Source organism: Pseudomonas sp. Hp2 (genome assembly GCF_006386585.1).
GTDB classification, from domain to species: Bacteria; Pseudomonadota; Gammaproteobacteria; order Xanthomonadales; family Xanthomonadaceae; genus Pseudomonas_S; species Pseudomonas_S boreopolis.
In genome coordinates, this window is record NZ_VAHJ01000003.1 from 1 (window position 1) to 57550 (window position 57550).

49 protein-coding genes and 2 tRNA genes (1 of these 51 cut by a window edge) are annotated in these 57550 nt (G+C 69.4%); 31 read left to right on the plus strand and 20 right to left on the minus strand.

The features are described 5' to 3' along the window. Window positions 1–220 precede the first annotated feature (220 nt). Window positions 221–859, plus strand: coding sequence for an endonuclease III (nth, locus tag FD678_RS09355; RefSeq protein WP_218569691.1), 639 nt, complete (start codon window positions 221–223; stop codon window positions 857–859). Between the two features lie 42 nt (window positions 860–901). Here nth and FD678_RS09360 read toward each other — a convergent pair whose 3' ends face one another. The 4 genes from FD678_RS09360 to FD678_RS09375 form a co-directional block, all read right to left on the minus strand. Continuing rightward, complete coding sequence (locus FD678_RS09360; RefSeq protein ID WP_140722016.1) at window positions 902–2446, minus strand: SulP family inorganic anion transporter; 1545 nt, start codon at window positions 2444–2446, stop codon at window positions 902–904. A gap of 11 nt (window positions 2447–2457) precedes the next feature. Further along, entirely contained in the window at window positions 2458–3141 is a 684-nt protein-coding gene (locus FD678_RS09365; protein WP_256661900.1) for a carbonic anhydrase, read from the minus strand. A 99-nt stretch (window positions 3142–3240) separates the two neighbouring features. Next, window positions 3241–3849 (minus strand): hypothetical protein, encoded by a 609-nt coding sequence (locus FD678_RS09370; RefSeq protein WP_140722022.1) that lies wholly within the window; start codon window positions 3847–3849, stop codon window positions 3241–3243. Window positions 3850–3861: 12 nt separating this feature from the next. Continuing rightward, window positions 3862–5106 carry a porin gene (locus FD678_RS09375; RefSeq protein WP_140722025.1) on the minus strand — a complete coding sequence of 415 codons (1245 nt, stop codon included), beginning with the start codon at window positions 5104–5106 and terminating at the stop codon, window positions 3862–3864. 256 nt (window positions 5107–5362) lie between these two features. Between FD678_RS09375 and pstS (FD678_RS09380) the strand changes: the two genes are divergently transcribed. From pstS (FD678_RS09380) to rnt, 11 genes are all read left to right on the plus strand, one after another. After that, window positions 5363–6376: a phosphate ABC transporter substrate-binding protein PstS gene (gene pstS, locus FD678_RS09380; RefSeq protein ID WP_140722028.1), complete on the plus strand. Its 1014-nt coding sequence runs from the start codon at window positions 5363–5365 to the stop codon at window positions 6374–6376. Window positions 6377–6709: 333 nt separating this feature from the next. Continuing rightward, entirely contained in the window at window positions 6710–7810 is a 1101-nt protein-coding gene (gene pstS / locus FD678_RS09385; RefSeq protein WP_140722031.1) for a phosphate ABC transporter substrate-binding protein PstS, read from the plus strand. A gap of 201 nt (window positions 7811–8011) precedes the next feature. Continuing rightward, on the plus strand, window positions 8012–8986 hold the full coding sequence (gene pstC / locus FD678_RS09390; RefSeq protein ID WP_140722034.1) for a phosphate ABC transporter permease subunit PstC: 975 nt from the start codon (window positions 8012–8014) through the stop codon (window positions 8984–8986). Then, window positions 8986–9849 (plus strand): phosphate ABC transporter permease PstA, encoded by an 864-nt coding sequence (gene pstA, locus FD678_RS09395; RefSeq protein WP_140722037.1) that lies wholly within the window; start codon window positions 8986–8988, stop codon window positions 9847–9849. Before pstC ends, pstA begins: the two co-directional genes overlap by 1 nt. 19 nt (window positions 9850–9868) lie before the next feature. Beyond that, a complete protein-coding gene (gene pstB / locus FD678_RS09400) occupies window positions 9869–10711 on the plus strand; it encodes a phosphate ABC transporter ATP-binding protein PstB (RefSeq protein ID WP_140722040.1) in 843 nt (280 codons plus the stop codon). A gap of 113 nt (window positions 10712–10824) precedes the next feature. Further along, the gene (gene phoU, locus FD678_RS09405; protein ID WP_140722043.1) at window positions 10825–11535 is read left to right on the plus strand and encodes a phosphate signaling complex protein PhoU; all 711 of its coding nucleotides are present in this window, start codon (window positions 10825–10827) and stop codon (window positions 11533–11535) included. Window positions 11536–11645: 110 nt separating this feature from the next. Beyond that, window positions 11646–11969 carry an RcnB family protein gene (locus tag FD678_RS09410; RefSeq protein WP_140722045.1) on the plus strand — a complete coding sequence of 108 codons (324 nt, stop codon included), beginning with the start codon at window positions 11646–11648 and terminating at the stop codon, window positions 11967–11969. 100 nt (window positions 11970–12069) lie between these two features. Next, window positions 12070–12402, plus strand: coding sequence for a hypothetical protein (locus FD678_RS09415; protein ID WP_140722048.1), 333 nt, complete (start codon window positions 12070–12072; stop codon window positions 12400–12402). Next, window positions 12389–13252: an HvfB family MNIO-type RiPP peptide maturase gene (locus FD678_RS09420; RefSeq protein ID WP_140722051.1), complete on the plus strand. Its 864-nt coding sequence runs from the start codon at window positions 12389–12391 to the stop codon at window positions 13250–13252. Before FD678_RS09415 ends, FD678_RS09420 begins: the two co-directional genes overlap by 14 nt. After that, on the plus strand, window positions 13245–13988 hold the full coding sequence (locus FD678_RS09425; protein WP_140722054.1) for an HvfC family RiPP maturation protein: 744 nt from the start codon (window positions 13245–13247) through the stop codon (window positions 13986–13988). The genes FD678_RS09420 and FD678_RS09425 overlap by 8 nt, the downstream gene beginning before the upstream one ends. A 120-nt stretch (window positions 13989–14108) precedes the next feature. Continuing rightward, window positions 14109–14756, plus strand: a complete 648-nt coding sequence (rnt, locus tag FD678_RS09430; protein WP_177497694.1) for a ribonuclease T — start codon at window positions 14109–14111, stop codon at window positions 14754–14756. Between the two features lie 106 nt (window positions 14757–14862). Here rnt and rlmB read toward each other — a convergent pair whose 3' ends face one another. From rlmB to rnr, 3 genes are all read right to left on the minus strand, one after another. Continuing rightward, complete coding sequence (gene rlmB / locus FD678_RS09435; protein ID WP_140722060.1) at window positions 14863–15606, minus strand: 23S rRNA (guanosine(2251)-2'-O)-methyltransferase RlmB; 744 nt, start codon at window positions 15604–15606, stop codon at window positions 14863–14865. A gap of 168 nt (window positions 15607–15774) precedes the next feature. Continuing rightward, window positions 15775–16239: a GFA family protein gene (locus tag FD678_RS09440; RefSeq protein ID WP_140722064.1), complete on the minus strand. Its 465-nt coding sequence runs from the start codon at window positions 16237–16239 to the stop codon at window positions 15775–15777. A gap of 10 nt (window positions 16240–16249) precedes the next feature. After that, window positions 16250–18736, minus strand: a complete 2487-nt coding sequence (rnr, locus tag FD678_RS09445; protein ID WP_140722067.1) for a ribonuclease R — start codon at window positions 18734–18736, stop codon at window positions 16250–16252. Window positions 18737–18829: 93 nt separating this feature from the next. On the opposite strand from rnr, the gene FD678_RS09450 reads away from it, so the two are divergent. Further along, a tRNA-Leu gene (locus FD678_RS09450) sits at window positions 18830–18914 on the plus strand. 50 nt (window positions 18915–18964) lie between these two features. On the opposite strand, the gene FD678_RS09455 is transcribed toward FD678_RS09450, so the two are convergent. Further along, complete coding sequence (locus FD678_RS09455) at window positions 18965–20479, minus strand: GDSL-type esterase/lipase family protein (RefSeq protein ID WP_177497696.1); 1515 nt, start codon at window positions 20477–20479, stop codon at window positions 18965–18967. Window positions 20480–20610: 131 nt separating this feature from the next. On the opposite strand from FD678_RS09455, the gene FD678_RS09460 reads away from it, so the two are divergent. After that, window positions 20611–20695, plus strand: a tRNA-Leu gene (locus tag FD678_RS09460). 85 nt (window positions 20696–20780) lie between these two features. Here FD678_RS09460 and FD678_RS09465 read toward each other — a convergent pair. After that, window positions 20781–21959 carry an MFS transporter gene (locus FD678_RS09465; RefSeq protein ID WP_218569628.1) on the minus strand — a complete coding sequence of 393 codons (1179 nt, stop codon included), beginning with the start codon at window positions 21957–21959 and terminating at the stop codon, window positions 20781–20783. 143 nt (window positions 21960–22102) lie between these two features. On the opposite strand from FD678_RS09465, the gene FD678_RS09470 reads away from it, so the two are divergent. Beyond that, window positions 22103–22549 carry a winged helix-turn-helix transcriptional regulator gene (locus FD678_RS09470; RefSeq protein ID WP_140722073.1) on the plus strand — a complete coding sequence of 149 codons (447 nt, stop codon included), beginning with the start codon at window positions 22103–22105 and terminating at the stop codon, window positions 22547–22549. Between the two features lie 341 nt (window positions 22550–22890). Further along, window positions 22891–23373, plus strand: coding sequence for a lipocalin-like domain-containing protein (locus FD678_RS09475; RefSeq protein ID WP_140722076.1), 483 nt, complete (start codon window positions 22891–22893; stop codon window positions 23371–23373). 114 nt (window positions 23374–23487) lie between these two features. On the opposite strand, the gene FD678_RS09480 is transcribed toward FD678_RS09475, so the two are convergent. Genes FD678_RS09480 through FD678_RS09495 form a run of 4 tightly spaced genes read right to left on the minus strand, consistent with a single transcriptional unit; the run spans window position 23488 to window position 28203 of the window. Beyond that, on the minus strand, window positions 23488–25059 hold the full coding sequence (locus FD678_RS09480) for a DHA2 family efflux MFS transporter permease subunit (protein ID WP_140722079.1): 1572 nt from the start codon (window positions 25057–25059) through the stop codon (window positions 23488–23490). A gap of 8 nt (window positions 25060–25067) precedes the next feature. Continuing rightward, entirely contained in the window at window positions 25068–26255 is a 1188-nt protein-coding gene (locus FD678_RS09485; RefSeq protein ID WP_140722082.1) for an HlyD family secretion protein, read from the minus strand. 11 nt (window positions 26256–26266) lie between these two features. Continuing rightward, window positions 26267–27757: an efflux transporter outer membrane subunit gene (locus FD678_RS09490; protein WP_140722085.1), complete on the minus strand. Its 1491-nt coding sequence runs from the start codon at window positions 27755–27757 to the stop codon at window positions 26267–26269. After that, window positions 27754–28203, minus strand: coding sequence for a MarR family winged helix-turn-helix transcriptional regulator (locus FD678_RS09495; RefSeq protein WP_140722109.1), 450 nt, complete (start codon window positions 28201–28203; stop codon window positions 27754–27756). The genes FD678_RS09490 and FD678_RS09495 overlap by 4 nt, the downstream gene beginning before the upstream one ends. Before the next feature lie 137 nt (window positions 28204–28340). On the opposite strand from FD678_RS09495, the gene FD678_RS09500 reads away from it, so the two are divergent. Together FD678_RS09500 and parC are read left to right on the plus strand one after the other, a co-directional pair. Continuing rightward, complete coding sequence (locus FD678_RS09500) at window positions 28341–29204, plus strand: AraC family transcriptional regulator (protein ID WP_140722113.1); 864 nt, start codon at window positions 28341–28343, stop codon at window positions 29202–29204. A 63-nt stretch (window positions 29205–29267) separates the two neighbouring features. Continuing rightward, window positions 29268–31511: a DNA topoisomerase IV subunit A gene (parC, locus tag FD678_RS09505; protein ID WP_140722116.1), complete on the plus strand. Its 2244-nt coding sequence runs from the start codon at window positions 29268–29270 to the stop codon at window positions 31509–31511. A gap of 135 nt (window positions 31512–31646) precedes the next feature. Here the strand turns inward: parC and bfr are convergent, their stop codons facing one another. Further along, window positions 31647–32132 carry a bacterioferritin gene (gene bfr / locus FD678_RS09510; protein ID WP_140722119.1) on the minus strand — a complete coding sequence of 162 codons (486 nt, stop codon included), beginning with the start codon at window positions 32130–32132 and terminating at the stop codon, window positions 31647–31649. 149 nt (window positions 32133–32281) lie between these two features. On the opposite strand from bfr, the gene FD678_RS09515 reads away from it, so the two are divergent. Both FD678_RS09515 and FD678_RS09520 read left to right on the plus strand, forming a co-directional pair. Further along, complete coding sequence (locus FD678_RS09515) at window positions 32282–34744, plus strand: penicillin acylase family protein (protein ID WP_140722121.1); 2463 nt, start codon at window positions 32282–32284, stop codon at window positions 34742–34744. A 312-nt stretch (window positions 34745–35056) separates the two neighbouring features. Continuing rightward, on the plus strand, window positions 35057–36067 hold the full coding sequence (locus FD678_RS09520; protein WP_218569629.1) for a right-handed parallel beta-helix repeat-containing protein: 1011 nt from the start codon (window positions 35057–35059) through the stop codon (window positions 36065–36067). A gap of 178 nt (window positions 36068–36245) precedes the next feature. Here the strand turns inward: FD678_RS09520 and asnB are convergent, their stop codons facing one another. The 6 genes from asnB to map form a co-directional block, all read right to left on the minus strand. Then, window positions 36246–37940 carry an asparagine synthase B gene (gene asnB, locus FD678_RS09525; RefSeq protein ID WP_140722128.1) on the minus strand — a complete coding sequence of 565 codons (1695 nt, stop codon included), beginning with the start codon at window positions 37938–37940 and terminating at the stop codon, window positions 36246–36248. Between the two features lie 282 nt (window positions 37941–38222). Next, window positions 38223–39350, minus strand: a complete 1128-nt coding sequence (dapE, locus tag FD678_RS09530) for a succinyl-diaminopimelate desuccinylase (RefSeq protein ID WP_140722133.1) — start codon at window positions 39348–39350, stop codon at window positions 38223–38225. Window position 39351: 1 nt separating this feature from the next. After that, window positions 39352–39708: an arsenate reductase gene (locus tag FD678_RS09535; RefSeq protein WP_140722135.1), complete on the minus strand. Its 357-nt coding sequence runs from the start codon at window positions 39706–39708 to the stop codon at window positions 39352–39354. Window positions 39709–39875: 167 nt separating this feature from the next. Next, entirely contained in the window at window positions 39876–40874 is a 999-nt protein-coding gene (dapD, locus tag FD678_RS09540; RefSeq protein WP_140722137.1) for a 2,3,4,5-tetrahydropyridine-2,6-dicarboxylate N-succinyltransferase, read from the minus strand. A gap of 19 nt (window positions 40875–40893) precedes the next feature. Further along, window positions 40894–43506 (minus strand): [protein-PII] uridylyltransferase, encoded by a 2613-nt coding sequence (locus FD678_RS09545; protein ID WP_218569630.1) that lies wholly within the window; start codon window positions 43504–43506, stop codon window positions 40894–40896. Continuing rightward, window positions 43503–44279 (minus strand): type I methionyl aminopeptidase, encoded by a 777-nt coding sequence (gene map / locus FD678_RS09550; protein WP_218569631.1) that lies wholly within the window; start codon window positions 44277–44279, stop codon window positions 43503–43505. Before map ends, FD678_RS09545 begins: the two co-directional genes overlap by 4 nt. A gap of 326 nt (window positions 44280–44605) precedes the next feature. Here map and rpsB point away from each other — a divergent pair, with 326 nt between their 5' ends. The 11 genes from rpsB to lpxD all read left to right on the plus strand — a co-directional run. Continuing rightward, a complete protein-coding gene (gene rpsB, locus FD678_RS09555; RefSeq protein WP_140722143.1) occupies window positions 44606–45400 on the plus strand; it encodes a 30S ribosomal protein S2 in 795 nt (264 codons plus the stop codon). A gap of 138 nt (window positions 45401–45538) precedes the next feature. Then, window positions 45539–46414, plus strand: coding sequence for a translation elongation factor Ts (gene tsf, locus FD678_RS09560; RefSeq protein ID WP_140722146.1), 876 nt, complete (start codon window positions 45539–45541; stop codon window positions 46412–46414). A 123-nt stretch (window positions 46415–46537) separates the two neighbouring features. Beyond that, window positions 46538–48043, plus strand: a complete 1506-nt coding sequence (locus FD678_RS09565; protein WP_140722149.1) for a GGDEF domain-containing protein — start codon at window positions 46538–46540, stop codon at window positions 48041–48043. A 301-nt stretch (window positions 48044–48344) separates the two neighbouring features. Continuing rightward, window positions 48345–49067, plus strand: coding sequence for a UMP kinase (pyrH, locus tag FD678_RS09570; RefSeq protein ID WP_140722152.1), 723 nt, complete (start codon window positions 48345–48347; stop codon window positions 49065–49067). Window positions 49068–49245: 178 nt separating this feature from the next. Continuing rightward, window positions 49246–49803 (plus strand): ribosome recycling factor, encoded by a 558-nt coding sequence (frr, locus tag FD678_RS09575; RefSeq protein ID WP_140722156.1) that lies wholly within the window; start codon window positions 49246–49248, stop codon window positions 49801–49803. Between the two features lie 17 nt (window positions 49804–49820). Then, on the plus strand, window positions 49821–50582 hold the full coding sequence (gene uppS / locus FD678_RS09580) for a polyprenyl diphosphate synthase (protein WP_140722159.1): 762 nt from the start codon (window positions 49821–49823) through the stop codon (window positions 50580–50582). Beyond that, window positions 50579–51433 carry a phosphatidate cytidylyltransferase gene (locus tag FD678_RS09585; RefSeq protein WP_140722162.1) on the plus strand — a complete coding sequence of 285 codons (855 nt, stop codon included), beginning with the start codon at window positions 50579–50581 and terminating at the stop codon, window positions 51431–51433. Before uppS ends, FD678_RS09585 begins: the two co-directional genes overlap by 4 nt. Window position 51434: 1 nt before the next feature. Continuing rightward, window positions 51435–52616, plus strand: a complete 1182-nt coding sequence (locus FD678_RS09590) for a 1-deoxy-D-xylulose-5-phosphate reductoisomerase (RefSeq protein WP_140722165.1) — start codon at window positions 51435–51437, stop codon at window positions 52614–52616. 39 nt (window positions 52617–52655) lie between these two features. Further along, window positions 52656–54011, plus strand: a complete 1356-nt coding sequence (gene rseP, locus FD678_RS09595) for an RIP metalloprotease RseP (protein ID WP_140722168.1) — start codon at window positions 52656–52658, stop codon at window positions 54009–54011. Between the two features lie 120 nt (window positions 54012–54131). Next, window positions 54132–56537 (plus strand): outer membrane protein assembly factor BamA, encoded by a 2406-nt coding sequence (gene bamA / locus FD678_RS09600; protein ID WP_140722171.1) that lies wholly within the window; start codon window positions 54132–54134, stop codon window positions 56535–56537. A 232-nt stretch (window positions 56538–56769) separates the two neighbouring features. Next, window positions 56770–57550 carry the 5' portion of a UDP-3-O-(3-hydroxymyristoyl)glucosamine N-acyltransferase gene (gene lpxD, locus FD678_RS09605; RefSeq protein ID WP_140722174.1) on the plus strand. 242 nt of this gene lie beyond the right edge of the window, so 781 of the gene's 1023 nt are visible here — the first part of the coding sequence; its start codon is at window positions 56770–56772; the stop codon falls past the right edge of the window.

The following is a 57550-nucleotide window of genomic DNA, read 5'->3' on the forward strand; positions in this document are numbered from 1 at the left end:
GCGCGGCCGAACGCGAGGCGCGCCGCGCGCCGCCTCCCGCGCCCGACCGGCCCGCCGCGCCGGCGCTGCCGCCGCTGGCGGCGGCGATCCTGGCACGCGCCAAGGCCAAGGCGGCCGCGAAAGGACAATCATGAGCACCAAGAAAGAAGCCCGGCGCAAGGGCGCGGTGTCCGCCGGCGCGAGCGCCGCGAAAAAGCCGGCCACGCGCCGCGGCGGCACCATGACCCGGGCCGAGATCGTGGAGATGTTCTCGCGCCTGCGCGAACTCAATCCGCATCCGACCACCGAACTCGAATACTCCACGCCGTTCGAACTGCTCGTGGCGGTGATCCTGTCGGCGCAGGCGACCGACGTCGGCGTCAACAAGGCCACCCGCAAGCTGTACCCGGTCGCCAACACGCCGCAGGCGATCCTCGATCTCGGCGAGGACGGACTGAAGCGCTACATCTCCACCATCGGCCTGTTCAACGCCAAGGCCAAGAACGTGATCGCCACCTGCCGCATCCTGGTGGAACGGTACGGCGGCAAGGTCCCGCGCGAACGCGCCGCGCTGGAAGCGCTGCCGGGCGTCGGCCGCAAGACCGCCAACGTGGTGCTCAACACCGCCTTCGGCGAACCGACGATGGCGGTGGACACGCACATCTTCCGGGTTTCCAACCGCACCGGGCTGGCGCCGGGCAAGGACGTGCGCGCGGTCGAGGATGCCCTGCTCAAGCGCGTGCCGGCCGAGTTCCTGCAGGACGCGCACCACTGGCTGATCCTGCATGGCCGCTACGTGTGCAAGGCGCGCAAGCCGGACTGCCCGCAGTGCGTGATCCGCGACCTGTGCAAGTACAAGGACAAGACGCAGGCCGCGTAGGCGCCGCATCTTCGACGCGGCGCCCACGCGGTCCCGCACCGGTCACGCCGGATTGAGCCCCACGCGCGCCGGCCCGCGTCCTTCGGTACGCGTCTCCAGCGCCTGCCAGTCGACCACCAGCGTGTTGCCGCGCGCGGCCGCGTTGCGGGCGAAGTCGCGCAGCAGCTCCAGGCAGGCGTGGTCGACATGGCGCAACCGGCTCACGTCCAGGTGCAGTTCGCGCCCGGGCGGCACCTGCTCCAGCGTGCGCGCCATCTCCGGCACGCGCAGGAAGGTGGCCGAGCCGTCCAGCGCCAGCACGAGCCGGTTGCCCTCGCCCTCCGGCTCATGGACGTTCACCTTCAGCCGCGAGGAATGCAGCGACAGGCGCAGCAGCGACAGCGCGAAGCCTACGATCACCCCGGTCAGCAGGTCGGTGGCAACGATCGCCAGCATGGTCGCCAGGTAGATCGCCGCCGTGCCGCGGCCGTAGGCGGCGAGCGTCCGCACCTGGCGCAGGTTGACCATCTTGACGCCGGTGTAGATCAGGATGCCGGCCAGGCACGCCACCGGCGCCATCCGCAGCAGCCACGGCAGCAGCATCGCGAACACCAGCAGCCAGCCCGCATGCAGGATGGTGGACATCCGCGTCGCCGCCCCGGCCTGCACGTTGGCCGCGCTGCGCACGATCACGCCGGTCATCGGCAACGCGCCGAGCGCGCCGCAGACCATGTTGCCGACGCCTTGCGCCGCCAGTTCGCGGTCGTACTGCGTGCGCGCTCCCGTGTGCATGCGGTCCACGGCCGCCGCCGAAAGCAGCGTCTCGGCGCTGGCGATGAAGGCGAAGGTGATCGCCGACACCAGCAAGGTGGTGTCGAGCAGGCCGGCCAGGTCGGCCCAGCCCGGCACGCGGATGGCCTCGAGCAGGTTGCCCGGCACGTCGACGCGCGCGACCGCGAGCCCCTGCCACTGCGCCAGCGCGGTGATGCCCACCACCGCGAGCAGCGCGCCCGGCACGAAGCGCAGTCGCGCCGGCCTGAGCTTGTCCCAGGCCAGCATGATCGCGATCGTGCCCAGGCCGACCAGCAGCGCGGTACGCCCGACGCCCTGGTCGAGCGCGCGCCAGAGCACGCCCGGCAACGCGGCGAAGTTCTCCAGGCCACGCGCCTTGGGGGCCGCATCCATCAGCACGTGCGCCTGCGAGGCGATGATGAGGATGCCGATGCCCGACAGCATGCCGGCCACCACCGCCGGCGAGGTCATGCGGAACCACACGCCGGCCCGGCACAGCCCGGCCAGCAGCTGGATGACGCCGGCCAGCAGCACCACCGGGCCCAGGGCGGCGATGCCGTGCTGGCGCACCAGTTCGAACACCAGCACGGCCATGCCCGCGGCGGGGCCGCTGACCTGCAGCGGCGACCCGGCCAGCACGCCCACCACCAGGCCGCCGACGATGCCGGTGATCAACCCGGCCGCCGGCGGCACCCCCGAGGCGATGGCGATGCCCATGCACAGCGGCAGCGCCACCAGGAACACCACCATCGAGGCCAGCAGGTCGCGCCCGAACAGGCGCTGCCGGAAGTAGTCGCGAATCGACGGGGATCGCATGGCCGCGCTCCTCACGCCGTTTCGGCTTCGAGCGCGGCTTCCAGGGCCAACCGCGGCGGCGGCGTGGCCTCCGGCGTGCGACCGTCTTCGATCAGCAGCGGCACGAAGCGGCCGCTGCGCGCGTCGAAAGCGCGGATCTCGCCATGGGCGATGTCGTAGATCCAGCCATGGATGCGCAGCGTGCCGGCGGCCAGCCGCGACGCCACCACCGGCTGCGTGCGCAGATGGTCCAGCTGGGCCACCACGTTCTCTTCGGTCAGGCAGGCCAGCGCCTGTTCGCTGTCCGGCGCATGGCCGTGGTGGACGGCCACGTGGCGGGCGCTGTCGGTGTGCTTGAGCCACGCCGCCACCGAGGGTACGCCCTGCAGCGATTCCGGCTTGAGCACGGCCTTCATCGCACCGCAGTCGGAATGGCCGCAGACCACCACGTGGCGGACCCCGAGCACGGCGACCGCGTACTCGATCGCCGCGACCACGCCGCTGACGTGTTGCGAGTACGGCGGCACCACGTTGCCGATGTTGCGGTAGACGAACAGTTCGCCCGGCCGGGCGGAGAACATCAGTTCCGGCATCACCCGCGAATCGGCGCAGGTGATGAACAGGGTGTGCGGCTTCTGGCCGGCGGCCAGCTGGCGGAACAGGTCACGCTGGCCGGGATAGACGTGCTGACGGAAATGGCGGAAACCTTCGATCATGCTTTCCATTGGGGGAATGCTCCAGGCATGCAGGGGCCGTGTCCGCGGCGCGGGCCGCGGAAGGCGGGAACAAGGGCGGTGTCGCGGGAGGACGGCGCGTCAGCGGGCGCCGATCGGAGGCCGGTGCAGCGGCTCGGGCCAGGCGCTGCCCGGCGGTTCCAGCAGGCGGGTTCCGGACAGCGTCGCGTGCGGGCGATGCGATTGGAACGGAGCGCGCGGCAGCATCGCCTCGTCGGCCGCCGGCTCCGGGTCCTCGGGCGCGCAGGCCTGGTCGTGGCTCGCCGGCGAATCCGGCTCGGCCAGCACGCCCTGGCACTCGCCCGCGAACGTCGTCGCAGGCACCAGGGCCATGACCAGCATGAAGACGAGAAGACAATGGAACACGCGCGGCAACATGCCCCGGAAGCTACGCGAGACGCGCGCGGCGGGCCAAGTGCTGCAGAGCACAAAAACGCGGATTTCATGGCGAATGCGCGGCTCGATCAGCCGGCAGACATCTGCGTGAAATATGCCTTCACCCCGCGCGCGACCGATGTCACGCCGCGACCGTGCCGGCGGTTGCGGCAAGGCTCCGGACGCACCGCGGCGGGCATCCGCGCGCAGGCGATGCGGCGCGCGACAGCGCGCGTGATCTTCGTCGCGTTCGCACGCGACGCAGTGCGCAACGAAAAACGGCGGCAGGTCACCCTGCCGCCGTCGCGATCGCATAGGCGAGCCGGATCAGAACTGCACGTCGCCGAACACGCCGAACTCGTTGGTCTTCAGCTCGTTGGCGGTGTCGGCCTTGGTGTGCTTGTACACGGTGGCCAGCTTGATGCCCTTGGTGATCGGGAACTCGACACCGAGGTGGTAGTAGGTGTTCTGGTAATCCGGGTTCACCTGCTTGCTGGTGTCGACCTTGTCGTAACGGCCGAACGCGTTGATGCCGCCGTCGGTCAGCGCCACGTTGGCCCACAGCGACCAGCCCTGCGCCTTGTCGTCGGCGACGTTGGTGACGGCCCAGTTCTTGGCCTGGAACCACTCGCCGCCGAAGCGGAACTTCGACGAGGCGTAGGCCGCCATGGCGTTGATGCGCTCGGCGGTGTGCGGCGGATCGACCAGTTCGGTCTCCAGGCCGCGCTTGCCGGAGTAGCCGCCCACGGCGATGACGGTGTTCTGGGTCGGGGCGTAGCCCACGCGCGCCTCGAAATCGACGCCCTTGCTGCGACTCGGGTTGCGGTAGCCGCGGCCGTTGCTGATCGAGGCGGCGTAGTTGAAGCCGTTGGCGTCGCCGCCGGCATGGATGCCCCAGTCCGCCGAGGTGCCGTACGACAGGCGGTCGACCAGGGTGTTCTGCACGTAGCGGTAGCCGTAGTACTTCTCGACGAACGGGATCCACGGCGTGTCGGCCGCGCCGGCGCGCAGGAACAGCGCGTCGCTGAACTTGGCCTGCACGTAGGCCTTCTTGATGAAGACCTCGACGCTGTTGGGCTGGTTGGCGCCCGCGCCCGAACCGAACGACAGGTACTGCGCGTCGGTGGTCAGGTTGGCCGACCAGACCTCGTTGAAGGTGTGGTCGAAGGTCAGGTAGAAGCGGGTGACGTCGAAACCGGTGCCGCTGTTGGCGGTCTTGGTGCCGTTGTTCTTCTGGTCGATGCTGGTCGCGTCGAAGAAGATGCGGCCACCGATCTTGGTGTCGTTGACCAGCTTGGCGAGCTTGTCGACCTTGCTGCTGGCGGCCTGCGCGTCCTCGGCCGCCTTGGCCTGCACCACATTCACTTCGGACTGCGCGTCGGACTGGGTCTGCAGCGACTGGGTCTGCTCCTGCAACGCCTGCACCTGGGCCTGCAGGGCCGCGATCTGGGCCTGCAACTGCTCGAGCTGTGCAGCAGTCGCCGCCGGGGTGGTCGCCTTGGCGGCGAAGGCGTCGGTGGACACCAGGCCAAGGCTGGCGATGATCGCCGTGGCGAGCAAATGGGAACGCATCTGGGATTTCTCCATGGGTGGTTTTGGCTTCAGGTAACGCCCGCACCGTCACGCGAATGGCGGCCAAACGTTTTGTGAAGATTCCGTCAAACACATGACGGTTTTGAGTCACACCCATGACCGCTCGAAGACAAGCGTGCCGGAGCGCACTGTCATCCAAACGTCATCCTTCCGTAGCGAGAGATTCATCTAATCGACTTGCAATAGCCGGCGCTGTCGGCCGTCGCGCCGACCACCACCCTAGGAGCAATCTCGAATGCATTCCCTCAAGAACCGCGTGCTGGTCGGCCTCGTCGCCGCCTCGTTCGCCTTCGCGTCGCAGGCCGCCGACATCACGGGCGCCGGCGCCTCCTTCATCTACCCGGTGATGTCCAAGTGGTCGGCCGACTACGCGAACGCCACCGGCAACAAGGTCAACTACCAGTCGATCGGCTCGGGCGGCGGCATCGCCCAGATCAAGGCCGGCACCGTCGATTTCGGTTCCTCCGACGCGCCGCTGAAGCCGGAAGACTTGGCCGCCTCCGGCCTGGCGCAGTTCCCGTCGGTGATCGGCGGCGTGGTGCCGGTCGCCAACGTGCCGGGCCTGCAGCCGGGCGCGCTGAAGCTGGATGGCCCGACCCTGGCCAACATCTTCCTGGGCAAGATCACCAAGTGGAACGACCCGGCGATCGCCGCGCTCAACGCCGGCCTGACCCTGCCCGACCTCAAGATCACCGTCGTGCACCGCTCGGACGGCTCGGGCACCAGCTTCAACTACACCAACTACCTGTCCAAGGTCAGCCCGGACTGGAAGGCCAAGGTCGGCGAAGGCACCACCGTGCAGTGGCCGGCCGGCATCGGCGGCAAGGGCAACGAAGGCGTGGCCGCCTACGTCAAGCAGATCCGCGGCGGCATCGGCTACGTCGAGCTGGCCTATGCGCTGCAGAACAAGCTGAGCTACGCGCAGTTGAAGAACGCCGCCGGCCGCTTCGTGCAGCCGAGCGACGAGAGCTTCGCCGCCGCGGCCGCCAGCGCCGACTGGGCCAACGCCAAGGACTTCTACCTGGTCATCACCAACGCCCCGGGCGCCAATTCCTGGCCGATCACCGCCACCAACTTCATCCTGGTGCGCAAGAAGGCCAAGCCGGCCAACCTGAAGAACACCACCGATTTCTTCCGCTGGATCTACGCCAACGGCGACGCCCAGGCCAAGCAGCTCGACTACGTGCCGCTGCCCGACTCGCTGGTGCAGCAGATCGAGGCCTACTGGACCAAGTCGGTACAGAAGTAATCGAGCCAAGGCAGGCGAAGGGGCGCCTCTCCCTCCCCTTCGCCCACCGCGACGCGGGCCTTCGTGGCCCGCGTCTTTTTTGGGGACCCGGGATCCGGCTGCTCTCGCGGCTCTTCGCAGGAGGGACTTCCGCCCCGGCAACAGGCCGGCAAAGCCCGCCGGCGCCGGAGCCGTCCCGGGCAACGCCTCTCCGAGGCAGCCCCCCCCCCCGCCTTTCCGCGACCCAGGTCCCGAATCCCGGCCCCGGAGCCCTGTAATCAACATGTAACAAAAACATCATTTCATAGCGTGGCCCGCCGGAATCACCGGCAAGAACCCGTTATGGAGCACCGCATGAAACTGCAATCGGCCGGCCTCGCCGCCCTGTCCCTGGCCATCGCCCTGGCCATGACCGCTTGCAACAAGCCGGGCAACGAAGCCCAGCAGCCCGCCGACGCGGCACCGGCCGCCGGCAATGCGTCCGCCCCCGCCGCCGGCGATGCCAAGGCGGCCGAGATCTCCGGCGCCGGCGCCTCCTTCATCTATCCGCTGATCTCGAAGTGGTCGGCCGACTACAACGCCGCCACCGGCAACAAGATCAACTACCAGTCGATCGGCTCGGGCGGCGGCATCGCCCAGATCAAGGCCGGCACCGTCGACTTCGGCTCCTCCGACAAGCCGCTGGCCAGCGACGAACTGGCGCAGTCGGGCCTGGGCCAGTTCCCGTCCGCGATCGGCGGCGTAGTGCCGGTGGTCAACCTGGAAGGCATCGAGGCGGGCAAGCTGCGCCTGACCGGCGCGCTGCTGGCCGACATCTTCCTGGGCAAGGTCAGCAAGTGGAACGATCCGGCCATCGTCGCCGCCAACCCGGGCGTGAAGCTGCCCGACGCCAAGATCAACCTGGTGCATCGCTCGGACGGCTCGGGCACCAGCTTCAACTTCACCAACTACCTGTCCAAGGTCAGCCCGGAGTGGAAGGAGAAGGTCGGCGAAGGCACCTCGGTGCAGTGGCCGGGCGGCGTCGGCGGCAAGGGCAACGAGGGCGTGGCCTCCTACGTGCAGCAGATCAAGGGCTCGATCGGCTACGTCGAACTGGCCTACGCGCTGCAGAACAACATGCCGTACGCGTCGCTGCAGAACGCCGCCGGCAACTGGGTGCAGCCGAGCGCGGAGACCTTCGCCGCCGCGGCCGCCAGCGCCGACTGGAAGAACGCCAAGGACTTCAACCTGGTGATCACCAACGCCCCGGGCGACCAGGCCTGGCCGATCACCGCCACCAACTTCATGCTGATGCACAAGCAGGCCAAGGACCCGGCGCGCGCCAAGGCCACGCTGGATTTCTTCAAGTGGGCCTTCGAGAACGGCCAGCCGCAGGCCAACGAGCTGCACTACGTGCCGCTGCCGCCGGAGCTGGTGCAGCAGATCGAGGCGTATTGGGCGGCTGAGTTCAAGTGACGATTCGGCCCATGCGCCGCGCGCATGGCCTTGCCGAATCGTCATCCCCGCGTAGGCGGGGATCCAGCGACTTGCGCTTTCCTCCTCCTGATCCACGGATAGAAGCGTAGAAGCCAAGTCGCTGGGCCCCCGCCTTCGCGGGGGCGACGCAAGTCATCCTCACCCGCGCGGGAACGACGGCCCTCCACATCGGAATCCTCAATGAACGCCACCGTCATTCCCGAAGCGATGACCGCCCCCCGCGGCCGCGACCTGCGCGACGCCCGCGCCGACCGGCTGTTCAAGGTGGCGCTGACCGCCACCGTCGTCTTCGTCCTGATCGCCCTCGCCAGCGCCGCGCTGTCGATGCTGTGGGGCGGCCGCCACGCCCTGCAGATGGAGGGCCTGAGCTTCTTCTACTCGGCCGAGTGGAATCCGGTCGAGAACAAGTACGGCGCGCTCGCGCCGATCTACGGCACCATCGTCACCGCGCTGATCGCGATGCTGATCGCGGTGCCGGTGAGCTTCGGCATCGCCTTCTTCCTGACCGAGGTCGCGCCGCGCTGGCTGCGCGCCCCGATCGGCACCGCCATCGAGCTGCTGGCCGGCATCCCGTCGATCATCTACGGCATGTGGGGCCTGTTCGTGCTGGTGCCGGTGATGACCGAGTACGTCACACCGTTCCTCAACGACCACGTCGGCACGCTGCCGCTGATCGGGCCGCTGTTCCAGGGCCCGCCGCTGGGCATCGGCATGCTCACCGCCGGTTTCGTGCTGGCGATCATGGTGATCCCGTTCATCTCCTCGGTGATGCGCGAAGTGTTCCTGACCGTGCCGACCCGGCTGAAGGAATCGGCCTACGCGCTCGGCTCGACCAAGTGGGAAGTGAGCTGGGACATCGTCCTGCCCTACACCCGCTCGGCGGTGATCGGCGGCATCTTCCTCGGCCTGGGCCGCGCGCTCGGCGAGACCATGGCGGTGGCCTTCGTGATCGGCAACACCGTGCGGCTCTCGCCGTCGCTGCTGGAACCGGGCACCACCATCGCCGCGCTGATCGCCAACGATTTCGGCGAAGCCACCGAGACCTACCGTTCGGCGCTGCTGCTGCTCGGCTTCGTGCTGTTCATCGTCACCTTCGTGGTGCTGGCGATCGCGCGGCTGATGCTGCAACGCCTGTCGCGCAAGGAGGGCAACTGATGTCGGCCGTCTCGCAACGCCTGTACAACCGGCGCCGCCTGGTCAACGCGGTCGCGCTGGCGCTGTCGTGCGCCACCGCGCTGTTCGGCCTGTTCTTCCTCGGCTGGATCCTGTGGACCCTGGCCGCCAAGGGCATCGCCGGCATCAGCCTGGACCTGTTCACCAAGACGACGCCGCCGCCGATGCAGGAAGGTGGCCTGGCCAACGCATTCTTCGGCAGCGCCGTCATGTGCGTGCTGGCGATCGTGATCGGCACGCCGCTGGGCATCGCCGCCGGCACCTGGCTGGCCGAGTACGGCAACGCGCGCAAGGCCGGCACCGTGGTGCGCTTCGTCAACGACATCCTGCTGTCCGCGCCGTCGATCGTGCTGGGCCTGTTCGTCTACACCCTGTACGTGATGCAGACCGGCGGGCAGTTCTCCGCGTTCGCCGGCGCGCTGTCGCTCGCGTTCATCGTGCTGCCGGTGGTGGTGCGCACCACCGACGAGATGCTGCGGCTGGTGCCGGCGCAGATGCGCGAGGCGGCGCTGTCGCTGGGCATCCCGCAGTGGAAGGTGATCGTCCAGGTGCTCTACCGCAGCGCCTCGGCCGGCATCGTCACCGGCGTGCTGCTGGCCCTGGCCCGCATCTCCGGCGAGACCGCCCCGCTGCTGTTCACAGCCTTCGGCAACCAGTACTGGAACACCAACGTGTTCCGCCCGATGGCGAGCGTGCCGGTGGTGATGAACCAGTTCGCCGGCAGCCCGTACGAGTCGTGGCAGGTGCTGGCCTGGGCCGGCGCGCTGGTGCTGACCGTGTTCGTGCTGCTGGTGAGCCTGGGTGCGCGCGCCCTGCTCCTGCGCAACAAGATTTCCCATGACTGACCTTTCCTGGAAGCCCGCCATGAACGACCTCCACAACGCCGGCCAGAGCGCGGCCATGAGACAGCGCATCGCCGTGCCGGTTTCCGGCGAGACGGCGCTGGCGCCAGCACCGGTCAAGCTGGCCGCGCGTGGGTTGAACTTCTACTACGACAAGTTCCACGCGCTGAAGGACATCAACCTGGAGATCCCGGAGAAGCGCGTGACCGCCCTGATCGGTCCCTCCGGCTGCGGCAAGTCCACCCTGCTGCGCATCTTCAACCGCATCTACGCGCTCTATCCCAAGCTGGAGGCGCGCGGCGACGTGCTGCTCGACGGCGAGAACATCCTCTCGCCGAAGTACCCGATGAACCGCCTGCGCAGCAAGGTCGGCATGGTCTTCCAGAAGCCGGTGCCGTTCCCGATGACGATCTTCGAGAACGTCGCCTACGGCATCCGCCACCACGAGAAGCTGTCCAGGAGCGAGATGAACGACCGCGTCGAGCAGGCGCTGCGCCAGGGCGCGCTGTGGGACGAGGTCAAGGACAAGCTCAACCAGAGCGCGCTGGGCCTGTCCGGCGGCCAGCAGCAGCGCCTGTGCATCGCCCGCGCGGTGGCCCTGCGCCCCGACGTGCTGCTGCTCGACGAGCCGACCTCCGCGCTGGACCCGATCTCCACCAGCCGCATCGAGCAGCTCGTGGAAGAGCTGAAGAACGACTACACGATCGTGATCGTCACCCACAACATGCAGCAGGCGGCCCGCGTGAGCGACTACACCGCCTTCATGTACCTGGGCGACCTGATCGAGCACGACCGTACCGAGACGATCTTCTCGCAGCCGTCCAAGCAGCAGACCGAGGACTACATCACCGGGCGTTTCGGCTGATGCCGAACCGCCGTGATTCGTGATTCGTGATTGGCGATTCGCAGAAGAAGCCCCAGCCACGAACCGATGCCGCCACGAATCACCAATCACGAATCACCAATCACGGACATGCCATGAACAACCTGCCCAACGACCACATCGTCAAGAGCTACGACGAAGAGCAGCACCGGCTGGTCGCCGAGATCATCCGCATGGGCGAGACCGCCGTGGCGCAGCTGGAGGCCGCGCTCGACGTGGTCGAGCGCCGCGACGACAACGCCGCGCACCGGATCATCGCCAACGACGAGGCGATCGACGCGCTCGAACACGCCATCAGCCACGACGTGATGCGGCTGGCGCTGCGCGGCCCGATGGCCCGCGACCTGCGCGAGATCCTGGTCGGGTTGCGCATCCCGTCCGACATCGAGCGCATCGGCGACTACGCCGCGAACGTCGCCAAGCGCTCGATCGCGCTCAACGCCGTGCCGCCGCTGCCGCAGACCGTGGGCCTGCGCGCCCTGGGCGAGCTCGCCGCCGAGCAGGTGCGCCAGGTGCTGCAGGCCTACCGCAGCAACGATGCCGAGGCCGCCATGCAGGTCCGCACCGCCGATGCCCGTCTGGACGCGCAGTACACCGCGCTGTTCCGCGAGCTGCTGACCTACATGATGGAAGACCCGCGCAACATCACCCCGTGCACGCACCTGCTGTTCATGGCCAAGAACCTCGAGCGCATCGGCGACCACGCCACCAACATCGCCGAGAACGTCTGGTTCCTGGTGAACGGCGACCAGCCGCTGCCGCCGCGCGAGAAGCGCGACGACACCAGCACCACCGTGGCTCCCTGAGAATCAACCTGAATAGGCGGCCACGGCGGCCGGGGGACTTAATTTCGCGTTCACGCGGCGGACTCTAGCGTTCGTTCCGCAGGCGGATCCTGCCCAGAGGAGAACCACCCATGAAACGCGTCCTCGCTTCGATGCTCGCAGTGGCCATGCTGTCCGGCAGCGGCCTCGCCTTCGCCGATCCCCCGCCGCATGCCGGCGGCCACGGCAACGCCCATGGAGACAAGGGCAAGGGCCCGCCGCCGGGCCAGGTCAAGCGCTGGCAGAAGGGCGACCGCCTGCCGCGCGACCATCGCGGCGTCTATGTCTCCGACTACGCCCGCTACGGCCTCAAGCCGCCGCCGCCCGGCCACCAGTGGCGCCGGGTCGACAACGACTACGTCCTGGTCGCGGTGGCCACCGGCATCATCGCCAGCGTGATCCTCGGCGACCATTGACCCGGCACGACAAGGGCCCCGCCAAGCGCGGGGCCCTTGTCGTCCACGCGCCCCTGGAGCGCGCTAAGCTGCCGGCTCATCCACGCGACCGGAGCACGACATGAACCGCATCAACCGTACGGCGACCCTGGGCGCAGTCCTGGTGGGCGGCAGCCTGCTGGCATCGCCGGGTTTCGCGATGACCGACCTGGCCCAGGGATACGCCCTGGGCGCCGCTCAGGACACGACCGGCACGCCGAAGGATCCCCAGCCCCGGCGGACCCCGGCCCCGCGGCAGGACGCCGCTCCCAGGCCGCAGGAAAAACAGGACGCCTCCGAGCCGGCGCCGGCGCACGCCGACAAGGCCAAGCACAGCGAGAAGAAGAAGGACGCTTCCGGCAAGCAGATGAGCGAAGGCAAGTGCGGCGAAGGCAAATGCGGTGGCGCGCTCTGACGGCGCGGCGCCGCACCTCGCCGCGGGCCTCGGCCTGCGGCGTGGCCTGATCGGCGCACTGCTGGAAGCCCCGGCCAGCGCCTTCGATTTCCTCGAATGCGCGCCCGACAACTGGATCGGCGTCGGCGGCGCGCTCGGCGAGCAGTTGCAGGCGCTCGCCGAACGGCATCCGCTGACCTGCCATGGGCTGTCGCTTTCGCTCGGCGGCGTCGCGCCGCTCGACGAGGAATTCCTACGGCGCACCCGCCGGTTCCTGGACCGTCACCACGTCGCGCTCTACAGCGAGCACCTGAGCTGGTGCAGCGACGATGGCCAGCTCTACGAGCTGATGCCGCTGCCGTTCACCGAGGAAGCCGTGCGCCACGTCGCGGCGCGCATCCGCCGCGTGCAGGACGTGCTCGGCCGGCGCATCGCGGTGGAGAACGTTTCGTACTACGCCGAGCTGCCCTCGCCCGGGCAGGCCCGCCTGTCCGAACCGGAATTCGTGCGCGCCGTGCTGGACGAGGCCGGCTGCGACCTGCTGCTCGACGTCAACAACGTGCACGTCAACGCGGTCAACCAGGGCTACGACGCGCGCGCCTTCATCGACGCGATGCCCTCCGCGCGCATCGCCAGCTACCACGTCGCCGGCCACCACGACGAAGCGCCCGGCCTGAAGATCGACAGCCATGGCCGGGACGTGCATGCCGACACCTGGCGGCTGCTCGCGCACGCCTATGCCCGCCATGGCGTGCGCCCCACCCTGCTGGAAAGGGATTTCAACCTGCCGCCGCTGGCGCGACTGCTGGACGAGCTGGAACGGGTCCGCGACCTGCAACGCGCGTTCCCCGTGCAGGCCGCGCATGCCTGAAGCGCTCGAACGCCTGCTGGCGGGATTCGCCGCGCACCTGCGCGATCCCGCGCATGCGCCGGCCCCCGCAGGGATGGATCCGCGGCGGCTGCAGGTCTACCGCGAGCTTTACCTCAACAACCTGGAAAGCCTGCTGTCCGGCAACTTCCCCGTGCTGCGTCGCACGCTCGGCGACGCGGCGTGGCGGCGGCTGTGCGACGACTTCGCCCGCGACCATCGCGCGCGCTCGCCGCTGTTCACCGAAATAGGCCGGGAGTTCCTCGATTACCTGGACGAGCGCGACCCCGCCGCGCTGCCGCCCTGGCTGCCGGAACTGGCGCACTACGAATGGATCGAGCTGGACTTGCTGCTCGACGACGCTCCGCTCCCGCCGCACCTCCCCGATGGCGACCTGCTCGCCGGCACTCCCGTGCCGTCGCCGGCCGTGCGGTTGCTCGGCTATCGCTGGCCCGTGCACCGGATCGGCCCCGATTTCCAGCCGGAGGCGCCGCCGCCCGCCCCGACCTGGCTGTTGGCGCATCGCCGGGACGGCCAGGTGCGCTTCGCCGAACTGTCTCCCTTGGCCGCCCGCCTGGTCGCGCTGCTGGGCGAAGCCGGGGCCGGCAGCGGCAGGCGCACGCTCGAACGGCTCGCCGCCGAAGCCGGCGCATCCGCCCGCGAAGCCTTCCTGCAAGACGGCGCGCAGTTGCTGTACCGGCTGCGCGAGCAGGGCACGATCCTCGGCACCGCGCCCTGATGCGGGGCCGGCACGGGAAGCATGGAACGGGCCCGGCCGTATCCCGCGCCGCATCGAATCAGCCAGGAAAGGGGCCAGGCCCGCAACGGCGGATGTTTTTCGACCTGCTAGGCTATTGCGATGAGCAACAACGTCGAAACCCCACCCGCCCCCTCCGTGATCCCGATGTCGCGACGCTTCCGCGGTTACCTTCCCGTGGTCGTGGACGTGGAGACCGGCGGCTTCGACTGGAACCGGCACGCCCTGCTGGAAATCGCCTGCGTGCCGATCGAGATGGACGAGAACGGGCTGTTCCGGCCCGGCCAGACCACCAGCGCGCACGTGGTGCCCGCCCCGGGCACCGATATCGATCCCAAGTCGCTGGAAGTCACCGGCATCGTGCTCGACCATCCGTTCCGCTTCGCCAAGGAGGAAAAGGCCGCGCTGGACCACGTGTTCGCCCCGGTCCGCGAGGCGGTGAAGCGCTACGGTTGCCAGCGCGCGATCCTGGTCGGCCACAACGCCCACTTCGACCTCAACTTCCTCAATGCCGCGGTCGCGCGTACCGCGCACAAGCGCAACCCGTTCCACCCGTTCAGCGTGTTCGACACGGTGACGCTGGCCGGCGTGGCCTATGGCCAGACCGTGCTGGCGCGCGCGGTGCAGGCGGCCGGGCTGGAGTGGAACGCGGCCGACGCGCACAGCGCGGTCTACGACACGGAGCAGACCGCGCGGCTGTTCTGCAAGATCGCCAATGCCTGGCCAACAGGCGCGGCAGGCGCCGGCTAGCCAAGTCGCATCCGCAAGGCGCGCGCGGCACGCGAGGCTTCGGTTTCCCTGGCCATCGCGGCCAAGCCCTGTCCCGGCCGCCACCTTTCGAGCGAACGCCGTGGCCTCAGCCGCGCTGCCGGACCGCCTCGAACAACGTCACGCCGGCCGCGACCGACACGTTCAGGCTCTCGATCTCGCCCGGCATCGGGATGCGTACCAACTGGTCGCACTGTTCGCGGGTCAGCCGGCGCAGGCCGTCGGCCTCGCCTCCCAGCACCAGCGCGACGTTGCCGCGCAGGTCCAGCGCATACAGGGAGCCTTCCGCCTCGCCGGCCAGGCCGTAGATCCATACGCCTTGCTTCTGCAGGTCGCGCAGGCAGCGCACCAGGTTGGTCACCGCCACCACCGGGATGCGGTCGGCGGCACCGGCCGAGGTCTTGCGCACCGTGGCGTTGATCGTGGCCGACTTGTCCTTGGGGATGACCACCGCGGTGACGCCCGCCGCGGCCGCGCTGCGCAGGCAGGCGCCGAGGTTGTGCGGGTCCTGCACGCCGTCGAGCACCAGCAGCAGCGCCTTGCCCCCGGCGGCCTCGACCAGGCCTTCAAGCTCGTTCTCGTTCCAGGTTCGCGCCGCGGCGTACCGGGCCGCCACGCCCTGGTGGCGGACGCCGCCGCCGACGCCGTCCAGCGCCTGCGCATTGACCCGGCGCACGTCGATGCCCTTGCGGCGGGCGTTCTCCTCGATCTCGGTCAGGCGCGGGTTCTTGCTGCCCGCCTCGACCAGGACCTCGCGGACGTTGTCGGCATCGTTCTCGATCGAGGAAGCGACGGCGTTGACGCCGACGATCCACTGGTTCTGCTTGCTCATGGCGGGCTACTGGAAAAGAAAGCGGGCATGGTAGGCGCTGGCGGGCATCGCCGCCATGCTCCACCTCAGGAAGGGGTCTTCATTGTGGGAGGGACTTCAGTCCCGACGCTTTTGGAAGACAACCCCTGTCGGGACTGAAGTCCCTCCCACGAATAATGCTCCAACTCATCAAGGCCAGCGCTGGGTGTCGTGGTCCGGATGCTGGTTCGACACGAGCCGCGCCAGGAACTCCGTCGCCTCCACGTCCTGCTCGGTGCGCGTGCCGGGCAGCGCATGCAGGGTATCGACGAACGGCAGCTTGGCTTCCAGGCCGTACTGCAGCGTCGGCGGCAGCCGTTCCGGCTGGTCGAACGCGCCGGCCGCGATCGCCATGCCGTCCGGCGCCTCGTAGGTCAGCGGCGTGCCGCATTCGGCGCAGAAGCCGCGCTTGACCAGGTTCGAGGAGGCGAAGCGCTTCGGCTCCCCGCGCGTCCAGGCGAATTCCGCGCCGCGCACCGACACCAGCGGCGCGTAGTAGGCGCCGAACGCCTTCTGGCACATCCGGCAATGGCAGATCGAGGCATGGTCCAGCGTGCCGCGCGCGTGGAAACGCACCGCTCCGCACTGGCATCCGCCGCTGTATTCGTCCGTCATGGTCGCCCTCTCAGTATTTCTGCTTGGTCCGCTTGGCCGGCTTGCCGCGCGGCGGCAGCGGCGGCAGGCCGTCTTCGGGTTCCGGCTGGTCCAGCCGCTCCACCAGCCGGAAGTCGATCTTGCGCTCCTCCATGCTGGCCTTCAGCACCAGCACGCGTACCCGGTCGCCGAGCCGGTACTCCATGCCGCGGCGCTCGCCGGTCAGCGTCTTGCGCACCGCGTCGAAGTGGTAATAGTCCTGCGGCAGCTGGGTGACGTGCACCAGGCCGTTGACCTTCGACTCGTCCAGTTCCACGAACAGGCCGAAACTGGTCACGCCGCTGATCACGCCGTCGAAGCGGCCGCCGACGTGCTTCTCCATCCACGCCGCGCGGTAGCGCTCGTCGACCTCGCGCTCGGCCTCGTCGGCGCGGCGCTCGCGCTCGGAGCATTGCAGCGCCAGCGCCGCCATCTCGCGCGGCGTGTACAGGTACTTGTCCGGGCGGCCGCCGGTCAGCCCGTACTTGATCGCGCGGTGCACCAGCAGGTCCGGGTAGCGGCGGATCGGCGAGGTGAAGTGCGCGTACGCCTCCAGCGCCAGGCCGAAGTGGCCGCTGTTGTCCGGCGAGTACACCGCCAGGCTCTGGCTGCGCAGCAGCACCGACTCCAGCAGCGCCGCATCCGGGCGCTCGCGCACCTTCTTCAGCAGCTTGGTGTAGTCGCCGGGCTTGACCTTGCCCCATGGCGGCAGGCTCAGCTTGAACTCCTTGAGGAACTCCAGCAGGTCCTCGTACTTGTGCTCCGGCGGCCGCTCGTGGATGCGGTACGGCGCCGGGATGTGCGCGCCCAGCAGGTACTTCGCCGCCTCGACGTTGGCGGCGATCATGCATTCCTCGATCAGCTTGTGCGCGTCGTTGCGCACCAGCATCCCGGCCTGGGCGACCTCGCCGCGATTGTCGAGCACGAAGCGCACTTCCGAGGACTCGAACTCGATCGCGCCGCGCCGCGCGCGCGCCTTGGCCAGCACCTGGTAGAGCTGGTGCAACCGCTGCACCTGCGGCAGCAGCGGGCCTATCGCCGCCTTCGCCTCGGCGTCGTCCTCGCCCACCGCCTTCCAGACCTGCGTGTAGGTCAGGCGCGCGTGCGAGTTCATCACCGCCTCGTAGAAGCGCGAACCGGTCACTTCGCCCTTGCGGTCCACCTGCATGTCGCAGACGAAGCACATCCGGTCGACCTTGGGGTTCAGCGAGCAGATGCCGTTGGACAGCGTCTCCGGCAGCATCGGCACCACGAAGCCCGGGAAGTACACCGAGGTGGCGCGCTTTTGCGCCTCGTCGTCCAGCGGCGTCCCCGGCCGCACGTAGTGGGACACGTCGGCGATCGCCACCACCAGCCGGAACCCGTCCTTGTTCGGCTCGCAGTACACCGCGTCGTCGAAGTCCTTGGCGTCCTCGCCGTCGATGGTCACCAGCGGCGTGCGGCGCAGGTCCACGCGCTTGCCGACCATCGCCGGCTCGACCGCCAGCGGCACCGCCGCGGCCTCGTCCAGCACTTCCTTCGGGAATTCGTAGGGCAGGTTGTGGCCGTGGATCGCGGTCTCGACCAGCAGCGACGGCGTCAGCTTGTCGCCGAGCACGGCGACGATCCGGCCGATCGCGGGGCGCCGGCCGTCCGGCGGCGCGACCAGTTCGCACACCACCAGTTGCCCTTCCCTCGCCCCGCCGGTGCCGTCGGGCGGCACCTGCACGTTGCGCTGCACGCGCTTGTCGTCCGGCTCGACGTAGGCGATGCCCAGTTCGTAGAAGAACCGGCCGATCAGCCGGGTCATGCGCCGTTCCAGCACGCGCGCGATCGCGCCCTCGCGACGGCCGCGCCGGTCGATGCCGGTGACGTTGGCGAGCGCGCGGTCGCCGTGCATCACCTTGCGCATCTCGAACGGCGGCAGGAACAGGTCGTCGCCGCCTTCGTCGGGCTTGAGGAAGCCGAACCCGTCCGGGTTCGCGATCACCGTGCCGGCGATCAGGTTGGTATGCCGCACCGGCGCGAAGCCGCCGCGGCGGTTCTGCACCAGCTGCCCGTCGCGCACCATCGCCCCGAGCCGGCGGCCGAGCACCTCGATGCGCGCCTGCAGCCCGAGCCGTTCGGCGATTTCCTCCGCGGTCTGCGGCCCCTCGCAGGCTTCCAGGAATTCCAGGATCGCCTCGCGGCTGGCGATCGGCTCGGCATAGCGTTCGGCCTCGCGCGCCGCGTGCGGGTCGTGGAAGCCGCCGGCCTGCGGGGGCGGGCCGAGCGGCTTGCGCGGTTTGGGCGCCTCGCCAGGCGACTTGCCGGCGCGCGGCTTGCCGGCGGCCGCCGCCTTGCCCGGCTTCGCGGCCTTCGGCGCGGGGGCGATGAGCGACTCCGGCATCCAGGCCGGCAATGCGCGCTTGCCGGCCTTGCCATGCGGTTTCGGGGACGCGGCCTGCTTCGTCGCGTGCTTGCGGGGCGCCTTGCCGGCGCTTGGCGTTTTCTTCTTCATCGGCGCCATGGTAACCGCGCGCCTGCATGCGTACCGTCATGCCGGCAGGCATTGACAGACACCGCGTTCACCTCCAGAATTCGCGGCCCACCTGCCCAGGTGGCGGAATTGGTAGACGCACTAGTTTCAGGTACTAGCGGGTAAAACCGTGGAGGTTCGAGTCCTCTCCTGGGCACCAGGATCCAAGAAACCCGCCTCGCGGCGGGTTTTTTCGTTGGCGCGCCCGGCTCAATGGGCCGGGGCGCCGATGCCCGCCTCGCGCAGCGCCTGCGCCCAGATCCGGTAGCCGGCCTCGTTCGGGTGCGTCGTGTCCGGGAACAGCGATTCCGGCAGCGTGCCGTCCTTGTCGAGGAAGCGCGCGCCGATGTCGAGCCAGCGCACCGACGGGTCGCCGGCGAAATGCGCGGCGAGCAGGCGGTTGGTCTCGGCGATCGGCGCACGCAGCGCATCGCCGGCGTGGCGCCCGCGCGGGAAGATCGCCATCAGCACGATCCGCGCCTTGGGCAGCCGTTGCCGGACCTGCGCCACCACCGCCTGCACGCCTTCGGCGACCTCGGCCGGGGTGCTGGTGCGCGCCTGCTCGGTGCCGGCGAGATTGTTGGTCCCGATATTGATGACGACCCACTCCGGGTCCAATCCGTCCAGTTCGCCCTGGCGGATCCGCCAGAGCACGTTCTGGGTGCGGTCCCAGCCGAAGCCGAGGTTCAGCACGCGCCTATCGCCATACAGCCAGCGCCACGATTCCGGCCCGCTCGCGCGCACGCCGCGCGGCGTGCCAGACCAGAAGTGGGTGATCGAGTCGCCGATCATCACGACCTCCGGGTCGAGCGTGCGTGCAGCGGCCAGGGCGCCGTGGTGGCGGGCGAACCAGTCGTACGAATCCTGTTCCAGCCGCGGCACGGGGATCAGCGACGTGTTGAACGACGTGCCCAGTTGCGCCATCGGCACGCGCGGCGGCTCGCCGAGCAGGCGCGCCAGGGTCGGCTCGATCGCCTCGGCCATCATCCGCTGCCCGCGCGTGTCGGGATGCAGCGCGCCGGCCGGCGGATCGAAGCGGGTGTCGTAGAAGCGCGTGGTGTCGAGGCGGCCATCGCGCACGAACACCGAGCCGATGTCCAGGTAGGTCACCCGCGGGTTGTCGCCATAGCGCTCGGCCAGGTAGCGATTGACCTCGGCATCGGCGCGGCTCTTCTCGGCCGACAGGTCGCTGGGCAGCAGCCCGAGCAACAGGATGTGCGTCTGCGGCAGTTTCTGCTCCAGCCTGGCCACCACCGCATCGATGCCGAGCTGGGCCTGCTCGGCGCTCTGCTTGAGCCAACCGGTGTTGTTGGTGCCGATCATTATCACGGCCACCTTGGGACGCAGGCCGTCGACTTCGCCGTGATCGAGCCGCCACAGCACATGCTGCGTGCCGTCGCCGCTGAACCCCAGGTTGAGCGCGCCGCGCGCACCGTAGAAGGCGTTCCAGGTCGGCAGGAAATCCTCGTCCGGCGGATCGCCCTTCTCGTAGTTGTGGGTGATCGAATCGCCGATCAGCAGCAACGGCGCATCCGGGTGCGCACGCACCTGTTCGAGCACGTGCTGGTGGCGCTGCGCCCACCACGCCTCGCCCAGCCGGTCGGCCGGCACCGCCGAGACCGGCAAGTCGTCGGCCGCCAGCGCGCCCGCCGACAGGCCCAGCCCCGCCAGCAGCGCGAACATCATCGCGCGCGCGCCCCGCGCTCCCCGTTTCCAGTACGCCATCTGCCACCCTCCTCCCGGTACGTGGCGCCGATTGTGTCCAGCCGAGCGCGCGCGGGACAAGGAATACCCGCCATCGGATTCGGAATGCTTGACACGCGTTCTCGGCCAGGCCAAAATTCCCCTCCTGAGTCGCCCAGGTGGCGGAATTGGTAGACGCACTAGTTTCAGGTACTAGCGGGTAAAACCGTGGAGGTTCGAGTCCTCTCCTGGGCACCACGACTCAAGCCAAGAACCCCGCTTTTTGCGGGGTTTTCTGCTTCATGGCCCCGGCTTCCGAAGCACCGCTCGGCGCGCCGCGACGTTACCGTCGGCGGAAGGCGTCCGGCACGCAGCGCCGCGTCGCGCCCCAGAACGCCACCGCAAGCAAGCTGACCGCCGCACCCAGCAGGCACACGCCGTGCCATCCGGCGCGGGCATAGGCGTAGGTCGTGGCGATCGCTCCGAGCCCGCTGCCGACCGCATAGAACAGCATGTAAAGCCCGACCAGCCGGCTGTGCGCCTGCGGCCGCGTGCGAAAGATCATGCTCTGGTTGGTCACGTGCAGCGCCTGGCCGCCCAGGTCCAGCAGCACGATCCCGAGCAGCAGCGCCCACAGCGAACGGTCCATCAGCGACAGCGGCCACCACGCCAGCAGCAGCACCACGAGCGCGGCGATGCTGGTGCGCTGGCCGTATCCCCGGTCGGCCCACCGGCCGGCGCGCGCGGCCGCCAATGCCCCGACCACGCCGGCCAGCCCGAAGGCGCCGATGAGCGTGTGCGAGAAACCATGGGGCGGTGCGCTCAACGGCAACACCAATGCGCTCCAGAAGATGTTGAAGACCGCGAACATCAACAGCGCGAGCACGCCCCGGACCTGCAGGACCCGCTCCTCCCGCAGCAGCGCCAGCATCGAGGCGAGCAAGCGCGGGTAGCTCATGCCGCCGGGCGCGGGCGGCAGCGCCGGCAACCGCCTCCACAACGGCCACGCGATCGCCAGCATCGATCCGGCGGCGCAGAAGTACACGCCGCGCCACCCGGCCAGATCGCTGATGCCCCCGGCGAACACGCGCGCGAGCAGCAGGCCGATGAACACCCCGCCCTGCGCCGTGCCCACCACATGGCCTTGTTCCCCGGGAGCCGCGGCACTGGCCGCGTACGCGATCAGCCCCTGGGTCATGGCGGTGCCCAGCAGGCCGACGCAGAGCATGCCCAGCAGCAATACCGTTGCGGATCGGGCCAGCGCGACGGCCACCAGCGCACCCGCCAGGGCCAGCAACTGCACCGCCATCAGCCGCCGGCGGTCCACGCGATCGCCGAGCGGCACCAGCAACAGCAGCGCCAGCGCGCAACCGGCCTGCGTGGCGGTGACCACGCCGCCGATCGCGGCCCGCTCGATGGCGAAATCCCGCGCCAGCGCATCCAGCAACGGCTGCGCGTAGTACACGTTCGCCACGCTCAGCCCGCTGGCGGCCGCGAACAACAACACCAGCCCGCGGGGCATGCCCGCTCCTTCGCAGGCGTTTGCGGGTCCGGCAAGGGACGAAGTTTCCATGGCGGTAATCCAGTTTCAAAACAAAACCGATTGAACGATGCGCCAATTGGTTTTAAATTGCAACCACAAGACACCCGCCCGGATCGCCCGCCGTGCCCGACCGCAAGCCGCCGAACGACCAGCCCTGCCCCGTCGCCCGCTCCGTCGACGTGGTCGGCGACCGCTGGGCCCTGCTCATCGTGCGCGATGCCTTCGACGGGCTGCGTCGCTTCGGCGATTTCCAGCGCAACCTGGGCGTGGCGCGCAACATCCTGTCCGATCGCCTGCGCACGCTGGTCGACGCGGGGATCCTGGAGACGCAGGCCGCCTCGGACGGCACGGCCTACCAGGAGTACGTGCTGACGGCCAAGGGCGAGAGCCTGTTCCCCGTGGTGGTGGCCTTGAGGCAGTGGGGCGAGCGCCACCTGTTCGCCCGCGGCGAGCGGCACTCGACGCTCATCGACAGGAGGACCGGCAAGCCCGTCCCGCCAATGAGACCCCAAGGCGGCGACGGCGGCGACCTGAGGCCGGAAGACACGCAGGTGCGGAAGCTGCGGTAGCGACGCGCCCAAGCGGCGAAAGCGCTTGCTTCCAAAAGCAAGAAGCGCCCTCATCCGCCCTTCGGGCACCTTCTCCAACTGGCGGGAGTAGGAAGCCTTGCCCGTCGAACGACACCGGTAAGGCCCGTCGGACGGAAGTCCTCCCGCAGCTCGCATGAGGCGATACGAGAGAGCTCCTCGATCGCGTACGCCGGCAAAACGCGGGTTGGAGCGGCCCGGGCCGTTCGATTGACACCCCCGGGGGCGCACCTACAATCCGCGAAACGGCGCCCCCTGGCTGCAAGCGCGTTCCATCGATCAAGGACCGATCCGTCTCTCCAGCGAAAGAAGGAATCCTCCCGATGAAGACCCCCACGAAAGCAGCCGTCCTCCTCCTGGGCGCCGCCCTGGCCGCCACCGCGCAAGCGAAGGACGACGCACCGCTGGCCGGATCGTGGCGGCTGGTCAGCTACCAGGTCGAATCCAAGGACACCGGCAAGAAGATCCCGGCGATGGGAGACCATCCCACCGGCCGCGTGATCTTCACCGAGGACCACCGCGTCGCCTTCGTCCTGACCGGCGAAGGCCGCAAGAACGGCACCACGGATGCCGAGCGGGCGGCGCTGCTGAACACGCTGGTCGCCTACACCGGCATCGAGCAGACCAAGGGCAACCAGTGGTGCACCAAGGTCGAAGCGGCCTGGAATCCCGAATGGGTCGGCACCACCCAGTGCCGGGAGTTCCGTCGCGAGGGCGACCGCCTGGAAGTGCTGACGCCCTGGCGGCAGATGCCGAACTGGCCCGGCACCACGCGTTCGATCATCACCTTCGTGCGCGACAAGTAGCCTGTCCGGTCGCGCATGGAGAACGCCGGCCCAGGGCCGGCGTTCTTCGTTCCGGACGATCCGCGTAAAAAAAGCCCCGCCGATGGCGGGGCTTTCGTCATGCGGCGCGCCCGCTCAGTGGCCGCCTGCCGCGGCGGCGCTTCCGGCGCCGGCGCCGAACGGCGGCTTGGCCAGCCACAGGAAGCCGATGATCACCAGGAACGTCCAGCCCAGCAGGTAGAAGATGTCGTTGAAGCCCATCTGCGAGGCCTGGTGGTTGATCATGTTGTTGAGGAACGCCGCGCCGTGCTGCAGGTCGCCCTGCCCCATCGCCGCCACCCGCTCCTGCATGCCCGGGTCGTAGACCGAGATGTGCTCGGTCAGGTGCGCGTGGTGCTCGACCGTCCGCCGCGACCACAGGTAGGTGGTCAGCGATGCGGCGAAGCTGCCGCCCAGCGTGCGCAGGAAGGTCGCCAGGCCCGAGCCCGCCGCGATCTCGCGCCCGTCCAGGTCCGACAGCAGGATCTGCAGCACCGGCATGAAGAACAGCGCCACGCCCACGCCCATGACCAGCTGGATCGTCGCCACGTGCTGGAAGTCGACCTGCAGGTTGAAGTTGGAGCGGTAGAAGCTGGTGAACGACATGAACACGAACGCGATCGAGGCCAGCAGGCGCAGGTCGAAGCGCAGCGCGTACTTGCCGACGAACGGCGTCATGATCACCGGCAGGATGCCGATCGGCGCCGTGGCCAGGCCCGCCCAGATCGCGGTGTAGCCCATGTCGCGCTGCAGCCACTGCGGGATCAGCAGGCTGACGCTGAAGAACGCGGCATAGGCGACGATCAGCGCCATCGTGCCGGCGCGGAAGTTGCGGTGCCGGAACAGGCGCAGGTCGACGATCGGGTCCCTGTCGGTCAGTTCCCAGATCACGAACACCACCAGCGCCACGGCGGCGACGCAGCTCAGCACGACGATCTTGTCCGAGCTGAACCAGTCTTCGTCGTTGCCCAGGTCGAGCACGATCTGCAGCGCGCCGACGCCCACCACCAGCAGGATCAGGCCGATGTAGTCCATCTTCGGCCGCTCGGTCGGTTCGGGGCGATTGCGCAACTGCGCGCCGACGATGGAACTGGCGATGATGCCCAGCGGGACGTTGATCAGGAAGATCCATTCCCAGCTGTAGTTGTCGGTGATCCAGCCGCCGAGGATGGGGCCCGCGATCGGCGCCACCACCGTGATCATCGCCAGCAGCGCCAATGCCTGCCCGCGTTTCTCGCGGGGATAGATCGAGACCAGCAGGCTCTGGGTGATCGGGTACATCGGTCCGCACACGAAGCCCTGCAGCGCGCGCGAAACCACCAGCATGCCCATGCTCTGCGCCAGGCCGCACAGCAGCGAAGCGAGGGTGAAGGCCAGCGTGGACCAGACGAACAGCTTGGTTTCGCCGAAGCGGCGGCTGAGCCAGCCGGTCAGCGGCAATGCGATGGCGTTGCTGACCGCGAACGAGGTGATGACCCAGGTCGCCTGCTGCGAGCTGGCGCCGAGGTTGCCGGCGATGGTCGGCAGCGAGACGTTGGCGATGGTCGTGTCCAGCACCTGCATGAACGACGCCATCGCCAGGCCGATCGTGCACAGCGCCACGCTGGCCGGCTTGAAGCCGGCAGCGGGCGCCGGTGCCGCCGGCGCTGCGGGAGCTTGCGAGGACATGGCGTTGCTCAGCCCGCCTGGGCCTGCGACGGCAGGTTGGCCTGGATGATGCGATGGATATCGTCATCGGCCGCCTGCAGTTGCTTGGCGTACACGTCGGTGTCGAACACCGGGCCCTTGGCCGGCTGCGCCGGCAGCACCGGGCCGTCCTGGTCGTGCAGGTTGACCTCGGCCTTCATCGACAGGCCGATCCGCAGCGGGTGCTCGGCCAGCTGCTTGGGATCGATCGTGATGCGCACCGGCACGCGCTGCACGATCTTGATCCAGTTGCCGCTGGCGTTCTGCGCCGGCAGCAGCGAGAACGCACTGCCCGTGCCCAGCCCGAGGCTCTCGACGCGGCCCGTGTAGGTCACGCCGCCGCCGTACAGGTCCGAGCGCAGCTCGACCTCCTGGCCCAGGCGCATGTGCTTGAGCTGGGTCTCCTTGAAGTTGGCCTCGACCCAGGTCTGCTCCAGCGGCACCACCGCCATCAGCACGGTCCCGGGCTGCACGCGCTGGCCGACCTGCACCGAGCGGCGCGCGACGTATCCGGACACCGGCGCGACGATCGCGCTGCGCGCGTGGTTGAGGTAGGCCTGGCGCAGCTGCGCCGCGGCGGCCTGCACGTCCGGCTGGGTGGCCACGACGGTGTCGTCGACCAGCGCGCGGTTGCGCTCCAGGGATTCGCGCGAACCGCTGACCGCGGCCTCGGCGGCCGCCAGCTCGTCGCGGGCGTGCGCCAGCTCCTCGTTGGAGATCGCGCCGCTCGCGGCGAGGTTCTTGCGGCGCTCGAAGTCGGAACGGGCGCGCTGCAGCGTGACCTGGCGCGCGGACAGCTCGGCCTGGGCGCTCTCCACGCTGCGGTACAGGCCGCGCACCTGGCGCACGGTCTTGGCGAGATTGGCCTCGGCCTGCTGCAGGGCGACCTCGGTGTCGGCCGGGTCCAGCTGCACCAGCAGCTGGCCGCGTTCCACGCGCATGCCGTCCTCGGCGCCGATGCTGACCACGGTACCGCCGACCAGCGGCGTGATCTGCACCTGGTTGCCCTGCACGTAGGCGTCGTCGGTTTCCTCGAACCAGCGGCCGTACAGGAAGTACCAGATCGCCACGGCCGCCAGCAGCACGATCACCAGCACCGCGACGATGCGCAGCAACTTGCCGCGACGGCTCGGTGCGGCGTTGTCCGTCGAGGGGGAAGCGGAAGGAGTCTGACTCATGGGAGATGCTCTCAGGAATGCTTGGAATCGGGGGAGGCGGTTTCGGCGGCGGCGTTGCCGGCGGACTCGGGCGCGAACCCGCCGCCGAGCGCGCGGCGCAGGCGCACCGAAGCCAGGATCTGCTGCGACTGCAACGTGGCCATGCGCTGCTGCGCGGTCAGCAACTGCTCCTGCACGCTCAGCACTTCGAGGTAGCTGCCGATGCCGGCGCGGTAGCGCTGCTGCGCCAGGTCGTGGGCGGACGTGGCGGTGGCCAACGCCTGGGCCTGGGCTTGCAATTGCCCGTCCAGCGAGCGCATCGCGTTGACCTGGTCGGCGACCTCGCGCAATGCGCCGATCACCTTCTGGTTGTAGTCGGCCACGGCCAGGTCGTAGGCCGCGTCCTTGCCGGCCAGGTTGGCGCGCAGCCTGCCGCCGTCGAAGATCGGCAGGCTCAGCGCCGGCGCGACCACGCCGAACACCGAGGCGCTCTTGAGCAGGTCGCCGACCTCGTTGTTGACCACGCCGCCCAGCGCCGTCAGGTTGAGGCTCGGGTAGAACTGGGTCTTGGCCGAGGCGATGTCCTTGTTGGCCGCCTCCACGCGCCAGCGCGCGGCGACCACGTCCGGACGGCGGCCCAGCAGGTCGGCCGGCAGCACGCTCGGCAGTTGCAGCGCCAGCGGGGACAGGCGCGGGCGCTCGATCGACAGGCCGCGGTCGGGCCCCTTGCCCACCAGCGCGGCCAGCGCGTTGCGGGCTTCGTCGATCTGCTGCTGCGCGGCCTGCACCTGCTGCTGCGCGGCCGGCACGCGGGCCTCGGCCTGGCGCAGTTGCAGGTCGCTGTCGATGCCGGCGCTGCGGCGCTGGCGGGTCAGTTCGAGCGCCTTCTGCGAGCGTTCCAGCTCGCTGTTGGCGACGTCGAGCATCTGCCAGGCCTGGCCGAACTGGGCATAGGCCTCGGCGATGCCGGCCGACAGTTCGAGCCGGGCCGCCTGCGCATCGACCTGCGCGGCGTGCGCCTGGTCCACCGCGGCTTCCCAGGCGGCGCGCTTGCCGCCCCACAGGTCGAAGCCGTAGCTGAAATCGAACACGACCTGGCCGCTGCCGGCGTAGCTGCCGCCCAGCTCGCTGCCCACCATCGACTCGGGCAGCTGCAGGCCGGTGTAGCCGCCTGAGACCGAAAGGCTCGGCTTGCGCTCGGCATCGCGCGCGCCGGCCTGGGCCTGGGCCTGGCGCAGGCGCGCTTCGGCCGATGCCAGGCTCGGGCTGCCCTGCAGGCCTTCGGCGACCAGCGCATCGAGCTGCGGGTCGCCCAGCGCCCGCCACCACTCGCTGCTCGGCCAGCCGGCCGGGCTCAGCGCGACGCCGGACAGGGTCTTTTCGGAATGGACGTCGGCCGCGTCCAGCAGGCGGCCTTCCGGCGCCAGCCCGCGGCTGCTGGCGCAGGCGGCCAGGGCCAGGGCCAGCGCGGACACCGCGACCGGCCGCCACATGCGCGTGATCGTTGGGAGGTCTGGGTTCATGGCGAATTGAGTGAATCGCGTACTCGGGTCAGGAGAAGGGTGAGTTGCTCGCGCTCTTCCGGGACCAGGTCGCGCAAGGCGAAATCCACGACCCGGTCGCCGCGGCGCTTGAGCCGTTCGTACAGCGCGCGCCCCTTGTCGGTCATCACGATCTGCAGGGCGCGCCGGTCCTGGGCGTGCGGCTCGCGGCGGACGGCGCCGAGCGCCTCGAGCTTGTCCAGCAGGCGGGTGATCGCGCTCGGCGTCTGCTCGAGGGCCTGCGCCAGTTCGTTGGCGGTGCACGGCGAACTGGATGCCAGCACCTTCAGGCCCATGTAATGGCTGAAGCCGAACTCGGGCAGTTCCTCGCGCATTTCCGCATCCAGGTGGCGCCTGAGGCCGTCGCGGACCTGCCGCAACAGCAACCCGAAGGACGGCGGGTGGAGGGGAGAGGGGGAGCAGATCATAGGGTCGCCATTTTGTTCCGGAGAAAATATTTGTCAACGCAAATATCGAAACTGGAACTAAATGGCGTATTCAGTCGCACTTTGGAGGCGCGTATGTTCGGGCCGAACGGGGCTGGCCTGGTAATACAATTCGGACAATGGATATCGAAATCACGCCAAATCCCGAGTCCGCGATCGATCCCGCGATCCACGTCTGGTTCGAGCGCCTCGACGGCCCGCCGCTGCTGGCGTTCCAGGTCCACAGCGAGCACGGACTGGCCCGCGAGGTGGACTGGCACCACCATGCCCGCGGCCAGCTGATCTGCGTCGAGTCGGGGCTGCTGACCACGCGCACCGAGCGCGGCGACTGGTCGCTGCCGGCCGGCTGCGCCGGCTGGATGCCGCCCGGGGAACGCCACACCGTGGCGGTCTCCGGACCGATCCGGGGCTGGGGCGTACTGGTGACGCCCGAGGCCTGCACCGCCCTGCCCGGCCACCCGTGCGTGCTCGGCATCAGCGACCTGGTGCAGTGCCTGGCGCGGCGCCTGGCCGCGCACGCGCCCGAGGAGATGGGCGAGCCGCGCCTGCAGCGGCTGGCCGCGGTGCTGCTCGACGAGCTCGGCGATGCGCCGCCGCAAGGCCTGCACCTGCCGATGCCGCAGGACCGCCGGCTGCTGCGCATCGTGACGCGCCTGATCGCGGACCCGGCCGACGAGCACGCGCTGGACTACTGGGCGCAATGGGCCGGCCTGTCGCCGCGCAGCCTGAGCCGGCACTTCCGTGCAGAGACCGGCATGAGCTTCGGCCAGTGGCGCCAGCAGGCGCGGCTGGCCGAATCGCTGCGGCTGCTGCACGCGGGCCAGCCGGTCGGCGCCATCGCCCACCAGCTCGGCTACAGCAGCGCCAGCGCCTTCGTCACCGTGTTCGCCCGCCACTACGGCGCCCCGCCCGGCCGCTATCTGCAACGGTCGGGCCGGCACCGTCCGCCGCCGCGCTTGGCTTCCCCGGCCGCATCCGGATAATCGGGCCCCTTCGAGCGTCGCGGCCGCGCCGCGCGCCCACCCTGAGCAGGTATCACCCACGCAATGACCGATCTCACCCGTCCCACCTTCCACGGCTTCGAACAACTGCCGCTCCGCGAGTACGCCGAACGCGCCTACCTCGACTACTCCATGTACGTGGTGCTGGACCGCGCCCTGCCGTTCGTCGGCGACGGGCTCAAGCCGGTCCAGCGCCGCATCGTCTACGCGATGAGCGAGCTGGGCCTGAACGCCGCCGCCAAGCCGAAGAAGTCGGCGCGCACCGTTGGCGACGTGATCGGCAAATACCATCCGCACGGCGACAGCGCCTGCTACGAGGCGCTGGTGCTGATGGCGCAGCCGTTCTCGTACCGGTATCCACTGATCGAGGGCCAGGGCAACTTCGGTTCGCCGGACGATCCCAAGTCGTTCGCGGCGATGCGCTACACCGAATCCAAGCTCACTCCGATCGCCGAGGTCCTGCTGGGCGAACTCGGCCAGGGCACGGTGGACTGGGCGCCGAACTTCGACGGCACGCTGGAGGAGCCGACCTGGTTGCCGGCGCGGCTGCCGCACCTGCTGCTCAACGGCACCACCGGCATCGCGGTCGGCATGGCCACCGACGTGCCGCCGCACAACCTCAACGAGATCGTCAGCGCGCTGATCCGCCTGCTCGACGACCCGGACTGCAGCGTCGCCGACCTGTGCGAGCACGTGCGCGGGCCCGACTACCCGACCACCGCCGAGATCATCACCCCGGCCGCCGACCTGCGCGCGATCTACGAGAGCGGCAACGGCAGCGTGCGCGCCCGCGCCACCTTCGCCAAGGAAAACGGCAACATCGTCGTCACCGCGCTGCCCTACCAGGTCTCGCCGTCGAAGGTGATCGAGCAGATCGCCGCGCAGATGCGCGCCAAGAAGCTGCCGTGGCTGGAGGACATCCGCGACGAGTCCGACCACGAGAACCCGGTCCGCGTCGTGCTGGTGCCGCGCTCGAACCGGGTCGATGCCGAGCAGCTGATGGGCCACCTGTTCGCGACCACCGACCTGGAGAAGAGCTACCGGGTCAACCTCAACGTGATCGGCCTGGACGGCCGCCCGCAGGTCAAGAACCTCAAGCAGCTGCTCAACGAGTGGCTGAGCTTCCGCAGCGATACCGTCACCCGCCGCCTCAACCACCGCCTGCAGAAGGTCGAGCGCCGCCTGCACCTGCTGGAAGGCCTGCTGGTCGCGTTCCTCAACCTCGACGAGGTGATCCGCATCATCCGCACCGAGGACGAACCCAAGCCCGTGCTGATGGCGCGCTTCGGCCTGTCGGAGGAACAGACCGAGTACATCCTCGAGACCCGCCTGCGCCAGCTGGCGCGGCTGGAGGAAATGAAGATCCGCGGCGAACAGGAAGCGCTGGAGAAGGAGCGCGAGCAGATCGTCGCCATCCTCGGCAGCAAGGCCAAGCTGAAGAAGCTGATCAAGGACGAGCTGACCGCCGACGCCAAGAAGTTCGGCGACGCGCGCATGTCGCCGCTGGTGCAGCGCGAGGCCGCGCAGGCGATCGACGAGACCGAGCTGGTGCCGAGCGAGCCGATGACCGTGGTGCTCTCGCAGAAGGGCTGGGTCCGCGCGGCCAAGGGCCACGACGTGGACGCCGCCGGGCTGTCCTACCGCGAGGGCGACGCGCTACTGGCGGCGGTGCGCAGCCGCAGCACCCAGCAGGTCGCCTTCCTCGACTCGGAGGGCCGCGCCTATTCCACCGCCGTGCATACCCTGCCCTCCGCGCGCGGCAACGGCGAACCGCTGACCGGGCGTTTCTCGCCCGCCTCGGGCGCTTCGTTCCTGGCCCTGGCCAGCGGCGACAACGACACCCGGTTCGTGCTCGCCTCCTCGCACGGCTATGGCTTCGTGACCCGCTTCGAGAACCTGACCGGCCGCAACAAGGCCGGCAAGGCCATGCTCAACCTGAGCGCCGGCGCCGGCGTGCTGCAGCCCGCCCTGCTGGCGAACCCGGCCACCGACCGCATCGTGGCGGTGACCAGCGCCGGCAACCTGCTGGCGATCCCGGCCACCGAGCTGCCCGAACTCGACAAGGGCAAGGGCAACAAGCTCATCGAGATCCCCAAGGCCAAGCTCGCCACCGAGCGCGTGGTCGCGGTGGCCGCGGTGGCGCCGGGCAACACCCTGCTGGTGCGCAGCGGCCAGCGCACGATGAACCTCTCGTTCAAGGACCTGGACGCCTACCTGGGCACCCGCGCCACGCGCGGCCACCTGCTGCCGCGGGGCTGGCAGAAGGTGGATGGGCTGGCCGTCGAATGACGTCCATGCAACAGCCAAACGAACAAGGCCGCTCACGGGCGGCCTTGTTCGTTTCGGCGATGTCGCTTTCTGTGGGAGCGGGTCTACGTGGCCTAGGGCCACGTAGACCCGCTCCCACAGGAGATCGCGCCCCGACTACTCAGCCAGACTGCCCTCGCCGAGCTTGGAAACCTGGTACAGCTCCAGGCCGATGCGCTTGATCAGGCCGAGCTGCTGCTCCAGCCACCAGGCATGGTCTTCCTCGGTGTCCTGCAGCTGCTTGAGCAGGATGTCGCGGCTGACGTAGTCGCCATGCTCCTCGCACAGCTTCATGCCGGCGGCGAGGTTGGCGCGCACTTCGTACTCGACCTGCAGGTCCTTCTCCAGCATCTCGACCACGGTCTTGCCCGGCTCGAACGGCAACGGGCGCATGTCCGGGTCGCCTTCCAGGAACAGGATGCGCCGCAGCAGCGCGTCGGCATGCTCGGTTTCCTCCTCCATCTCGTGGTTGATGCGCTGGTACAGCGCCATCAGGCCCTGGTCCTCGTAACGGCGCGAATGGATGAAGTACTGGTCGCGGGCGGCAAGCTCGCCGCGCAGCAGCTGCTTGAGGTACTCGACGACGTCGGGATGGCCTTTCATGGGGGGATCTCCGTGGGATCGACCGGGCGCATGGTGCCTCATCCGGCGCGGCGATGATCTAATCGGAATCAGTTTCAGTTGCGTAACCAATGTCGCCCGGCTGCCATGCCGACCGGCTACCATCGGGCGACCACCCGGGGGACCATGGCATGCGCAAACTGCTGGGCCGGCTGCTGCTGGCGATCGTCGTGCTGGTGCTGGCCATCGCCTTGGCCGCCTACCTGATGCTGCGCGGCAGCCTGCCGTTCCTGCAGGGCGACCAGGCCCTGCCCGGCCTGGCCGCGCCCGTGAAGATCGAGCGCGACGCGCTCGGCATGGTCACCATCGACGCCGCCAGCGAGGCAGACGCGATGCGCGCGCTCGGCTACGTGCACGCGCAGGAACGCTTCTTCGAGATGGACCTGATGCGGCGCTCGTCCGCCGGCGAACTGGCCGAACTGTTCGGGCCGGCGGCGCTGGACATCGACAAGCAGATGCGCGTGCACCGCCTGCGCGCCCGCGTGCAGGCGCACCTGCGGCGATCGCTGGGCGGGCAGGGCCCGGTGCTGGAGGCCTACCGCGACGGCGTCAACGCAGGCCTGGGCGCGCTGCGCGTGCGGCCCTGGGCCTACCTGCTGGTGCGCCAGCGGCCGCGTGCCTGGACCCTGGACGATTCGATACTGGTCGGCCTGGCGATGTACGCCGACCTGCAGGACCCGCGCAACCAGCGCGAGCTGGCGCTGGCGCGGATCCGCGGCGTGGTGCCGCCGGCGCTGTACGCGCTGCTCGCCCACGACGGCTCCGAGTGGGACGCGCCGCTGTCCGGGGAGCCGCATGGCAACGCGCGGCTGCCGGATGCGGCGGCGCTTGATCTGCGCAAGCTGGCAAGTGACGCGGGCAGTGCCGGCACGTCTGCGGCATTCACTCCACCGTCCGCTCCGCGGACGGTCCCCCTCTCTCCCGCCGGGCGGGAGGGAGGCGTCGGTTGGCCGCCTGCGGCAGCCGATTCCTTTGTGGGCAGCAACAACTTCGCGGTGGACGGCACCCTGACCGCGGACGGCCGCGCCATCGTCGCCGACGACATGCACCTGTCGCTGCGCGCGCCCAACATCTGGTTCCGCGCGCGGCTGCGCTACCCGGATCCGAAGGCGCCGGGCGGCAAGGTCGATGTCGCCGGCTTCACCCTGCCCGGCATCCCGGCGGTGATCGTCGGCAGCAACGGCCACGTCGCCTGGGGCTTCACCAACAGCTACATCGACACCGCCGACTTCGCGAAGCTCCCGGCCGATGCGGATCCCGGCCTGCTGATCACGCACGAGGAGACGATCCGCATCGCCGGCGCGGAACCCGCCACCTTGCAGGTACGCGAGAGCGCGTGGGGGCCGATCGTCGGCACCGATCCCGACGGCAGCCTGCTCGCGTTGCGCTGGACCGCCCAGTTGCCGGGCGCGGTCAGGCTCGACTTCATCGACATGGCGCGCGCCGGCGACCTCGACCAGGCGTTCGCTGCCGCCGACCGCGCCGGCATTCCCACGCAGAACCTGATGATCGCCGACAGCACCGGCCGCATCGGCTGGCGGCTGATCGGTGCGCGCCCGGATCGTGGTCCCGGCTGCGTGCCGGATGCGTTCGGTCCCGCGCTCGTCCCCGACGTGAAGCCGGCCGTCGGCGCGATCATCGACGCGCCGTGCGCGCCATGGTCGTTGATCAGCGATCGCGCGCCGTTCCTGGTCGATCCTCCCTCGCATCGCCTGTGGACCGCCAACAACCGGCTGGTGGATGGCGAGCTGCTCGCCCGGCTCGGCAACGCCGGTTACGACCTGGGCGCACGCGCACGGCAGATCCGCGACGACCTGTTCGCCAAGCCCCACTTCACCGAGAAGGACCTGCTGGCGATCCAGCTCGACGACCGCGCGCTCCTGCTGAAGCGCTGGTGGAAACTGCTGCGGCAGGTGGTGGAGCACAGCGACGACCCCGCCCTGCAGCGGCTGGAAGCGGCCACCCGCCACTGGGACGGCAGGGCATCGGTGGAGTCGGCCAGCTACCGCATCGTGCGCGGCTTCCGTGGCACGACGCTGGACATGCTCGAGGCCGGGCTGCTCGCCCCGGCCAAGGCCAGGCTCGGCGACGCCTACGTGCCGCCGCGGCTGGCGCAGTTCGAAGGCGTGGCATGGCCGTTGCTGGAAAAGCGTCCGGCGAACCTGCTGCCTCCGCCGCATGCGAGCTGGGACGCCTTGCTCGCCGATGCCGCGCGCACGCTGGAAAAGGACCTTGCCGAACAGGGCCCCGCGCTGTCGGAGCGCACCTGGGGCGAACGCAACACGGCCGCGATCTGCCACCCGGTCTCGCGCGCCCTGCCCGCCTTCGCCAAGCCGCTGCTGTGCATGCCGGCCGACCAACTGCCGGGCGACCGCGACATGCCGCGCGTGCAAGGGCCGGCGTTCGGCGCGTCCGAGCGGATGGTGGTCTCGCCCGGGCACGAGGCCGACGGCATCGTGCACATGCCCGGCGGCCAGAGCGGACATCCGCTGTCGCCGTTCTGGGGCGCGGGTCACGAGGACTGGGTGCACGGGCGCGCCACGCCGTTCCTGCCGGGGCCGGCCCGCTACACGCTGACGCTGCGTCCGCAATGAACCTGTCGCCGGTCGCGTGAAACCGGTCTGCACGCGCCGCAATCACAGGTGAACGCGCGCCACTCGGATGACGGCGAGCGTGGGAACCTCCCTCAGGAACGGCGACACTAAGCCAGACATTGAGCAAAGCCCCACTCCTCGTCATTCCCGCGAAGGCGGGAATCCATGGACGTAGAGCCATTACCAGCAATGTCCTTGGATCCCCGCTTGATCAGCCATGCGGCTGCTGAAAAGCATTTCGCGGGAGTGACGTCCCTGATCCAGGCCCTCCTTGAGCACCATGCGCAGCCCCCTCACAACAATCGCTCCATGATGCGAACCCTCCTGCTTCCCTGCCTGCTGTTGGCCGCAACCGCTGCGCAGGCATCGCCCTCCACCCCGGAGGGATGCACCGCCCGCGCCGCACCCGGCGACGACCTGCAGCAGGCCATCGATCGCCTGCCCGCCGATCGCCCGGCCACGCTGTGCCTGGCGAAGGGCGAGTACCCGCTCGAGGGATTGCTGGCGATCCGCCGCGACGACTTCACCCTGCGCGGCGCCGGCCACGACACCGTACTGCGCATGGCCGACGACGTGCAGCAACCCTTGCTGGTGATCGGCGACCACCTGCACGCGGTGCCCGCCATGCGCATCCGCAACGTCGTCGTCGCCGACCTGCAACTCATCGGCGGCCGCGCCGAGCACGAGTTCATGCCCGAGCACCCGTACCTGAGCAACAGCGCGGTGGTGATCCGCGCCGGCGACCACATCCGCCTGTCGGGCCTGAAGGCCAGCCGCTGCCGCAGCGCCTGCCTGCTCAGCGAGCGCGACAGCCGCGACCTGCTCTTCGAGCGCAACGACGTCTCCGGCGCAGCGTGGGACGGCGTGTCGTTCAATCGCACCGCGCGCGTGCGCCTGGTCGACAACCATATCCACGACAACGTGGCCGCCGGCATCACCACCGAGCACCTGGAGGACAGCGAGATCCGCGGCAACCGGCTCGAACGCAATGGCAGCCAGGGCATCTACCTCGCCGACGCGCGCCGCAACCGGTTCGTGGACAACCAGTTCCTCGACAACAAGTCCGCCGGCGTATTCCTGACCTGCTCGATCCGCTACCGCACGCCGGAAATCCTGTGCTGGGACGGCAGCATGAGCCAGGACAACCTGTTCGAGCGCAACGTCTTCAGGGGCAGCCCCTACACCTACACCATCGGCGTGGACCGCGCGGCCAACTGCAAGGGCGGCGATTTCAGGCCGAACCTGTGGCGCGCCAATCAGGCAGACGCATCCGGGTTCAATCCGCCGGTGGAGGTTTACGGCGAATGCGTGCGGAGCCAGTAGAACGTCGCTCGATTGCACACGCATGAATGTGGGAGGGACTTCAGTCCCAACAAGCTTCACCGGTGAAGTCCGTCGGGACTGAAGTCCCTCCCACAAAAACCACTCGATCCGACAACGAATCTTCTCGGGACAATGGCTGCCGCGAACCTACTCCCCGGCAGCCTTCCGCCGTGTCATCTCACGACGCCAGCGCCTGCTCGTGCACCCCCGCCACCGCGCGGCCGGACGGATCGGCCATCCTGGCGAAGCTCGCATCCCAGGCGATCGCCGCCGGCGACGAGCAGGCGATCGACTTGCCGCCCGGCACCGTCTCGGCCGCGGCCGGGCTCGGGTAGAACTGTTCGAACAGGCTGCGGTAGTAGTACGCCTCCTTGGTCTGCGGCGGGTTCACCGGGAAGCGCTTGTCGGCCGCGGCCAGCACGCGGTCGGAGACGTGCGCCTCGGCGTACGCCTTGAGCCCGTCGATCCAGCCGTAGCCCACGCCGTCGCTGAACTGCTCCTTCTGCCGCCACAGGATCGATTCGGGCAGGTACCCGTCGAACGCCTCGCGCAGCACGCCCTTCTCCATCCGCTGCGGGCCCTCGCTGGCCTTGTCGATCATCTTGTACTTCGCGTCCATCCGCATCGCCACGTCGAGGAACTCGCGGTCCAGGAACGGCACGCGCGGCTCCACGCCCCAGGCCATCATCGACTTGTTGGCGCGCAGGCAGTCGTAGTTGTTGAGCGCGTCGAGCTTGCGCACCAGCTCCTCGTGGAACTCGCGCGCGTTCGGCGCCTTGTGGAAGTACAGGTAGCCGCCGAAGATCTCGTCGCTGCCCTCGCCCGACAGCACCATCTTCACGCCCATCGCCTTGATCCGCCGCGCCAGCAGGAACATCGGCGTGGACGCGCGGATGGTGGTGACGTCGTAGGTCTCGATATGCCGGATCACCTCCGGCAACGCATCCAGCCCTTCCTCGAAGGTGTACTCGAAGCCGTGGTGCACGGTGCCCAGCGCCTCGGCCGCGACCTTGGCCGCGGCCAGGTCGGGCGAGCCCTTCAGGCCGATCGCGAACGAATGCAGGCGCGGCCACCAGGCCTCGGTCCTGTCGTTGTCCTCGATGCGATGGCGCGCGTAGCGCGCGGCCACCGCGGCGACCAGCGAGGAATCCAGCCCGCCCGACAGCAGCACGCCGTAGGGCACGTCGGTCATCAGCTGGCGGTGCACCGCCGCCTCGAACGCCTCGCGCAGTTCCCGAGGCGAGACCTGCACGCCCTCGACCGCCGCGTAGTCGCGCCACGGCCGCTCGTAGTACCGGGTCAGCTCGCCGGTGGCGGTGTCGTACCAGTGCCCCGGCGGGAACTGCGCCACGTCGGCGCAGGTATCGGCCAGCGACTTCATCTCCGACGCCACGCGCAACCGCCCTTCCTTGTCGTGCCCCCAGTACAGCGGCACCACGCCGATCGGATCGCGCGCGATGATCGCGCGTCCCTTGGCCTTGTCCCACAGTGCGAAGGCGAAGATGCCGTTGAGGCGGTTGAGGTACGACGCCGGTTCGTCCTCGCGATACAGCGCGTTGATGACCTCGCAGTCCGAACCGGTCTGGAAGGCGTAGGGCTGCGCCAACTCGCCCTTCAGCGCCAGGTGGTTGTAGATCTCGCCGTTCACCGCCAGCGCCAGTTCGCCGTCCTCCGACAGCAGCGGCTGCGAACCGCCCGCGGGATCGACGATCGCCAGCCGCTCGTGCACCAGGATGGCGCCGTCGTCGATGTACACGCCGCTCCAGTCGGGGCCGCGATGGCGCTGCCGCTGCGAACACTCCAACGCCTGGCGGCGCAGGGCCTGCCGGTCGTCGCCGGGTTGCAGGCCGAAGATGCCGAAGATGGAACACATGGGATGACTCTCCTGGATTGTGGGGATTGCACGTGTCTGGAAACTTCGCCCTGCCGCCCGATCGCCGGCGGCGCGGAAACCCAGGCAACAAAAAACCCGCATCGGCCGATGCGGGTTTCTGGTCACTGGGCGCTTGTTTGCTGCTTTCGCCTAGTCGCAGACCCGCATCGGCCGCGCACGATTATTCGCCGCATTGTTGGTGCGGTTCGAAACGTTCGCGGTGGCGAGGACGGAAAGCGACATGGCGGCGACGTTAACCCGGCCCGTGCGGCGGCGCAACTGTTACGCGAGCAACCGTTCGACCAGGCGGCGGTACAGCGCCGGCAAGGCCTCCAGGTCGGCGACGCGCACGTGCTCGTCGACCTGGTGGATGCTGGCGTTGACCGGCCCGACCTCGATGCACTGCGCGCCGAGCGGCGCGATGAAGCGCGCGTCCGAGGTGCCGCCGCCGGTACTTTCCTCGGGCGGCGCGCCGGCGAATTCGTCCAGCACCTCGCGCGCGACGCTGCGCAGCGTGCCTTCCGGCGTGTAGAACGGCTCGCCGCTGCGATGCCACTTCAGCGCGTAGTCCAGCCCGTGCCGGTCCAGCAGCGCGGCGATTTCCGCTTCCAGCCGCGGCGCGTCCCAGTGCGGGTTGTAGCGCAGGTTGAACAGCACCTGCAGTTCGCCGGGGATGACGTTGTTGGCGCCGGTCCCGGCGTGGATGTTGCTGACCTGCAGGCTGGTCGGCGGGAAGCTCTCGTAGCCATCGTCCCAATGCCGCGCGGCCAGCTCGGCGATCGCCGGCGCCGCCAGGTGGATCGGATTGCGCGCCTTGTGCGGATAGGCCACGTGCCCCTGCACGCCCTTCACCGTCAACGTGCCGGACAGGCTGCCGCGGCGCCCGACCCGCAAGAGGTCGCCCAGCCGCCCGGTCGAGGACGGCTCGCCGGTGATGCACCAGTCGATGCGCTCGCCACGCTCGCGGAACAGCGCCGCCACCTTGCGCACGCCGTCGATCGCGTCGCCCTCCTCGTCCGAGGTCAGCAGCACCGCCAACGTGCCGGGATGGTCCGGATGCGCGGCGACGAACTGCTCCGCGGCGACCACGAACGCGGCCACGCTGCCCTTCATGTCGGCCGCGCCGCGCCCGTACAGCACGCCGTCGCGCACCTCGGGCACGAACGGGTCGCTGGCCCAGGCCTCGGCCGGCCCCGGCGGCACCACGTCGGTATGGCCGAGCAGCACCAGCACCGGCGCCCCGCTGCCGTGCGTGGCCCAGAGGTTGTCGACCGCGCCGAAGCGCAGGTGCTCGCAGGCGAATCCGGCCTTCGCGAGGCGCCCGGCGATCAATGCCTGGCAACCGGCATCCTCCGGCGTCACCGAGGGCCGGGCGATCAGTTCGCGGGCCAGGTCGAGGACGTCGCTCATCTCAGCCGGCACCGAACAGCTTCTTGAAGCCGTTGTCGGAGAATCCCTGGCTGAAACCGCCGTCGTCCTTCACCACCACCGGCCGGCGGATCAGCTGCGGGTGCTCGCGCAGCAGCAGCTTCCACTCGGCCTCGCTGCCGGGCTGCTTGCGGTTGTCCGGCAACTGGCGCCAGGTCGTCGAGGACTTGTTGACCAGCGCATCGAAACCGCCGGCCTTGCCCGCCCATTCCAGCAGCGTCTCGGGGCTGGGCTTGTGCTCGCGATAGTCGACGAACGTGTAGGCGACGCCGAAGCGGTCCAGCCACTTGGTCGCCTTCTTGCAGGTGTCGCAGTTCTTCAGGCCGTAGATCGTGGTCATGCCAAATTCCAGATGCTTGCAATCCAATAGCCCCTCTCCCGGCGAGGCAGGGGCTGGTGCGAGGGTACGGGGAAGCCCCCCTCGCGAATGGCCGGGCGCACGAAGCCGCGCCCGTACCCTCGCCGGACCCTCCGGGGTGCCTTCTGCGGAGGGGAGAAGGAACAGAATCAGTCCGCCAACCCGCGCAGCAGGTCGTTCACGCTGGTCTTGCTGCGCGTCTTCGCATCGACCTGCTTGACGATCACCGCGCAGTACAGCGAGTGCGTGCCGTCCTTGGACGGCAACTGCCCGGACACCACCACGCTGTACGGCGGCACGTAGCCATAGCTGATCTCGCCGGTCGCGCGGTTGTAGATGCGGGTGCTCTGCCCGATGAACACGCCCATGCCGATCACGCTGTGGTGGCCGACCACGACGCCTTCCACCACTTCCGAGCGCGCGCCGATGAAGCAATGGTCCTCGATGATCGTCGGGCTGGCCTGCAGCGGCTCCAGCACGCCGCCGATGCCGGCGCCCCCGGACAGGTGGCAGTGCTTGCCGACCTGCGCGCAGGAACCGACCGTGGCCCAGGTGTCCACCATCGTGCCCTCGCCCACGTGGGCGCCGATGTTGGTGAAGCTCGGCATCAGCACCACGTCCTTGCCGAAGTAGCTGCCGCGGCGCGCCACCGCGCCCGGCACCACGCGCACGCCGGCGGCGCGGAACCTGGCCTCGTCGTAGCCGGCGAAGCGCGCCTCGACCTTGTCCCAGAACGGCGCGGGGCGGGCGTCCACCACCGCCATGTCGTTGACCCGGAAGTACAGCAGCACCGCCTTCTTCAGCCACTCGTTGACCTTCCAGCCGCCGTGGCCGTCCGGCTCGGCGACGCGGAACTCGCCGCTCTCCAGGCCGTCGATGACGCGGTTCACCATCGTCTTGGTGGAGCCTTCGATCTCGTCGATGGTCAACATCGCGCGGCGCTCGAACGCGCTCTCGATGCCGAACTTCAGCTCGGCCACGCCCGGCGCCGGCGGCTTGCGCAGGCTGCGGCGCGCCGCGTGCTCGGCCTGCGCCTCCGCGGCCGCCTCGGTCTTCGGTGCGGCCTTCGCGGCCTTCTTCGCGGCGACCGTCTTCTTGGCGACGGCCTTCTTGGTGGCGGGCTTCTTGGACGCGGGCTTGGTAGCCATCAGGGGATCTCCAACGTGCTTACTTGGGGTCGAGACAGGCCAGCAGCGCGTCGTGCAGGGCCTGGCGGGAGGGATCGGTCAACGGGCGGTCGTGCTCGTCCGTGATCAGGAACTGGTCCTCGGCGCGCTCGCCGAACGTGGCGATGCGCGCGTCGTGCACGCGCAGGTGATGGCTGCGCAGGACCTGCGCGAGGTCGGCCAGCAGGCCGGGCCGGTCGGGCGCGACCAGGCTGAGCCGGGTGCGGCCGCCATCGGCGGAATCCTTGAACTCGATGCGCGGCGCGAAGCGGAAGTGCCGCAGCTGCCGCGGCACCACCCGGCGCGAGGTGCGCACGTCGGCCAGGTCGCCGGCGAGCACGTGCGCCAGCGCCGCCGCCAGGCGGTCCGGGTCGCGCTCGGCGAACGCGTCGGCCGGCAGCACCTCGAAGGTGTCGAAGATCGCGCCATGCGGCGCGTCGAGCACGCGCGCGCGGTGGATGCCGTAGCCCTTGCGGTCGAGCGTGGTGACGATCGCGGCGAACAGGCCGTCGCGGTCGGGCGAATACACGAACACCTCCACCGCGTCGTTGTCCGGCGCGGCGCGGCGCGCCTTCACCAGCGTGCCGCCGATCTCGACCTCGATCAGCGAGATCGCCTGCCAGGCCAGCTGCGCAGGACGGAAGCGCAGGAAGCATTCTTCCGGCATGCCGGCGAACTGGCGGTCGATCACGTCGTCGGGCACGCCCTGCACGTGCAGCAGCGCGCGCGTGGACTCGCGCGCCTCGCGCAGGCGCTCCTCGCGCGGCGGCGGGTTTTCCAGGCCCTCGCGCAACGCCCGCCGGGTGGCGAAGTACAGGTCGGCCAGCAGCCGGTCCTTCCAGGTGTTCCACAGCTTGGGGCTGGTGCCGGCGATGTCGGCGCAGGTCAGCAGGTACAGGTAGTCCAGGCGTTCGCGGCTGCCCACCAGCGAGGCGAAGCGATGGATCACCTCCGGGTCGGAGATGTCCTGCTTCTGCGCGGTCACCGACATGCGCAGGTGCTGCTCGACCAGCCACGCCACCAGTTCGGTATCGCTTTCGCTGAGCTGGTGCGCCACGCAAAATTCGCGCGCATCCACCGCGCCGAGCTCGGAGTGGTCGCCGCCGCGGCCCTTGGCGATGTCGTGGAACAAGCCCGCCAGCAACAGCAGTTCGGGCTTGCGCAGGCGCGGCCACACCTCGTGCGCGATCGAGAAGCGCTCGTCGGCGCGGCCGCTGGCGAACTGGGCGAGATTGCGCAGCACCATCAGGGTGTGCTGGTCGACCGTGTAGACGTGGAACAGGTCGAACTGCATCCGCCCGGACACCTTGGCGAAGGCCGGGATCCACTGGCCGAGCACGCCCAGCCGCGCCATCCGGTTCAGCGTCTCGACCGCGCGCGGCCCGCGCATCAGGGCCATGAAGGCCTCGCGCGCCTGCAGCGGCGCGTCGGCATAGGCCGGCAGGAACCGCAGCACCTCGGCCAGCGCCCGCGCGGTCAGCGAATGCAGGCCGCGCACGTCGCCGTTGGTCGCCCAGGTCGAGAACAGCGCGAACACCTGCAGCACGTCGCCGTTGGGCCAGCCCGGCGCGTCCGCCGCCAGGTAGCCGCGGCGCAGCGAGAAGCCCTCGCCCACCACCACCGGCACCGCCTCGCCGTCGAACTGTTCCTCGAACCGCTGCAGCAACCGGTCGCTGATCCTGCGCACCATGGCCGCGCTGCGGTAGAAGCGCTGCATCATCTTCTCGACGCCCAGGCTCTCCGGGTCGTCGTGGAAGCCGAGCCGTTGCGCCAGCGCCTTCTGGTAGTCGAAGCGCAGCCGCTCCTCGGGCCGGTTGGCGACCAGGTGCAGGCCGAAGCGCAACCGCGCCAGTTCGCGCCGCTCGCGCCGCAGCGCGGCGGCCTCGTCCGGGCCGAGGTGGCCCAGGCCGACCAGGGCGTCCAGGTCGTGCACGCCGAACGTGCGCAGCGCCATCCAGCCCAGCGTATGCAGGTCGCGCAGCCCGCCCGGGCCTTCCTTGATGTCCGGCTCCAGGTTGTCGGCGGTGTCGCCGAAGCGCTGGTGCCGGGCCTGCAGTTCCTCGCGCTTGACCAGGAAGAACTCGCGCGGCGGCCAGATCCGCTGCGGCGCGATCGCGGCCGCCAGCTGCGCCTGCGCCTCGGGGCCGGCCGCCAGCGGGCGCGACTCGACCAGCGCGGTCAATACGGTCTGGTCCTCGGCCGCCTGCGTGCATTGCTCCGGCGAGCGCACCGCGTGGCTGACCGGCAGCCCCGCGTCCCACAGCAGCGCGAACAGGCGCGCCAGCGCCTGCTCGTGCAGGCGCTGCGACTCCGGCGCGCCGAGCACCAGCAGGTCGATGTCCGAGCGCGGAAACAGCTCGCCGCGCCCGTAGCCGCCGACCGCGTGCAGGGACAGGCCTGCGTCCCCGGGGACGCAGCGGGACCACGCATCGCGGATCAGCTCGTCGATCGCGCGCGCGCGCAACGCCAGCAGGCGGTCGATGTCGTCGGCCTGGTCGAAGCGCCGTCCAAGCCGCGCATCGGTGTGGGCGAGCGACTGGCGCGCCTGCGCCGCCCATTCGCCATCGCCGGCGATGTCGGTTCCGGACAGACCCGCCGCCGGCAGCCTGCTCACGCGCGCACGGGGTCGTTGGGCGACAGGGTCAGCACGTCCACGCCGTCCTCGGTGACGGCGATCATGTGCTCCCACTGCGCCGAAAGCTTGCGGTCCTTGGTCACCACGGTCCAGCCGTCCGGCAGCACGCGGGTGTAGCGCGTGCCCTCGTTGATCATCGGCTCGATCGTGAAGGTCATCCCGGGCTTGAGCACCAGCCCCTCGCCGGGGCGGCCGTAGTGCAGCACCTGCGGTTCGTCGTGGTACACCTTGCCGATGCCGTGGCCGCAGTACTCGCGCACCACGCTGAAGCGCTCGGACTCGGCGTACTGCTGGATCGCATGGCCGACGTCGCCCAGGGTCGCGCCCGGCCGGACCGCGCGGATGCCGCGCCACATCGCCTCGCGGGTCACCTCGACCAGCCGCCTGGCCATCACCGAAGGCGTGCCGACGTAGTACATCCGGCTGGTGTCGCCGTGCCAGCCGTCCTTGATCACGGTGACGTCGATGTTGACGATGTCGCCGTCCTTGAGGACCTTGCCCTCGCTCGGGATGCCGTGGCAGATGACGTTGTTGACCGAGGTGCACACCGTCTTGGGGAAGCCGCGGTAGCCGACGTTGGCCGGGATCGTGCCCTGCACGTTGACGATGTGGTCGTGGCAGATGCGGTCCAGCTCGGCGGTGGTCACGCCCGGCTTCACGTGCGGCGCGACGATGTCGAGCACCTCGGCGGCCAGGCGGCCGGCGATGCGCATCTTCTCGATTTCTTCGGGTGTCTTGAGATTCACGGTCATGCCGGCGATTATCGCCGATCCGGGCTGAATCTGAACGGGAGCGGGCCATCCGCGCCGTCCCGGCGGCCCTGGCTATGCCCGGATTTGCGCGGCCGCGGCCGACGGGCTATCATCCGCGGGATTTTCCCGGCCCTCGGCCACGGAAATCCGTCCACGCCGGACGCCACCGGCGAATCCACACCTGCCGCCCACATCCGTGCCGGGGTGCCCCGCGAGGGGTTCGGACACGGACGCGGCAGGGAGGCCCAACCCCGGAATCGCATGCGCGGACCTCAACGAGAACGGCCGCGCGCGGAAGCGATTCCACATCCAACTGGAGTACAGCAATGCCCCAAGTCACCATGCGCCAGATGCTGGAAGCCGGCGTCCACTTCGGCCACCAGACCCGCTACTGGAACCCCAAGATGGCTCCGTACATCTTCGGCGCGCGCGGCAAGATCCACATCATCAACCTCGAGAAGACCGTCCCGCTGTTCAACGACGCGATGAACTTCATCTCGAGCGTCGCCCAGAAGCGCGGCACCATCCTGTTCCTGGGCACCAAGCGCAGCGCGCGTGACGCCATCAAGGAAGAGGCCGAGCGCTGCGGCATGCCGTACATGACCCAGCGCTGGCTGGGCGGCACCCTGACCAACTTCCGCACCGTCAAGCAGTCGGTCGCCCGCCTGAAGGAGCTGGAAGCGGCCGAGACCGACGGCACCTTCGACAAGCTGGTCAAGCACGAAGTGCTGGGCCTGCGCCGCGAGCGCGACAAGCTGGAAGCCTCGCTGGGCGGCATCAAGGACATGAACCGCCTGCCCGACGCGATCTTCGTGATCGACATCGGCCACGAGGACATCGCGATCAAGGAAGCCAAGAAGCTGGGCATCCCGGTCGTGGCCGTGGTCGACACCAACTACGATCCGGCCCTGGTCGACTACGCGATCCCGGGCAACGACGACGCCATCCGCGCCGTGCAGCTGTACGCCCGCGCCGCCGCCGACGCCGTGCTGGAAGGCAAGGCCGCCGCCCCGAACGCCGCCTCGGTCCGCGAGGAAGAGTTCGCCGAGGCTTCCGAGGAAGCCAAGCCGGCCCGCCGCGCCCCGGCCAAGAAGGGCAAGAAGGAAGAAGCGGCCGAGTAATCGGCCTGCCATGCGGCCATGCCACGCTGCATGGCCGCTCCTCCGGCCGACGGGCCACCGGCCCGTCCCTCCAGGCCGGATCGAATACCCGTTGGCGGGGCCTCGCCCCGCCCTACACACCGCATACGAGGTAATCCCGTGGAAATCACTGCTTCCCTGGTCAAGGAACTGCGCGAGCGCACCGGCGCCGGCATGATGGAGTGCAAGAAGGCGCTCACCGAGAACGCCGGCGACATCGACGCCGCGGCCGAGTGGCTGCGCAAGTCGGGCCTGGCCAAGGCCGACAAGAAGGCCGACCGCGTCGCCGCCGAAGGCCGCATCGCCGCGGCCCAGGACGGCGGCAAGGCCGTGCTGGTGGAGATCAACTCCGAGACCGACTTCGTCGCCAAGGACAGCAACTTCATCGCCTTCACCGACGCCGTCGCCCAGGCCGCCCTGGCCTCCGGCGCCGCCGACGTCGATGCCCTGAAGGCCGCCAAGCTCGCCTCCGGGGAGACCGTCGAGGAAGCCCGTGCCGCCGCCGTGGCCAAGCTGGGCGAGAACATCCAGATCCGCCGCCTGGTCCGCGTCGACACCGCCAACAACGTGGCCGCCTACGTCCACGGCGGCAAGATCGGCGTGCTGGTCGACCTGGCCGGCGGCGACGCCGAGCTGGCGCGCGGCCTGGCGATGCACGTCGCCGCGATGAACCCGCCGCACAACAAGGCCTCCGACGTGCCGGCCGACTTCATCGCCAAGGAGAAGGAGATCGAGCTGGCCAAGATGTCCGACAAGGACAAGGCCAAGCCGGCCGAGATCCTGGAGAAGATCATCTCGGGCAAGATCAACAAGATCGTCAACGAGGTCACCCTGTACGGCCAGCCGTACGTGCTGGACAGCGACAAGTCGGTCGAGCAGGTCGTCAAGGCCGCCGGCGCCGACGTCGTCGGCTTCCAGCGCCTGGTGGTCGGCGAAGGCATCGAGAAGGTCGTCGAGGACTACGCCGCCGAAGTCGCCAAGGCGATGCAGGTCTGACCCCGGGCATTGCGCCCACGGAAAAGCCGCGGCTCGCCGCGGCTTTTTTGTTTTCCGGCACGGGCATCGGCGGCGTGCCCGTTTGGTAATGTACTTGCGGCTGAACAGCGGCAGAATACGAGCATGTCCCCAGAAATCCAGGCCGCCCTGGCCTCCTGCCGGAACCTGCCCTCCCCGCCTGGCGTCGCACTGCGCATCATCGAACTGGCCCAGGACCCCGATGCCGACGTGGCCACCGCCGCGGACGCGATCGCCCTGGACATGGCGCTCAGCGCGCGCATGCTGCGGGTCGCCAATTCGCCCCTCTACGCCAGCCGGCGCCGGGCCGAGAACCTGGGCCAGGCCCTGGCGATACTCGGCCTCAACGCCACGCTCAGCCTCGCGCTCGGGTTCTCGATGGTGCACGGCCTGCACAACGCGTTCGGGCCGCACCCGCTGCACGAGCGCGTCTGGCGCCGCAGCGCGGTCACCGCCCTGGCCTGCCGCGTGCTCGGCCAGGCCCGCGGCCTGCGCAAGCCCGAGGAACTGATGCTGGCCGGGCTGCTGCAGGACATCGGCATCCTGGCGCTGCTGAAGGCGATGCCGGACTCCTACGCGCCGCTGCTGGAGAGCGCGACGGACAACGCGGCCCTGGTCGCAGCCGAACGCGCCGCGCTCGGCTGCGACCATGCCGAGGTCGGCAGCTGGCTGGCCGGCGAATGGAACCTGCCGGAATACCTGCGCACCGCCATCGCCCGCAGCGAAGCGCCCGCCGATCCCGCCGAACCGTTCGCCGCCTGCGTGGCGCTGTCCGGCCCGGTCGCCGACATCTGGCTCCGCGACGACCCGCTGGAGGCGCGCGGCATCGCCTTCGCCCGGGTCAAGGACGCGCTCGCGCTGGATGCGGAACGCTTCGAGAAGGTGATCGAGAAGATCGGCGAATCGCTCCCGGACATCGGCGCCCTGTTCGACATCCGGGTTCCCACGCCGGGGCACGTCGAAGCGATCTTCGAGCAGGCCCGCGAACTGGCCTCGCTGCGCGGCCTGCGCGAACTGCAGGACCTCGCCGACGCGCGCCGGCAGGCCGACGAATCGGAGAACCGCGTCCGCCATTTCGCCGAGCAGGCCAGCCGCGACGCGCTGACCGGCGTCTACAACCGCCACCAGCTGCATTCCCGGCTGGAGCAGGAGTTCGAGATCGCCCAGCGGCATGGCCGCCCGCTGTCGATCGCGTTCATCGACCTCGACGATTTCAAGCGCGTCAACGACAGCCACGGCCACCTGGTCGGCGACGAGGTGTTGCGCAACTTCGCCCTCGCCCTGCAAGGCGCGCTGCGCGCCAGCGACGTCATCGCGCGCTACGGCGGCGAGGAGTTCCTGGTGATCCTGCCCAACACCACCAGCGCCGCGGCCCAGGCCGTGCTGCAGCGCGTGCTCGCGGCGACCTCGCGCGCGCCCATGGCGCGGCTGGCCGACGGCCCGCTCCACATCACCTTCTCCGCGGGACTGGCGACCCAGGGCGACGGCTGGCGGTTCGATGACGTCGAAGAACTGCTCAAGGCCGCCGACAAGGTGCTCTACCGCTCCAAGCACCGCGGCCGCAACCAGGTGAACGTGCACGGCGCCGAACCGCATGCGGCGCAGGCGTGAGAAAGACCGTGCGGCCGGCGGCCGGCGCGATGCGCATGACCCCGCGACCGCGGTCGTTGCCGCCCCCCCGCACCGCCTCGTCGCACTCGGACCGGGAAGGCTTCCCGGCAACCGGGTGAACGATCGCCCTGGCAGCCGGCCTTCATCGTCGAGCACGCATGGATTCCCGCCTTCGTGGAAACGGCTGCGCCCCGGCGCTTCCGAGGATCGAGGACGCGGACTAAGGAAAAATTTACATCTCCGGTGCGCGCGCATCCGCTAGAATTTGCGCCGTTTGCCGCCCCCACTCCGAGGTACTCCCATGTCCGAACTCGCCTATCGCCGCGTCCTGCTCAAGCTTTCCGGGGAGGCGCTGATGGGAGAGGAGGACTACGGCATCGACCCGAAAGTGATCAACCGCCTCGCCCACGAGGTGATCGAGGCCCAGCAGGCCGGCGCGGAGATCGCGCTGGTGATCGGCGGCGGCAACATCTTCCGCGGCGCCGGCCTGGCCGCCGGCGGCATGGACCGGGTCACCGGCGACCAGATGGGCATGCTCGCCACGGTCATCAACGCGCTGGCGATGCAGGACGCCCTCGAGAAACTCGGCGCCAAGGTCCGCGTGATGAGCGCGATCAAGATCAACGACGTCTGCGAGGACTTCATCCGCCGCCGCGCGATCCGTCACCTGGAGAAGGGCCGCATCGCGATCTTCGCCGCCGGTACCGGCAATCCGTTCTTCACCACCGACTCCGGCGCGGCGCTGCGCGCGATCGAGATCGGCGCGGACCTGCTGCTGAAGGCCACCAAGGTCGACGGCGTCTACGACAAGGACCCGAAGAAGCACGCCGACGCGGTCAAGTACGACAGCCTCACCTACGACGAGGTCATCATCCAGGGCCTGGAGGTGATGGACACCGCCGCCTTCGCGCTCGCCCGCGACAGCGACCTGCCGCTGCGCATCTTCGACATGGGCCATCCCGGCGTGCTGCTGCGCATCCTGCGCGGCGAACCGATCGGCACGCTGGTGAAGGGCCGCAGCTAAAAGCTTGGGATTCGGGATCCGGTAGACTGCCGGATATCGACCGGCCTTGCGCGGCCGGCCCGGCACCCGGCCGCACGTGAATCGGGGCCATCGGCCTTTGCGAACCCCGGGCCCCGGAACCCGGGCCCCGGCCTTCCCGGCTATAATCGCCCGATTCAGTTCCACACGGACTCCGGCGATGCTCAACGAAATCAAACAAGACGCTCAATCCCGCATGGCCAAGAGCATCGAGGCCCTGCGCCACAACCTGGTGAAGGTGCGCACCGGCCGCGCTTCGACCGGCCTGGTCGACACCATCCGGGTCAACGCCTACGGCAGCGAGGTGCCGCTCTCCCAGGTGGCCGCCGTGTCGGTTTCCGACGCGCGCTCGCTGGTGATCAACCCCTGGGACAAGGGCATGGTCGGCGCGATCGAGAAGGCGCTGCTCGCGTCCGATCTCGGCCTGACCCCGAACACCGCCGGCACCACGATCCGCCTCAACCTGCCCGCGCTGACCGAGGAGCGCCGCAAGGAGCTGGCCAAGGTCGTGCACGGCGAAGGCGAGGAAACCAAGGTCGCCATCCGCAACATCCGCCGCGACGCCAACCAGAAGGTCAAGGACCTGCTCAAGGACAAGGCGATCACCGAGGACGAGGTGCGCCGCAGCGAGGAAGAGATCCAGAAGATCACCGACAAGGCGATCAAGGACGTGGATGACGTGGTCAAGGCCAAGGAACAGGAATTGATGGCCGTCTGACGTTGCCGACCGCGGCCATGCGTCCAGACTCCGAACCGTCCCTGCTGCCCCGCCACGTCGCCATCATCATGGATGGCAACGGCCGCTGGGCGCAGCGCCGGCGGCGCCCGCGCGTGATCGGGCACCGCGCCGGCGCGCGCGCGGTCAACCGCACCGTCGACACCTGCCTCGAAAAAGGCATCCGGGCGCTCACCCTGTTCGCGTTCTCCAGCGAGAACTGGGGCCGGCCGCAGGAAGAGGTCGACGCGCTGATGAAGCTGTTCCTGCACGCGCTCGAGCGCGAGGTGGAGGAGTTGCACCGGCGCGACGTGCAGGTGCGCTTCATCGGCGATCGTTCGCGGTTCGCCCCGAACATCCGCGAACGCATGCAGCAGGCCGAGGATTCCACCGCCGGCAACCGCAGCCTGGTGCTGTCCGTCGCCGCCAGCTACGGCGGCCGCCAGGACATCGCCCAGGCGGCGCGGGCCCTCGCCGAGGAGGTCGCGGCCGGGCGCCTGGCGCCGGGGCAGATCGACGAGGCGTTGCTCGCCCAGCGCATGGCCCTGGCCGACCTGCCGCCGCCGGACCTGTTCATCCGCACCGGCGGCGATACCCGCATCAGCAACTTCCTACTCTGGCAACTGGCCTACACCGAGCTCTGGTTCACCGAGACGCTGTGGCCGGACTTCGATGCCGCCGTGTTCCAGCAGGCGCTGGACGACTACGCCGGGCGCGAGCGCCGCTTCGGCCTGACCAGTGCGCAGGTCGCCTCGCGCGCGACGGAGAATTCTTCCGCATGACCCAGACCCGCGTCATCGCCGCCCTGATCATGGCGCCGGCCGCCATCTGCGCGATCCTGTTCCTGAGGACCGACTGGCTGGCCGCGGCGGCCGCCGTCGTGTTCCTGACCGGGCTGTGGGAGTGGCTCAAGCTGTCCGGCGTCGACGACACCCTGCCGCGCACCGTGCTGCTGGTCCTGAACCTGTTGCTGATGGTGCTGCTGGTATGGGCGTCCGCCGGTTCGATGGTGCTGTTCCAGATCGCCGCGCTGGTCGGCGTGGGATGGTGGCTGCTGGCGTTGCTGTGGCTGCGCTTCTTCGACTTCGGCGCCCGCCCCGACAGCCGCGGCGCCGGCGTGCTCAAGCTCGCCGCCGGCACGCTCGCGGTGATCCCGGCCTGGTCGGCGCTGCTGCTGCTGCACCTGGGCACGCGCGAAACGTTCGACGGCACCGCATCGCTGCAGGACCACCTGTGGCTGCTGACCGCCTTGGCCATGGTCTGGGCCGCCGACTCCGGCGCCTATTTCGCCGGCCGCCATTTCGGCCGCCACAAACTGGCGCCCCGGATCAGCCCGAACAAGACCGTCGAGGGGCTGGTCGGCGGCCTGGTCGCCGGTCTGCTGGTGGCGGCCGCCTTCGGGCTGCTGGCCGGCCTGCCCGTGGCCGGCCTGCCCAAGCTGCTGCTGGTCGCCGCCGTGGCGGTGCTGGCCTCGGTGCTGGGCGACCTATTCGAGAGCCTGCTCAAGCGCCATGCCGGCGCGAAGGACTCGGGCAACGTGATCCCGGGGCATGGCGGCGTGCTGGACCGCATCGACGGCGTGCTCGCCGCGCTGCCGGTGTTCGCGCTCGGCAAGGACATCCTGGGTTTCTGAGATGGCCGGCAGCCATATCCGCCAGGTCGCCGTGTTCGGCGCCACCGGTTCCATCGGCGCCTCCGCGCTGGACGTGATCGCGCGCCATCCCGACCGCCTGCGCGCCAGCGTGCTGGCCGCCGGCAACAAGGTCGACGCGCTGGTCGGACTGTGCCGCCGGCACCGGCCCGACCATGCGGTGATCGCCCGGCCCGGCCTGCTGGACGACCTGCGCGCCGGCCTGCGCGAGGCCGGCCTGGACACGCAGGCGCACGCCGGCCAGGAGGCGCTGGCCGAGCTGGCCGGCGACGCGGCGGCCTGCGATACCGTGGTCGCGGCGATCGTCGGGGCCGCCGGCCTGCCCTCCACGCTTGCCGCGGCGCGCGCCGGCAAGCGCCTGCTGCTGGCCAACAAGGAATCGCTGGTGCTCGCCGGCGAGCTGCTGATGCGCACGGCCGCGGCGGCCGGCTGCGAGATCATCCCGATCGACAGCGAACACAGCGCGATCTTCCAGTGCCTGCACGGCAACGGCGCCGGGCCCGGCGTGCGCAAGGTGATCCTGACCGCCTCGGGCGGGCCGTTCCGCGGGCGCAGCCGCGCCCAACTGGCCGATGTCACCCCGGCCCAGGCCGTGGCCCACCCCAAGTGGTCGATGGGCCCGAAGATCTCGGTCGACTCGGCCACCCTGATGAACAAGGGGCTGGAGGTCATCGAGGCCCACCACCTGTTCGGGCTGCCGGCCGACCGCATCGAGGTGCTGGTGCACCCGCAGAGCCTGGTGCATTCGCTGGTCGAGTTCGTCGACGGCTCCACCCTGGCCCAACTCGGCCTGCCCGACATGCGCACCACCCTGGCGGTCGGCCTGGCCTGGCCGGAGCGGATCGCCTCCGGCGTGGCCGGCCTGGACCTGCGCGCGCATGGCCGGCTCGATTTCGAAGCGCCCGACCTGGATGCCTTCCCCTGCCTGAAACTGGCATGGGCCGCCATGCATGCCGGCGGCTGCGCGCCGGCCGTCCTGAACGCCGCCAACGAAGTGGCGGTTTCAGCCTTTCTTCAGGGCCGGATCGGTTTCCTAGCCATTCCTGCGCTGGTCGAGCATGCGCTCTCCACACTGCCCGGGGAAAATGCGGATACGCTGGAACACCTGCTGGCGGTGGATGCCCAGGCCCGCCAGGTGACCGAAGCCGCCCTCGCCCGCCACTGATGCCGATCTCCCTCCCTTGCCTGCCCTCGACCGCCGCCAATGAGTGACCTGCTCGGATCCATCTGGTGGATGATCGTCAGCCTGGGCGTGCTGGTGACCTTCCACGAATTCGGCCACTTCTGGGTCGCGCGCCGCTGCGGCGTGAAGGTGCTGCGCTTCTCGGTCGGCTTCGGCCGCCCGCTGTGGTCGCGCCGCGACCGCCACGGCACCGAGTTCGCGATCGCCGCGATCCCGCTCGGCGGCTACGTGAAGATGCTGGACGAGCGCGAAGGCAACGTGCATCCGGCCGAACGCTCGATGGCGTTCAACGCCAAGTCCGTGTGGCAGCGGATCGCGATCGTCGCGGCCGGCCCGGCCGCCAACCTGCTGCTGTGCATGCTCCTGCTGTGGGCGATGTTCGTGATCGGCAAGCAGGACTATTCCGCCACGCTCGGCCACGTCGAGGGCCTGGCGGCCCAGGCCGGCTTGCGGGCCGGCGATCGCGTGCTGTCGGTCGACGGCCGCGACGTCGCCAGCTGGAGCGACACCAGCATGCTGCTGACCACCGCGGCGATGGACCGGCGCGACGTGCGCATCCGTGCGGTCGACGCCGATGGCGGCGAACGCGCGGTCACCGTGCGCATGTCGCAGCTGCCGGCGGGCTTCCAGGAACAGCGCGTGCCGGAACTGGCCGGTTTCGGCTGGCAGTTCCTGACCCAGCCGGCGCAGGTTTCCGAGGTCGCCCCGGGCTCGGCCGCCGACGGCGTGCTCAAGCCGGGCGACCGCATCGTGGCGATCGACGGCCACCCGATCGACTCGGCCGAGCAGGTCGCCCCGCAGATCCAGGCGCTGGGCGAGCGCGGCGGCGCCGGCATGGTCGAGGTCGAGCGCGACGGCGACCGGCTCGCGCTGGAACTGGTCCCGACCCGCGAAACCGGCACCGACGGCAAGCCCGCCTACCGGATCGGCATCGCGGTGGGCCGCGCCGCCGCCCCCGCCTACGACGCGCGGCTGCAATACGGCGTGTTCGCCGCGGTGCCGGCCGCGATCCGCGAGACCGGGCGGATGGCCGGCGATTCGCTGGGCATGATCCGGCGCATGCTGACCGGCCAGGCCTCGGTCAAGAACATCTCCGGCCCGATCACCATCGCCAAGGTCGCCAACGCCTCGGCCAAGCGCGGGCCGGACTGGTTCCTGTACTTCCTGGCCCTGCTGTCGCTGAGCCTGGCGATCATCAACCTGCTCCCGATCCCGATCTTGGACGGGGGACACCTGCTGTATTACCTTATCGAGTTGGTCAAGGGCAGCCCGCTCAGCGAGCGCGCCATGGCCGCCGGGCAGTACGTGGGCCTGGCGGTGCTCGCCGGGTTGATGGGGTTGGCGTTCTACAACGACATCCTCGGCCGGGTCCCGTGACCACCGAATCCGAATCCCCGCATATGGAACCGTGGTGCCGTCGCGAAGGATTCGCATCCATGCCCGTCGTCATACGCCGGCAACCCGCAACCTACGAATTCGACTTCAACCGGATGTGACATGACGAGATTTCCCACTCGCCGCTTCCTCGCTCTAGCCCTTTCCGCCAGCCTGGGCCTGCCCGCGCTCGCGAACGCGGCCGAGCCCTTCGTCGCCAGTGACATCCGCGTCGACGGCCTGCAGCGCATTTCCTCCGGTACGGTCTTCACCTATCTCCCGGTCAACCGCGGCGACACCGTCGACGACGCCAAGGTGGCCGAGTCGATCCGCGCGCTGTATCGCACCGGCTTCTTCGAGGACGTGCAGCTGGACCGCCAGGGCAGCATCCTGGTCATCACGGTCAAGGAGCGCCCCGCCATCAACAAGCTGACCGTGACCGGCAACAAGGACATCAAGAGCGAGGAACTGCTCAAGGGCCTGAGCGACATCGGCCTGAGCGAGGGCGGCACCTTCGACCGCCTGAGCCTGGACCGCGTCACCCAGGAGCTGACCCGCCAGTACAACAACCGCGGCAAGTACAACGTCCAGATCACCCCGACGGTGAGCCCGCTGGACCGCAACCGCGTGGACGTGGCCATCGCGATCAAGGAAGGCAAGGCCGCCAAGATCCGCCACGTCAACCTGGTCGGCACCGACAAGTTCCTGGACAGGGACATCCTCGACCAGTGGGAGTCGAAGGAGCACAACTGGAAGTCGTGGTACAGCCGCGACGACCAGTACTCCAAGGAAAAGATGTCCGGCGACCTGGAGAAGCTGAACTCCTGGTACCTGGACCGCGGCTACATCGACTTCAACATCGACTCGACCCAGGTCGCGATCAGCCCCGACAAGCGCGACATGTTCATCACCGCGGGCGTCACCGAGGGCGAGCAGTACAAGATCTCCGAGATCAAGGTCAGCGGCGACACCGTGCTGCCGCAGGCCGACGTCGAGAAGCTGGTGATCCCCAAGGCCGGCGACATCTTCTCGCGGGCCCTGCTGGAATACAGCGCCGACGCGATCACCAACTCGCTCAGCAACGTCGGCTACGCCTTCGCCAAGGTCAACCCGATCCCGACCCCGGACCGCGAGCACCGCACCGTCGCGGTGAACCTGCAGGTCGTGCCGGGACCGCGCGTCACCGTGCGCCGGATCATCTTCAAGGGCAACACCCGCACCTCCGACGAGGTACTGCGCCGCGAGATGCGCCAGTTCGAGAACACCTGGTACTCGCAGGCCGCGATCGACCGCTCCAAGATCCGCCTGCAGCGCCTGGGCTACTTCGAGACCGTGGACGTCGAGACCCCGCCGGTACCGGGCAGCAACGACCAGGTGGACGTGGTCTACAACGTCAAGGAAACCACGTCGGGCAGCTTCCAGATCGGCCTGGGCTACTCGCAGACCTACGGCGTCACCACCTCGGTGCAGCTGTCGCAGAACAACTTCCTGGGCGGCGGCAACCGCGTCTCGGTGGAAGCCTCGCGCAGCAGCTACCAGGACCGCTACTCGTTCTCCTACACCAACCCGTTCTTCACCGACGACGGCGTCTCGCTGGGCTACAACCTGGCGTGGCAGAAGCTGGACTACTCCGACTACAACGCCGCGCAGTACAACAGCAAGCGCGGCTCGGCGCAGGTGGTCTTCGGCATCCCGATCACCGAGAACGACGCGTTCTCGCTGATGCTCGGCATCGACAGCAACCAGATCACGACCTACCAGGGCTATACCCCGCAGTCGATCATCGAGTACATCGACGCGGTCGGCCAGCGCACCTTCCACACCTGGCGCAGCGAGGTGGGCTGGGCGCGCGACACCCGCAACGACTACTTCATGCCGACCCGCGGCATGTACCAGCGCGTGGGCGCGGAAATCGCCCTGCCCGGCTCGACCGTGGAGTACTACAAGCTCACCTATTCGTTCTCCAAGTACTGGCCGATCATCCCGTCGCTGGTGCTGAACACCCGCCTGGACCTCGGCTACGGCGACGGCTACGGCAAGACCTACAGCCGCGACATCTGCGGTACGACGACCAGCACCGGGTATACCCCCGAGGCCTGCAACGGCAGCAACCTGATCCGCCGCGTCAACGCCTCCGGCCTGCCGTTCTTCGAGAACTTCTACGCCGGCGGCACCAACTCCGTGCGCGGCTTCGAGGACAACACCCTCGGCCCGCGCTCGGAGGCCACGGTCTACTACAGCCGTGGCCAACCGCTGGGTGGCTCGGTCAAGACGGTCGGCTCGCTCGAAATGTACTTCCCGAGGCTGTTCAACAGCCCGTCGGCGCGCGTCTCCGCGTTCTTCGATTTCGGCAACGTCTACAACGGCTGGGACAACTTCAAGGCCAACGAGCTGCGCGCCTCCACCGGTATCGCGCTGCTGTGGCGCGCGCCGGTCGGCCCGATCTCGATCAGCTACGCCTTCCCCCTGAAGAAGGAAGACGGCGACGAGATCGAGCGCCTGCAGTTCACCTTCGGCGGGCAGTTCTAGCGAACTGCCCGCCCCGCCAGGGCTTTGCCCTGGCGGACCAGACTCCTGCACAGCAGGAGTCTGGTGGGCGACTGGCCTACCAAATCCCCGCGCCGGCGGCGCGCCCCCTTTACTAAAGGGGGCTTTTCTCCAGCGTGATGATCGCTACCTGCTCGGATAAAGAGCACAGCTTGGCCTGCCCGCCAGGCAGCCGCAACATGACCGCCATCACGACGCACGGTAGAATTCCGGCGTGAATACTCCTACCTATACCGCCCAGGACATCGCCGAGCGCTTCGGCCTGCAGGTGCATGGCGACGGCGACGTGGCCATCCACGGCGTCGCCACGCTGGCCCATGCCGGCCCCGGCCAGCTCAGTTTCCTCGCCAACCCGCGCTACCGCGCGCAACTGGCCGACAGCCGCGCCGGCGTCGTGGTCTTGCGCGCCGACGATGCCGAGGCGGCATCCGGCACCGCGCTGGTCGCGAAGGATCCCTACACGGTCTTCGCCAAGATCGCCGCGTTGTTCGACGTGCCGCCGGCGCGCGCGGCCGGCATCCATCCGAGCGCGAGCATCGATCCGAGCGCGACCGTGTCGCCCACCGCGCATGTCGGCCCGTTCGCCAGCATCGGGGCGCGCAGCGTCATCGGCGACGGCTGCATCGTCGGCCCGGGCTGCGTGATCGGCGAGGACTGCGAGGTCGGCGAGGGCAGCGAGCTGATCGCGCGCGTCACCCTGGTCACCCGCGTGCGCCTGGGCAAGCGCGTGCGCGTGCATCCCGGCGCGGTGCTCGGCGCGGACGGCTTCGGCCTGGCGATGGACGCCGGCCGCTGGATCAAGGTACCGCAGCTCGGCGGCGTGGTGATCGGCGACGATTGCGAGATCGGCGCCAACAGCTGCGTCGATCGCGGCGCGCTGGAAGACACCGTCCTCGAGGAGGACGTGCGCATCGACAACCTGGTGCAGATCGCGCACAACTGCCGCATCGGCGCGCACACCGCCATCGCCGGCTGCACCGGCATCGCCGGCAGCG

Coding starts and splice junctions, on each gene's coding strand:
- nth (WP_218569691.1), top strand. CDS start 221: ATGACCCGGGCCGAGATCGTGGAGATGTTCTCGCGCCTGCGCGAACTC.
- FD678_RS09360 (WP_140722016.1), bottom strand. CDS start 2,446: ATGCGATCCCCGTCGATTCGCGACTACTTCCGGCAGCGCCTGTTCGGG.
- FD678_RS09365 (WP_256661900.1), bottom strand. CDS start 3,141: ATGATCGAAGGTTTCCGCCATTTCCGTCAGCACGTCTATCCCGGCCAG.
- FD678_RS09370 (WP_140722022.1), bottom strand. CDS start 3,849: ATGCGATCGCGACGGCGGCAGGGTGACCTGCCGCCGTTTTTCGTTGCG.
- FD678_RS09375 (WP_140722025.1), bottom strand. CDS start 5,106: ATGCGTTCCCATTTGCTCGCCACGGCGATCATCGCCAGCCTTGGCCTG.
- pstS (WP_140722028.1), top strand. CDS start 5,363: ATGCATTCCCTCAAGAACCGCGTGCTGGTCGGCCTCGTCGCCGCCTCG.
- pstS (WP_140722031.1), top strand. CDS start 6,710: ATGAAACTGCAATCGGCCGGCCTCGCCGCCCTGTCCCTGGCCATCGCC.
- pstC (WP_140722034.1), top strand. CDS start 8,012: ATGAACGCCACCGTCATTCCCGAAGCGATGACCGCCCCCCGCGGCCGC.
- pstA (WP_140722037.1), top strand. CDS start 8,986: ATGTCGGCCGTCTCGCAACGCCTGTACAACCGGCGCCGCCTGGTCAAC.
- pstB (WP_140722040.1), top strand. CDS start 9,869: ATGAACGACCTCCACAACGCCGGCCAGAGCGCGGCCATGAGACAGCGC.
- phoU (WP_140722043.1), top strand. CDS start 10,825: ATGAACAACCTGCCCAACGACCACATCGTCAAGAGCTACGACGAAGAG.
- FD678_RS09410 (WP_140722045.1), top strand. CDS start 11,646: ATGAAACGCGTCCTCGCTTCGATGCTCGCAGTGGCCATGCTGTCCGGC.
- FD678_RS09415 (WP_140722048.1), top strand. CDS start 12,070: ATGAACCGCATCAACCGTACGGCGACCCTGGGCGCAGTCCTGGTGGGC.
- FD678_RS09425 (WP_140722054.1), top strand. CDS start 13,245: ATGCCTGAAGCGCTCGAACGCCTGCTGGCGGGATTCGCCGCGCACCTG.
- rnt (WP_177497694.1), top strand. CDS start 14,109: ATGAGCAACAACGTCGAAACCCCACCCGCCCCCTCCGTGATCCCGATG.
- rlmB (WP_140722060.1), bottom strand. CDS start 15,606: ATGAGCAAGCAGAACCAGTGGATCGTCGGCGTCAACGCCGTCGCTTCC.
- FD678_RS09440 (WP_140722064.1), bottom strand. CDS start 16,239: ATGACGGACGAATACAGCGGCGGATGCCAGTGCGGAGCGGTGCGTTTC.
- rnr (WP_140722067.1), bottom strand. CDS start 18,736: ATGAAGAAGAAAACGCCAAGCGCCGGCAAGGCGCCCCGCAAGCACGCG.
- FD678_RS09455 (WP_177497696.1), bottom strand. CDS start 20,479: ATGGCGTACTGGAAACGGGGAGCGCGGGGCGCGCGCGCGATGATGTTC.
- FD678_RS09465 (WP_218569628.1), bottom strand. CDS start 21,959: ATGCCCCGCGGGCTGGTGTTGTTGTTCGCGGCCGCCAGCGGGCTGAGC.
- FD678_RS09475 (WP_140722076.1), top strand. CDS start 22,891: ATGAAGACCCCCACGAAAGCAGCCGTCCTCCTCCTGGGCGCCGCCCTG.
- FD678_RS09480 (WP_140722079.1), bottom strand. CDS start 25,059: ATGTCCTCGCAAGCTCCCGCAGCGCCGGCGGCACCGGCGCCCGCTGCC.
- FD678_RS09485 (WP_140722082.1), bottom strand. CDS start 26,255: ATGAGTCAGACTCCTTCCGCTTCCCCCTCGACGGACAACGCCGCACCG.
- FD678_RS09490 (WP_140722085.1), bottom strand. CDS start 27,757: ATGAACCCAGACCTCCCAACGATCACGCGCATGTGGCGGCCGGTCGCG.
- FD678_RS09495 (WP_140722109.1), bottom strand. CDS start 28,203: ATGATCTGCTCCCCCTCTCCCCTCCACCCGCCGTCCTTCGGGTTGCTG.
- FD678_RS09500 (WP_140722113.1), top strand. CDS start 28,341: ATGGATATCGAAATCACGCCAAATCCCGAGTCCGCGATCGATCCCGCG.
- parC (WP_140722116.1), top strand. CDS start 29,268: ATGACCGATCTCACCCGTCCCACCTTCCACGGCTTCGAACAACTGCCG.
- bfr (WP_140722119.1), bottom strand. CDS start 32,132: ATGAAAGGCCATCCCGACGTCGTCGAGTACCTCAAGCAGCTGCTGCGC.
- FD678_RS09515 (WP_140722121.1), top strand. CDS start 32,282: ATGCGCAAACTGCTGGGCCGGCTGCTGCTGGCGATCGTCGTGCTGGTG.
- FD678_RS09520 (WP_218569629.1), top strand. CDS start 35,057: ATGCGAACCCTCCTGCTTCCCTGCCTGCTGTTGGCCGCAACCGCTGCG.
- asnB (WP_140722128.1), bottom strand. CDS start 37,940: ATGTGTTCCATCTTCGGCATCTTCGGCCTGCAACCCGGCGACGACCGG.
- dapE (WP_140722133.1), bottom strand. CDS start 39,350: ATGAGCGACGTCCTCGACCTGGCCCGCGAACTGATCGCCCGGCCCTCG.
- FD678_RS09535 (WP_140722135.1), bottom strand. CDS start 39,708: ATGACCACGATCTACGGCCTGAAGAACTGCGACACCTGCAAGAAGGCG.
- dapD (WP_140722137.1), bottom strand. CDS start 40,874: ATGGCTACCAAGCCCGCGTCCAAGAAGCCCGCCACCAAGAAGGCCGTC.
- map (WP_218569631.1), bottom strand. CDS start 44,279: ATGACCGTGAATCTCAAGACACCCGAAGAAATCGAGAAGATGCGCATC.
- rpsB (WP_140722143.1), top strand. CDS start 44,606: ATGCCCCAAGTCACCATGCGCCAGATGCTGGAAGCCGGCGTCCACTTC.
- FD678_RS09565 (WP_140722149.1), top strand. CDS start 46,538: ATGTCCCCAGAAATCCAGGCCGCCCTGGCCTCCTGCCGGAACCTGCCC.
- pyrH (WP_140722152.1), top strand. CDS start 48,345: ATGTCCGAACTCGCCTATCGCCGCGTCCTGCTCAAGCTTTCCGGGGAG.
- frr (WP_140722156.1), top strand. CDS start 49,246: ATGCTCAACGAAATCAAACAAGACGCTCAATCCCGCATGGCCAAGAGC.
- uppS (WP_140722159.1), top strand. CDS start 49,821: ATGCGTCCAGACTCCGAACCGTCCCTGCTGCCCCGCCACGTCGCCATC.
- FD678_RS09585 (WP_140722162.1), top strand. CDS start 50,579: ATGACCCAGACCCGCGTCATCGCCGCCCTGATCATGGCGCCGGCCGCC.
- FD678_RS09590 (WP_140722165.1), top strand. CDS start 51,435: ATGGCCGGCAGCCATATCCGCCAGGTCGCCGTGTTCGGCGCCACCGGT.
- rseP (WP_140722168.1), top strand. CDS start 52,656: ATGAGTGACCTGCTCGGATCCATCTGGTGGATGATCGTCAGCCTGGGC.
- bamA (WP_140722171.1), top strand. CDS start 54,132: ATGACGAGATTTCCCACTCGCCGCTTCCTCGCTCTAGCCCTTTCCGCC.